The sequence below is a fragment of the Mesorhizobium sp. M0816 genome (genome assembly GCF_040320005.1).
In the GTDB taxonomy this organism is placed as follows: domain Bacteria; phylum Pseudomonadota; class Alphaproteobacteria; order Rhizobiales; family Rhizobiaceae; genus Mesorhizobium.
The window spans coordinates 114,370-170,169 of the sequence record NZ_JAMYOT010000006.1 but is presented as its reverse complement, the minus strand read 5'-3'; the positions used below and the strand labels follow the sequence as shown (position 1 = coordinate 170,169).

Sequence of the window (55,800 nt, the reverse complement as noted above, 5' to 3'; positions counted from 1 at the left end):
GCACACGCATCCGCTTGGACAGACGTTGATCGTCGTCTCCGGCCTCGGCCTCGTTCAGAGTGAGGGCGGGCCGGTCGAGGAGATCCGTCTCGGTGACGTTGTCTGGTTCGCACCCGGCGAGAAGCATTGGCACGGTGCCTCACCCGAGACGGCCATGATCCACATTGCCCTCCAGGAGGTCAAAGACGGCAAGGTGGTGGACTGGCTGGAACACGTCAGCGACGCCGACTACGGCGCCTGACATCGATTGAACGAAAGTAAAGCAAAATGCTCGCAACCGTTCTTCATAAGCCCGGCGACATCCGCTGCGAGGAAGTCGAAGACCCAAGGATCCTTCGCCCGACGGATGCTATCATCAAGCTCTCGGCGAGCTGCATCTGCGGCTCGGACCTGTGGCCCTATCGCGGGCTGCAGCCGGTCAACGGCCCGATGCATATGGGCCACGAATATTGCGGCATCGTCGTCGAGGTCGGCGCAGAGGTGCGCACGGTCCGTCCCGGCCAGTTCGTCGTCGGCTCGTTCTGCCTCTCCGACAATACCTGCCCGCATTGCCGCTTCGGCTTCCAGTCGTCCTGTGTGCAGCGCGAGTTCATGTCGGGCGCGCAGGCGCCTTACGCCCGCGTGCCGTTGGCGGATGGCACACTGGTCGCCACCGCCGAGGTGCCGCCGGCCGAACTCATCCCTGACCTGCTGGCTGTGTCCGATGTGCTCGGCACCGGCTGGTATGCGGCCGACGCAGCCGAGGTCCGAGAAGGATCGACGGTGGTGGTGGTCGGCGACGGTGCGGTCGGCCTGATGGGCGTGCTTGCGGCCAAGGAGATGGGCGCCGAGCGCATCATCGCCATGAGCCGGCACGCCAGCCGCCAAAAACTCGCCCGCGAATTCGGCGCGACCGACATCGTCGCTGAGCGCGGCGAGGAAGGTGTGGCCCGGATCAAAGGGCTCACTAAGGACGTCGGCGCGGACTCGGTGCTGGAATGCGTTGGCACGGCGGAATCCTTCGACCAGGCGCTGGCCTGCTCTCGCCCCGGCGGCACCATCGGCTATGTCGGCGTGCCGCATGGCGTGAGCTTCGATGGCCAGAATCTCTTCTTCGGCCAGAAGCGCATGCTGGGCGGCCCCGCGCCGGTGCGCCGCTTCCTGCCCGACCTCATGGACCGTGTGCTCAAGGGCAGGATCAAGCCCGGCAAGGTCTTCGACCTCAAGCTGCCGTTGGCCGAGGTCGCTGAAGGCTACCGCGCCATGGACGAGCGGCGCGCCATCAAGGTCATGCTTTCGGTGTAAGCGAAGATTGGGCGGACGGCCTGTCCGCACCCACAAACCAGAAAAAGAACAACGACATATGACAATGAGATTGAAGATCGCTGCCCTTGCGCTTGCGCTTTCGGTCGCCACGCCGGCTTTCTCCCAAGAGTCCCCGATCATCGGCGCATGGCGCATGAGGTCGCTCGAGGCCGGTGCCGAGGGAAACCTCAAGCCCGTGCCATATTCCGGCCAGGTCATCTTCACCGAGGCCGGCACCCTCTCGGTGCAGGCCCAGAACCCCGACGCTAAGGCGCCGGACACGCCTTACACGGCGAATGGCTACGAAGCCTATTACGGGCCGGTCGCCATCAACGACCAGGACAAGACCTTCGTCATCACGATCGAGTCCTCCCTGGTCCGCAACCTTGTCGGGAAGAGCATGAAACGCAAATTCGAAGTCTCGGACAACAAACTGGTCCTGACGCCGGACAATCCGGCCGAAGGCTGGCGCGTGACCTACGAACGTTACTGATCGGAACAGCCCGGCTGTCAACGTGTTATCGGTGGCCACAATGGCGCGGACTTCCGACCGAAATGGCGCGATGGCGGAACTGGTGCCAATCATGGCGGCTGTCTTCGCCGGCTTCCTCCTGATCGGCTTGGCGCTACCCGTCCTGCCGCTGCATCTTCACCAGCAGCTCGGCTTCGGCCCCTTCGCAGTCGGGCTGGTGACGGGCAGCCAGTTCGTTGCCTCGATGCTGTCGCGCATTGGAGCCGGAAATTATGCCGATGGGCGCGGCGGCAAGCGGGCCGTCGTCGTCGGCCTCATTGCCGCTGCCCTGGCGGGGTTCATTTACCTCGGCTCGCTGGCATTGCTCGACCGGCCGGTAGCGTCCGCATCGGCGCTCTTCGCCGGCCGGGCGGTACTGGGCGCGTCTGAGAGCTTCATCATCACAGGCGGCGTCGCCTGGGGCCTCTCCCTTGCGGGCGGACAGAACTCCGGAAAGGTCATAGCTTGGGTGGGCACGGCGATGTTCGCAGCACTCGCGCTAGGCGCGCCGATCGGATCTGCGCTTTACACGACGAGCGGCTTCGCCGCGATCGCACTCGCGACGGTCGGCCTGCCACTTGCGACGCTGCTTGCCATCCTGCCTATGCGTGGCACCAGCCTCGCCGCGAGCGCCGCGCGACAGTCATGGACGAGCGTGGCGCAAGCGGTCTGGCTTCCCGGCGTCGGAGCTGCTTTCAGCAGCCTTGGCTATGGCGCAATCCTGTCCTTTGGCGCGCTGCTCTTTGCCGAACGCGGCTGGCAGCCGGTCTGGCTTCCCTTCACCACTTATGCCGCGTCGCTGATCGCGGCAAGGCTGTGCTTCGGCCACCTGCCTGACAGGTTAGGGGGCGCGCGCGTCGCCGTGATCTTCGTGGCGGTCGAGGCGGCAGGGCTGATGCTGATCTGGCTTGCGCCCGGGCCTGTTCTCGCCGCCATCGGAGCGGGCCTGACTGGCCTCGGCTACTCGCTGGTCTATCCCGGTTTCGGTGCCGAGGCCGTAAGCCATCTTCCACCACGCAGCCGCGGCCTGGCCATGGGACTCTACACCGTCTTCCTCGACATGGCGCTCGGCTTCGGCAGTCCGGCGCTCGGCTTGGTCGCTGGGTCGGCCGGGCTGCAATTCGTCTTCTTCGCCGTCGCGACGGCGACGCTTCCGGCGTTGGGCATCGCTCTGCTGCTGGGTCGCCGTAACGCTCCACTATAGAGCCGGATAGTCTGGGCTCGAGATGTCGCGCAACTACGATCGCTCCCGCTTCGCGAGAAGCTGAGGCATCAGCCGAACCTGCTTTTGGTGGCGATAGAGGCCGATCAGGTCGTCGGATCGATCATGGCCGGGTATGACGGCCATCGAGGGTGGATATCGCGCATCGCTACCTTGCAGTCCCATCGCCAAAAAGGGATCGGCGAGGCCCTCATCCATGAGGCCGAAAGGCGGCTCGCCGGCCTTGGTTGCATAAAGATCAACCTCCAAATTGTCGCTTCCAATTCGACGGTTCTTGGGTTCTACCGACAGTGCGGATACGAGGTCGAGGAGCGCATAAGCATGAGCAAACTGTTGCCGAAAGTTTGAGGTGCTCCGCCGATTAACTCGTCGTCGCGGCTCGACGGCTCAGGTCCATTGGAATCTTGCTGCCGGTCATTATTGTGGCAGGCGAACCTCTCCGGGTGAATCGCGCTGCGGGATACGGCCGACGGCCGAAGCCGGGCGAAGTCCAGCCAGCCGGAGGGAGCCCTACATACGGTCGAATTACTGGAGCAGTGAGGACATGCATGCAGATCGCATCCAAGCCACGCGTCCGCCTGGCAAGCCGTCAGGAACTGGATGGAATTGGGTTGCTCGTCTCGGAGGCTTTCGCATCGTTACGGCCCGTTCTGGCACCGCACATCTTCGAGCCCTACGTCAAGGATGCGCGGGATGTCGCGGGGCGATGGGCGAAAGCTAGCGTCGCGGTGCTCGAAGCCGAGGGACGCCTCGTCGGGACGGTCACCTACTACGCCGATGCCGCCTTTGACGGCATGGGCTGGCCGCCCGGGCTGGCAGGCCTCAGGACTCTCGCGGTTGTTCCCTCGGCACAGGGCCGCGGATATGGCCGCGCGCTTTGCGAATGGTGCGTCATGCAAGCGCGTCTGCAGGGCTCAGGCGGCCTTGCGCTTCACACTGCCTCGTCCATGACGTCTGCATACAAGCTGTATGAAAGCCTTGGCTTCGAGAGACGCCCCGCCCACGACCTTTTCGCCTCCGACATTATTGGCTTTGATCCAGCTCTCGGCGATCAGCAGATCATCGCCTACCTGCTGCCGCTCAAGCAGGTCGAGAGCAGCCGCGATCGATAATGTTCGACCGCCGTTTGAACGGACGGAGGCATCATCTCGCTTCCGGATGCTGTCCGCAGCTTCCACCGTTTGTCTCGATGCGAGCAGATCCTAGTCTTTCGTATAGTCAGGCCCAAAACGAGTCGGCAGGTTGTCGGCGAGTTTCAACCAAGGGAGCTTCTCCTCAAAAGCGACATGCAGCGTAGGTGCAAATTTTTCTGGCTCCTCCATCGCTGCCGCAAAAAAATGCATGACATCAGACATGTTTTTTGAGCGGAAGGACAACGGCGTGCCACAGTGATCGCAAAATGTTCTTTCCACACCGGGAGAAGAGTTGAATACCTTCGGTAGGTTGCCCAGCCATCGCCATTGGCCGTTCAAGACGCCAATATAAGTGGTCATCGGCGCAGAACATTGCCGCCGACAACTTTCACAATGACAGACCACGCAGGCCTGTGCCGGGCCATCGACTTCAAAAGCAATAGCGCCACATAAGCAATGACCACGCATGCAAATACTCCTCGAGTCAACAAGGACAGCTTCATGCCTGGGCGTGAGGGAGGCGCCATGAAATGCGTCGAGCTGGCCCCCAATTCCGACATTCGGCGCTGGCGATTGTCCTCGCGTGCGCGAGGCGTTGCCTCCAAGCTGCCTTCACTACCCCCCTTTCGGCATATAGAAATGTTCGTAGAGTTTCTCCGCCGGGCCGCTGAATTCACGGCCTGGCAGGTCTATCGCAACCCGAACACTACAGTGGAATTGCGGTCACTTCTTTGGCCGTTCGGATCACGAACATCGTGTGGTATCGCGCGACGTTACTTCGGTCTCGGAACAGTCGCTCGCACAGCGCATCGAACTCTTCCATATCCGTCAGGCGGAGCATGAGGACGGCGTCGGTTTCGCCGCTTACACTGTAGGCCTGAGTGACGGCCGGTTCCTGAGCGGCCAACTCGAGAAAGTCCCTCATATACTGCTCACCATGACGCTCCAGTTCGACGGCGACGATCGCCTTCAAGCCCCGGCCAGCCTTTGCCGGTGCGAGAAGCGCGACAACGCGGCTGATGACACCGCTTTTCTTCAGTCGTCGTATGCGGCGCAGGCAGCTCGAAGGGGAAAGCCCGACTAACCCCGCCAGTTTGGCGTTAGTTCGTGAGGCATCATCCTGGAGCAGGTTGAGAAGCCTTCTGTCGATCTTGTCCATGTCGGTCGCGCTCATCGTCGGTGCGTTGCAATTTTATTGCACGGAATCGCAAACTTTGACCGCAAATGCGAAGCGTCTCACGCTACTCAGACGGCTCCAGGAATGATGGAGCAGCATGATGGCAATTTGCGCCGCCTTCTATCGCAAGACATTGGAGACGCTTGAAATCTATTGGGAACTGGTTCGCATGATCGTTCCGGTTGCGATTGCCACGCGGCTGCTGCAGGACCTTGGCGTCATCCAGGCGATTTCTCCGTTCTTCTCCCCGCTCATGTTGCAGGTGGGGTTGCCACCTGAACTCGCCTTTGCCTGGCTGACGGGATTGCTGGTCGGGATCTGGGGCGCGCTTGTGATCGTATTCACCTTGGTTCCGGTTTCGGCGCTCAGCACTGCCGACATGACGGTTCTTTCGGCTCTCTTGCTGTTTGCACATGCCATTCCGATCGAGCAACGGATCATTCAGAGGGCCGGGCCGAGCTTCCTGGTCACCGCGGCGCTTCGTATTGGCGGGGGTTTGGTCTCTGCTGTCCTTCTGCATCAGATATTCGCCGCGACCGGATGGCTGTCAGGACCGGTGAAGCCGGCGTGGATGCCGACGAATGAAAGCACCGACTGGGGCGGCTTTCTCCTGGGTACGCTCAAAACCCTGGGCATCATGCTCGTTGTTCTGCTTGCGCTGAGCTGGGTGATCGAGCTTCTCAAGATGTCGGGCATTTTGGAGTGGATGAACAGAGGGCTTGCCCCGCTCTTTCGGCTCGCCGGCATCGAAAAGCAGACGGTACCTTTCGCCGCTGTCGGCCTGTTTCTCGGGATTTCCTATGGCGCAGGACTGCTGATCCGCGAGGCGCGCACGCCTAGCGCGGAGCCGCGTCAGATATTCCTCGCCTGCGTGTTCATGGGTTTTGCCCACAGCCTCATTGAGGATACGTTGGTCGTTGTCACACTTGGCGCTGATGTTACGAGCGTGCTTCTCGGTCGCCTGGCGTTTGCCGTGCTCGCGACCGCCGTGATCGCAAAACTAATCAAGGCGGTTCCCGACGCTCTTTTCTTCAAGACACTCTTCCACAAGGAAGAAGACAGTCCGCGCAATCGGATTTCGGAGCCGGCGATTAGCGGGCCGTTGACGTGAGCCCTCCTTACGCAGCAGCCGACATGTGTGTCGCATCGCAATCGGGACAGGACGCGGCTACCCCTCGCCCGACAGATCGCGCCGCGCCTTGTCGAGTTCTTCGGCATAGCGCCGCATCAGGTGGCCTTCGGTCAGCAGACCGACCACCTTGCGATCGGTGAAATCCTCGACCACCGCCAATTCCTCGGCGCCGGCGCGCTGGAAGGTCTCGGCCGCCGATTGCACGTTCATGCTCGGCACCAGCACCGCATCCCTGAATTTGGCGAAGGACAGCACCGGCATCTCGTCATCCGACAAATGGCTGTGCAATTCGGCGACGATCAGCACGCCGACATAATGCAGGTCGGCGTCAACCGCGATGACGCGCTGCGAGGCACCGAGCGGCACCTGCTTGCGGAATTCCGCAAGCGTCGTCGAGGCGTCGATGGTGCGGACATCCTTTCGCATCATCGAGCCGACAGTCAGGCTCCGCATCCAGCCGACATCATGCGCGCTGCGGATCGTTTCGCCGCGCAGGTGAAAGCGCCATGTCGAGAAGGAATAGCCGAACGTTTCGCGCACCAGGATCGCCGCCATGAGCGAGGCAGCCAGCACCACGCCGGTCAGCGTCAGGTCGCGGGTCGATTCCAGCGCCAGGAAGGTCATCGTCAACGGGCCGCCGACGACGCCGACGGCGAGCGAGGTCATGCCGACGACGGCGGCGACGGCAGGGTCGATGCCGGTCGCCGGCGAGACGAATGCCATCGCGCCGGCAAACATCTTGCCGAGCAGCGCGCCGAGAAACAGCGAGGCAAAGAACAAGCCGCCGCGGAAGCCGGAGCCGAGCGAGATCGCCGAGGCCGCCAGCTTCAGCACGAAGACGCTGGCCACCACGGCCAGCCCGTAATTCATCGCGAATTCGCGGTGCAGCGCGCCATGGCCGCTGGACAGGACTTGCGGCGTGACCAGCCCCAGCAGCCCGACCATCACGCCGCCGATGGCGGGGCGCAGCGAGGCGTCGATCGACAGCCGGGCAAAGAGGCGCTCGATCAGGCTCACCAGATGCATGATGGCGATGGAAGCACCGCCGCCCAGAAGCCCGAGCAGCATGAACGGCAAATACTGGCTGACGGTGAGCTGCGGCAGACCGGCGAGCTCCAGCGGAAACGGCACGCCGCCGAACACCTCTGCGGTCAGCGAGGCCGAGATCGCGGCGGCCATTACCGGCGCGACATTGGCGACCGAGTAGATGCCGATGACCAGCTCGAAACCGTAGAAGGCGCCGGTCAGCGGCGCGTCGAAGGCGGCGGCGATCGCGCCGGCGGCACCGCAGCCGACCAGGATGCGGACATCGTTGCGGCGCAGCCTGAACAAGCGCGCCAGCCGCGACGCCAGGCCCGAACCCACCTGCGTATAGCCGGCCTCGAGCCCGACCGAAGCGCCGAAGCCGCTCGAGATCATCGTCTGCCCGGCGATGATGAAGGTGTCGGTCAGCGACATGCGGCCGCCATAAAGCGCGTTGGCTTCGATCGGATCGACCGGCGTGCGGAACTTCCGCTTTCTCAGCCAGATCACCGTCAGCCCGAGCAGGATGCCGCCGATCGCCGGTATCAGCGCCTGCTCCGGACTTTGCAGCGAAAACATCGCCGAAAGCCGACCGCCGGGCTGAACGCCGAACATAAGCCCATGCAGGACCTGCACCAGTCCGCTCATGCCGGTGACCAGCGCACCCGCCATCACCCCGACCAGGGCAGCCAGAATGACGACGGCAATACCGCGCGCCTCGAGCAGCGGGATCGATCTGATCAGCACCGCGCGCAACCGGCGGGCATAGACTTGCGGTTCGTTTCTGGGCGGTTCGTTTCTGGAAAGCACCGGGGCGGCTCGCCGATATTCGTGGGTGCCTGATACCCTCGGCAACATCGCATGGCAACATGCAGGCCGCCGAGGTGTCATGCCCGCGTGATGCTGCGGCGATAAAGCCCATCCTCAGCTCGGGGAACCGCGTTGACGTAAACGTCAACCCAAAGCTATATGCGCCAGCGACCGTGGCTGTAAAACCAGCCATGCGACTTCGGCCAGGTGGACGCGCCAAGGCGCGACAAACGCAACGAGACGAGGAGAACCGCCATGAGCGTTCAGGAGATTGCCGACAAGATCAGGTCGCGCGTGGCGAGTGCCGGGTTCGATCGCTCGGTGAAATTCGACACCGGCAGCGACGGCGTCATCGTCATCGACGGCGCCGATGTCTCGACCACCGATGCGCCGGCCGATTGCACCATAAAGCTGTCGCTCGACGATCTGGACTCGCTGATATCAGGCGACCTCAACCCGACCATGGCCTTCATGTCCGGCAAGATAAAGGTCGAAGGCGACATGAGCGTCGCCATGGCGCTCAGCCAGTTGATCGGCTGATCGCTTGAGGTGAAACAAGCCGCCGCACGATGGCGGGCGGCTTGCTTCGAACCATCAGGCAGCGAGCGGCAGCCGCTGCGCCTTCAGCTTGCGCCCGGCCGCCTTCAGCGTGCCTTGCGCGCCGTCGAGCGCGCCGACAACCAGTTCCCGCGCCAGCAGGCGGTGCCGCTCGTAAGGCCCCGGCATGGCCAGCGAGCCGGTCTTTGCGGCCGAAAACCCGAAGCGCTCGTAATAGGGCGCGTCGCCGACCAGCAGGATCGCCGCATGGCCAAGCCGCTCGGCCTCAGTGACCGCATGGCGCATCAGCGCCGAGCCGATGCCGGCATTTTTCAGCGCCGGGTCGACCGCAAGCGGGCCGAGCAGCAGCGCTGCCGTGCCGCCCTCGCCCAGGACCACGTCCCACAGCCGCACCGTGCCGGCAACAGTGCCCGACGCATCGCGCGCGACAAAGGCCAGGCCCTCCGCAGGCCGGCGGCCGCGCCGCAGCTTTTCCGACGACTTCTTCCGGCGCTTCGGCCCCACCGCGCGATCGAGCAAAGCCTCGCGCGCCGGGACGTCGGCGGCGGTTTCGGCGACGACCGCAATCTCCCCCCTCGAGGGGGAGATGTCGCCGAAGGCGACAGAGGGGGTTGTCGCGCGTGAAGCGCCGGCCTCCATCTGCGGCAGGAGGCCGAGTCCAGTCGAACCGACCCCCTCTGGCCGCTTCGCGGCCATCTCCCCCTCGAGGGGGGAGATTCCCACGCCTTCAACGATGAGATCTGCAATGTTCATTTCCGCGATCCTTCACAAGCGGATTGTTCCACAGGCGAGCCCGGGCGGGCGACAGGCGCCCACCGGGGATGATCTGAGCAACTCTTGCGAGCCCTCAGATCACGTAGGATCGGAGAGGCTCGAAGCCGTTGAAGGCGACCGATGCATAGGTCGTCGTGTAGGCGCCGGTGCCCTCGATCAGCACCTCGTCGCCGATGGTCAGCGACAAGGGCAGCGGGTACGGCGTCTTTTCGTACATCACGTCGGCCGAATCGCAGGTCGGGCCGGCGAGCACGCAAGGCGCGGTCTCGCTGCCGTCATGTGCGGTGACGATCGGGTAGCGGATCGCCTCGTCCATCGTCTCGGCGAGACCGCCGAACTTGCCGATGTCGAGGAACACCCATCGCACATTGTCGTTGTCGGCCTTCTTCGAGATCAGCACGACCTCCGACTTGATCACCCCGGCATTGCCGACCATGCCGCGGCCCGGCTCGATGATCGTCTCGGGGATGGCGTTGCCGAAATGCTTCCTGAGCGCCGAGAAGATCGCCTGGCCATAGGCCTGCGCCACCGGCACATCCCTGAGATAGCGGGTCGGGAAACCGCCGCCCATATTGACCATCTTCAGCACGATGCCTTCGTCGGCGAGCGTCGCGAACACCTTCTTGGCGTCGGCCAGCGCGCGGTCCCAGGCGGTCAGGTCGGTCTGCTGCGAGCCGACATGGAATGACACGCCATGGGCGTCGAGGCCGAGCGCCCTGGCATGGCGCAGCACGTCGACCGCCATCGCCGGCACACAGCCGAACTTGCGCGACAGCGGCCATTCGGCACCCTCGCCGTCGGTCAGGACGCGGCAGAACACGCGGGCGCCGGGAGCGACGCGCGCGATCTTCTCGACCTCCTCGACGCAGTCCACCGCAAACAGCTTGATGCCGAGCTGGTAGGCGCGCTGGATGTCGCGCTCCTTCTTGATGGTGTTGCCGAAGGAGATGCGGTCCGCCGGCGCACCGGCGTCCATCGCCATCTCGACTTCGGCAACGGAAGCGGTGTCGAAGGACGAGCCCATCGCAGCAAGCAGGCGCAGGATTTCCGGCGCCGGATTTGCTTTCACCGCATAGTAGATCTTGGAATCGGGAAGCGCCTTCTCGAAGGCGCGGAAATTGTCGCGCACGACATCGAGGTCGACGACGAGGCACGGGCCGTTCGGACGTCGGGTGGCGAGAAAGTCAAGGATGCGCTGAGTAGCCATCGGGTCTCTCCATCAGCGCCTTTCGGCGCGCACAAAGGCTTGCGGACGCGGGCTCTCGGCCTCGCGAACACGCGGTGGACAAAGGCGGGACGGAAATCCATGGAACCAGCCGGTGGAGACCCCGGAACCATGAAGCGCCGTCTCGCGGCGGTGAACCTTGGCCTTGCCCGGCCTCGGTTCGCTTTGTCTGCCTTGGCTTGGATGGGAGACCCGTCCGCACTGCCGGCAATGAAGGTGTGCCTCTTCAGTAACCCCGGTCTTTGGACGACCGGCAGAACACCAGAAAGGCCCGCACCGTCGTTGCTTCAAGGTGTCCTCGGTTGGCGGTTGGCCGCTAAACCGACTGGAGGGGTTGGCTCCAGTTACCTTACCGATTGCCCTCACCATTCGAGGATCGGCGGACACCCACAGGCACGTGCGACTTTGGGCAAGCGCGATATAAGATCGAAAGATTTCACAATCAATAAAAATCGTATCGCAGGTTGTAAAATTTGTGGCATCGAACAATGCTGCGGGACCAGAAGAACAATGCTGCGGCAAGCACACCCGGATATCGAACGCATGACAGGCACTCGCGGCCCGCTGAACGCTTTTCTCGATCTTGATCAAGTCCCTGTTACCAATGCGCAATCCGGCCCGCTTGCCGGCTTGCGGTTGGCCGTCAAGGATATCTTCGACGTCGCCGGGTACCGCACCGGTTGCGGCAATCCGCAGAAATACCGCGAAGCCTCGCCGGCCACGGCCACCGCGCCGGCCGTCCAGACGCTGCTTGATTCGGGCGCCCGCTTCGTCGGCAAGACGCAGACCGACGAACTCGCCTTTTCCCTGCTGGGGCTGAACGCGCATTTCCCATCGCCGATCAATCCGGCGGCACCCGACCGCGTCACCGGCGGCTCGTCCTCGGGTTCTGCTTCTGCAGTCGCCGGCGGGCTGGCCGATATCGCCACCGGCTCCGACACCGGCGGCTCGATCCGTGCGCCGGCAAGCTTCTGCGGCCTGATCGGCCTCAGGACCACGCATGGCCGCATTTCGCTCGACGGCGCGATGCCGCTGGCGCCTTCGCTGGACACGTTCGGCTGGTTTGCCAGGGATATCGTCACCTACGAAAAGGTCGGCACGGTGCTGCTCGGCGACGATCCGCACCGCCACGAACTGGTACGCCCTCTTGCCCTCGACGCGCTGGACAGCCTCGTGCTCGGCCCGCTGGAGGCCGAGGAATATCGCGCCATGGTCCGCAGTGTCGCTTCGGTGCTGGGCGCGCCGCGCAGCGTTGGCCCGCTGTCGCATTCCACCGACGATCTTTATTGGTGCTTCCGCAAGCTGCAAGGCTATGAAGCCTGGCAAAGCCACGGCGCCTGGATCGCTGGCGGCGACCGCATGCTGGGACCCGGCGTCAAGGAGCGCTTCGAGCATGGCGCGACCGTCGGCCCGGCAACCGCGCAGCACGAAACGGAACGTCGCGTTTCGTTTCGCCTCGAGCTTACCGACCTGCTTGGCGAGGACGGCGTTCTTGTGCTTCCGACCGCTCCGGGTGCCGCGCCGCTCAAGGCCGAATTATTTGATGATTTGCAGATCTATCGCGAGCGCGCGCTGAGATTGCTGTGTCTTTCCGGCCTGTCTGGATTTCCGCAGATCACGCTGCCGCTCGGCAAGACCGGCGGGGCGCCGTTCGGTCTTTCGCTGCTCGGCCCGAAGAACAGCGACCGGCAGTTGATTACGCTCGCCGCCCGCATCCTTTCAGCCCACCAAGGAGGCGCATGACATGGATACGCTGACCCGCATGCGCGCCTTCATCGATGTCGTCGAGGCCGAAGGCTTTTCGGCGGCGGCACGCAAGATCGGCCGCTCGAAGGCGCTGCTGTCGAAATATGTGCGCGAGCTGGAGGACGAGCTCGGCGCGCTACTGCTCAACCGCACCACCAGGCAGTTCTCGATGACCGAAGCCGGCCACACCTATTACCGGCGCGCCTCGGAGATCGTGCGCGAGGTCGACAGCCTTGCCGATGCGGTGCGCGAATCCTCCGGCGACGTGCGCGGCAGGATCAAGCTGTCGGCGCCGCGCACCTTTGCCGACGCGCCGATCGGCCAATCGCTGATCGACTTCGCCAAGCAGCATCCCGACATCGTGCTCGACATTCATCTCGACGACCGCTTCGTCGATCTGGTCGAAGAGGGTTTCGATCTGGCAGTGCGCATTTCGCGGCTGGAAAATTCCTCACTGATCGCCAGGCGCCTGGCGCCGTTTTCGGTACGGCTTTGCGCGTCTCCCGAACTGATCGCCAAGCACGGCATGCCGGTCAGGGCGCAAGACCTTGCCCGCGTGCCTTGCATCATCGACACCAATGGCCGCTGGCTCACCAACTGGCCGTTCAAGGGCGACGGTGCCGATACGGTGAGTGTTTCGGTCTCCGGCCCGATCGAGGTCAACAGCCCGATGGCGGCGAGGGCGGCCGCCGTGGCTGGACTGGGGTTTTCCATCCTGCCGGATTTTATCGCCGCGCCCGACATCGAAAGCGGCAAGCTGGTGACTGCGCTGGATGACCGCATTCTGCCCGGCGGCGGCATTTTTGCTGTCTATCCGCACCGGCGCTATCTGCCTGCAAAAGTTCGCGTTTTCGTCGACTTCCTGGTGCAGTGGTTCAAGACGCTGGACAACGCATGAGCTTTCAGCCGCGTTGCGGTCCCATTTTCGCCCGCTTTCTGGTAACTGTCGGCAATTCACCGAAGCCGATTGAATCGCGACCGAGAATGCACCTGAAACGGCAAGCAATGATGCTGGCTTCGGCCTTGACCGCGACGTTTGCCGCCGTCGGACCGGCTGAGGTGCATCCCCACGTCTTCGCTGAAGCCCGCCTCGAAGTGGTCCTCGGCCCGGATCACCAAACTGTGAAGGCATTGCGCCATGTCTGGCGCTTCGATGATTTGTTTTCGAGCACGGTGATGATGGAGTTCGACAAGAATTCCGACCTGAAACTCGACGACAAAGAGCTGAAGGATGTCGCCGACACCGTCCATGCCTCGCTTGCCGAGTTCAACTATTTCCAGCTCGTCACCGTCGACGGCAAGGACGTGGCAATGACCCCGCCGCCTCATTTGATGGCCAATTTCGACAATGACCAGTTGATCATCCTGTTTGAATCTGAACCGAAGGTGCCGATCAAACTGAGCGGCAAGATAGATATCGGCGTCTACGACCCGACCTTCTACACCGCGATCGATTTCACCGAGGATGCCAATCTGCAGGTCGATGGGTTGCCGCCGACCTGCACCAGCAAGGTTGTCCGCCCGAACCCGGACGAGGCGATCGCCCAGAACCAGAAGACCCTGACCGAGGCCTTCTTCAACGATCCGACAGGCACCGACATGAGCAAGATCTTTGCCACCAAGCTTGAACTGACCTGTCAGCCGGAAGGATAGATCCAGTGACCAAACCGTCCCTGCGTTTGGCATTCGGTCTTCTGGCCGTCGCCTTTGTGATGACGCACTTTCTCGGCACCGCCCACGCCCAGAGTTCACTCGGCATCGGCACCAATGACGGCATGGCTCCAACCGCCACCGGCCCGTTCGCCCACATCCTGATGTGGATCAATCTGCGCCAGCAGGAATTCTATCATGCGCTTGCCGGCGCGATGAAGGCGATGCGCCAGGACGGCAGCAAGTTGTGGCTGCTCATCGGCCTGTCCTTTGCCTATGGCATTTTCCACGCCGCCGGCCCCGGTCACGGCAAGGCGGTGATCTCTTCCTACATGGTGGCCAATGAAGTGGCGCTCCGGCGCGGCATCATGCTGTCCTTCGTCTCGGCCCTGCTGCAGGCGCTGACCGCGATCGTGGTGATGCTGGTCGCCTATTTCTTGCTGCGCGGCACTGCTGTCTCGATGACAGACGCCGCATGGTTCCTCGAAATCATGAGCTATGTCTTCGTCACTCTGTTCGGCGCCTGGCTGCTGTGGCGCAAGGCCGGCCCGGCCATCCTTCGCCTGTTCGGCGCAAATCCGGGCTACAGCCTCTCGGCTGCCCATGCCGGCCATTCACATTCCGGCCATTCACATGCCGCCCATTCACATGCCCATGCGGCACATTCCCACGCGCTTGATGCGCATGACCACCACGATCATGCGCATGACCATCACGATCACGGCGCCCACGACCACGCCCATGCTGCGCACGATCACCACAGCCATGCGGCGGGCGAGGTCTGCGAGACCTGCGGACACTCGCATGCCCCCGACCCGGCGCTGCTTTCCGGTGATCGCTTCGATTGGCGCACGGCCTGGTCGGCGGTGGCTGCCGTCGGTATCCGCCCCTGTTCAGGCGCGCTGATCGTGCTGAGCTTCGCCTTGCTGAACGGGCTGTGGTTCGGCGGCATCCTTTCGGTGCTGGCCATGGCACTCGGCACCGCAATCACCGTCTCGGCCCTGGCGACGCTTGCGGTGACCGCGAAGAACTGGGCGGTGTATTTCGCCGGCGACGGCCGCATGGGCAACCGCATCCATTCCTTCGTCGAGATCGGCGGCGCCGCCTTCGTCTTCCTGTTCGGCCTGCTGCTGCTCTCGGCCAGCCTGACGACCGGCGGGTGACGTCCAGGCGCGACTCTCCCTTCTCCCCTTGTGGGAGAAGGTGTCGCCGAAGGCGACGGATGAGGGGTGTTCCAGCTTGGCGCCAACAGCGCTCTGTCCAGCACCCCTCAACCGTCTTGGCGCTGCGCGCCAATCCACCTTCTCCCACAAGGGGAGAAGGAAGACGGCGCCACGTTAAATCCTGCCGCCCAGCTCATCCTCAATATGGACGCGTATAATCTCATCAAAACTCGTCTCCGCCGCAAAGCCAAGCTCCCTCGAGCGCCGCGCCTCGAAGCGCGTCGGCCAGCCCTTGACGATCGCCCAGATCGTCTCGTCGGGCTCCTCGCGGATCAGTTTCACCGCCTTGGCGCCGGCGACACGTTCCAGCGCTTCGATCTGTTCGCCGACGGTGACGGCGACGCCCGGCATCGTCAGGTTGCGGCGCGGGCCGACGGCACTGCCGTCGATCTGAGCCGCATGGATCAGGAAATTCACCGCCGAACGCGGGCTGGCGTGTGTGTGGACGACCGAGCGCGGCACCGGCAGGATCGCTTCATGGCCGCTCAGCGGCTCGCGGATGATACCGGAGAAGAACCCTGAGGCCGCCTTGTTCGGCTTTCCCGGCCTGACGCAGATGGTCGGCAGCCTAATGCCGATGCCGTCGAAGAAACCGCGGCGCGTATAGTCGGCAAGCAGCGCCTCGCCGATCAGCTTCTGCGTGCCGTAGGAGGTCAGCGGCGTCGGGTGGAACTCGTCCGGAATGATGTCGGGAAACGGTGCGCCGAACACGGCGATCGACGAGGTGAAGACGACGCGCGGTGTATAGGCCGCCAAGCGGATGGCATCGAACAGCGCCCTTGTGCCGTCGAGATTGACGCGATAGCCGAGATCGAAATTGGCCTCCGCCTCGCCCGACACCACGCCGGCGAGATGGAAGATCACGTCGGGGCGCGGCGCGACCAGATTTGCCGTCGCGCCCGGCGCTGCAAGGTCGCCGGTGTGGACGCTAATGCCGACGCTGTCGAGGACCGGCGCCTGCGGCGGCACGATGTCGTGAAGGTCGAGCGCGGCGATCTTGCGGCCGCCGAGCGTCCCGTCCTTGGCCAACCTGGCGATGAGCTTGTGGCCGACCATGCCTGCCGCGCCGGTAATCAGAATGCGCATGTCACTTTCCCTTTTTGCGCTGGCTGCGGCTACGCAGCCAGAACACGACGAAGATTGCCACCATGAAGATCGCCGCGACGACGCCGGCAAGCACCGTCGAGACCTTGCCGACCGCCAGCATCACTGTTGGAAGATAATAGGCTGCGATGCCGAACAGCAGCAAAACCCAGGCGGCGCCGATCGCCGCATTGCGGGTGTCGCGGTCCATCACGCGGCGCCAGGGTGGCGAGAGTTCATGTCAATCGTTGCCAATGCCCAGAACTCCCGAAGTCAGTGATAATGGCCGCGGTGCGGTGCCGTATCATGCGCATGATCGTGCTCGTCATCATGCTCATGGCTGTCGGCACATCGGCCGAATTCCGGTTCGACCGTGGCATGGGCTATGCCATGTTCCGCCGCAAGCCGCTTCTTGATCGCGCTGACCGCCATATGCGCGTCGACGCCGTCATTGAGGCAGGCATGCAACGTCGCCATGTTGCTGGAACCGTCGATCGACCAGACATGCATGTGATGCACCTCGCGCACGCCCTTGATCGAGCCTTCGATGTCCCTGGCGATCAGGTCGCGGTCGAGGCTTGCCGGCACGCCTTCGAGCAGGACGTGGGCGGCCTCGCGCATCAGCGACCAGGCCGTGGACAGGATCAGCAGCGCGACAAGCACCGACAGGATCGGATCGATGGGCGTCCAGCCCGTCGCCAGGATCACCAGCGCCGCCACGATCGCCGCGGCCGAGCCTAGCAGGTCGCCGAGCACGTGCAGGATGGCGCCGCGCATGTTCAGGCTGCCGCGGTCGCCGCCATGCAGCACGTAGAACGAGCCGAGATTGACCAGCAGGCCGGCGATCGCGACGACCAGCATCGGCCCGCCGAGCACCGGAGCCGGCGCTTGCAAGCGGCCCCAAGCCTCGTAGACGATCCACAGCGCGATGGCGAAGATGGCGATGCCGTTGGTGTAGGCGACCAGCGTCTTGACCCGGCCGAAGCCGTAGGTGAGGCGCACGGTCGCCGGCCGGCTCGCAAGGTGAAAGGCATACCAGGCAAGGCCGAGCGCGACGCAATCGGCAAGCATGTGGCCGGCATCCGCCAGCAGCGCCAGCGATCCCGTCAAGAGACCGCCAAGCGCTTCGACGACCATGAAGCCGGCGGTCAGGCAGGCAGCGATCAGCACGCGCTTCTTGTCGGTCGAGCCGTGCACATGACCTGCGCGATGGCTGTGGTCGTGGACCTGCGAAGCGTGGTCGTGGGTATGCGCCATCTATAGCCCCTGCTAGAGCCTGATCCATCCCGGCAGACTCGGGATGGAGGCTCTATCTTTCTATTTGACCATGATCTTACCCGAAAAACCGGATACCACTTTTCGGGAGCATGGTCAGGCGCCGAACTCGGCGCGGAAATCCTCGAGCCGCCGCTTCTGCTGGCCATCGCTGTCGAAATTAGCCGGATCGAGCCACGCCTCATAGGCTCTGCGCAGATCAGGCCATTCCCTGTCGATGATCGAATACCACGCGGTATCGCGGTTTTCGCCCTTGACCACAAGATGCTGACGGAAAATGCCCTCGAACTTGAAGCCGAAACGTTCCGCCGCGCGCTTCGACGGCTCGTTGCGATTGTTGCATTTCCATTCGTAGCGGCGATAGCCAAGCTCGTCGAAGACATACTTCATGAACAGGAACTGCGCTTCCGTCGCGGCCGGCTTACGCGAGATCAGCGGGCCCCAATAGATGTTGCCGATCTCAATGACGCCGTAGGTGGCGTCGATGCGCATCAGCGTCTGGCGCCCGGCGACCTTGCCGCTGGCCTTGTCGATGACCGTGAAGAACAGCGGGTCTTCGCTGGCTTCCGCCTTGTCCAGCCATGGCTGGAAGGCGGCGCGGCTCTCCGGCGGGTAGTCTGGCAGCCAGGCAAAGCGGCCGTCGACATCGGCCACCGACGAGGCCTCAAACAGGCCGTCGCCGTGCTTTTCGGCGTTGAGCGGCTCCAGCCTGACAGTTCGCCCCTCCAGCACCTTGCGTTCGGGCCGCGGGCGCGGTTGCCAATTCTTGAGATTTTCCGACACCGAAAACTCCAATCCGTTTGACTTTTGCGGGCGGACGCTCACAAAAACGCACGCTCGCTGAAAGAACCACACGGACAGGAAAAATGCTCCACACGATTTCGGCCTTCGACCGCCTCGGCGAGGAAAATGCGTTCGCAGTGCTGGCGCGTGCCACGGCACTTGCCCACCAGGGCCGCGACATTGTCAATCTCGGCATCGGCCAGCCCGACTTCAAGACGCCGCAGCACATCGTCGAGGCCGCGATCAAGGCGCTGCGCGACGGCCATCACGGCTATACGCCGGCCAACGGCCTGCTGGCGACGCGCGAAGCGGTGGTCCGCCGCACGCTGGCCACTACCGGCGTCGAAGTCTCGCCCGAAGCGGTGATGATCCTGCCCGGCGGCAAGCCGACCATGTTCGCGGCCATCCTGATGTTCGGCGAGCCGGGCGCCGAAATTCTCTATCCCGATCCCGGCTTTCCGATCTACCGCTCGATGATCGAGTTCACCGGTGCTGCCCCCATCCCGGTGCCGATGCGCGAGGAGAACGGCTTTGCCTTTTCGGCTGCGGAGACCTTGGCGCTGATCACGCCGAAGACCAGGCTGCTGATTCTCAACTCGCCGGCCAATCCGACCGGCGGCGTCACGCCGCGCGCCGAGATTGAGAAGCTGGTCAAGGGGCTGGAAGCGCACCCGGACGTCGCCATCCTCTCCGACGAGATCTACGACGTGATGACCTATGACGGCGAGACGCACTGCTCGCTGCTCGCCTTCCCCGAAATCCGCGACCGGCTGATCGTGCTCAACGGCTGGTCGAAGACCTGGGCGATGACCGGCTGGCGCATGGGCTGGTCGATCTGGCCGAATGGCGACAAGGGCGCGCATCTCTACGACAAGGTGCGCAAGCTGGCGGTCAATTGCTGGTCCTGCGTCAACGCGCCGAGCCAGTATGCCGGCATTGCCGCCATCGACGGCCCGCAGGACGATGTCGACAAGATGATGCGCGCCTTCGACCGCCGCAGGAAGGTCGTGGTCGAGGGGTTGAATGCCTTGCCCGGCGTTTCCTGCATTACGCCGAAAGGCGCCTTCTATGCCTTCCCCAATGTTTCCAAGACCGGCTGGAAGGCCAAGAAGCTCGCCTCGGCGCTGCTCGAGGATGCCGGCGTGGCGCTGATCGGCGGCCCCGATTTCGGCATTCTCGGCGAAGGCTATGTCAGGCTGTCCTACGCCAATTCCGAGGAGAACATCCTGCGCGCGCTGGAGCGGATCGAGGCGTTCCTGGCGAAGTGAGGACGGCGAAAGGAGAAGCCAGATGTTCTATGCCATTCTTGCCTATCACGAGGAAGAAGCGATTACGGCACTGACGCCTGAGCAGGATGCGGCGCTGATGACCGATCTTCTCCAGATCAACGATCGGCTCTACCAGCAAGGCACCCTTGGGCCGGCGGCCCGGCTCGGCGCGACACAAGACGCCTGCACCTTGCGCGGGCCAGGCACCGGAATGGTTATCGACGGCCCCTTCGCCGAGACCAAGGAACAATTGCTGGGGCTCTATGTCGTCGACTGCGCCAACCGTGACGCCGCCATCGACATTGCGCGCGACCTTCGCCGCGTCAATCCGACCGCCGTCTACGAAATCCGCCCGATTTCGCTATATTTACCCGGCGTGCCGCTTCCGGTCACCCGGCCCTGATTTAGACCGGGTTGAGACTAATTTAGCCTCGCCCGACAAATGGCATCTTCGTCGCCATCACGGTCATGAACAGGACGTTCGCGTCGAGCGGCAGGCTGGCCATATGGAGGACGGCATCGGCGACGCGCTCGACATCCATCACCGCTTCGGCGGCAATGGTGCCGTTGGCTTGCGGCACGCCGACCGTCATCGCTTGCGCCATGTCGGTCAGCGCGTTGCCGATGTCGATCTGGCCGCAAGCAATGTCGTAGGGCCTGCCGTCCAGCGCCAGCGTCTTGGTCAGCCCGGTGATGGCGTGCTTGGTCGCCGTATAGGGCACCGAGCCCGGCCGTGGCGCATAGGCCGATACCGAGCCGTTGTTGATGATGCGGCCGCCCATCGGCTGCTGCCTGCGCATGGCGCCGAACGCGGCGCGAGCACACAGGAACGAGCCGGTGAGATTGACCCCGACGATGTCGTTCCACACGTCGACCGGGATGTCGTCGATCAACGTCGATTTGTAGCTCGTGCCGGCATTGTTGAAGAGCAGGTCGACGCGCCCGAAAGCCGCAGCCACCGTCTCGAACAGATCGTCGACCTGATCGGCCTTGCTGATGTCGCAGGCGAAGGCCAATGCCTTGGCCTGCGTCGGCCCGGCCGCGGCGATCGCATCCTCCAGCACCGGCTTGCGCCGGCCGCAGAAGACCGTATTCCAGCCGGCCTTGAGCAGCGCCGTGGCGACGCTTTTGCCGATGCCCGTGCCGGCGCCGGTGACGATGGCGGTTTTATAGTCGGTCATGGCTGTACTCCCTGAAAGGGATGAGCCATCGCAAATGACGGGAACCATGGCAAGCCGGCCCAAAGCCTGTGCTCACAAAAAGGGCGGCCGTTGGCGACCGCCCCTGATCCGAACCGGGCATGGGAGGAGGAAAGCCGATCCGACTGCCTGAAATCATGCGCTCACCGGATTAACGAGAAGCTAACGCCAACGGCGCCGAGCTCCGAGGCTTCCTCTTCGAGCTACCAGCGCGAGCCTGCGACCGGTTTGGCCGTGCTGCCCGCTGCCGGCACCTTCGCCGCCGTCACCGTCGCCTCGACATGGTCGACCAGCGCATCCGGCAAGCCGAGACGGCCGGCAAGCAGGTCGAGATAGCCGCGTTCGGCCCGCGTGTCCGGATCGATGGCAAGACGCGAGGCGGTGTAGAGTTCCAGCTTTTGCGCATCGGTCTTGGCCCCGGCGATCAGCACATCCAGATCGAGCGGCGCCTCCAGTTCCGACATCAGGAATTTCTCCGCTTCGGCGCCGACGCCCGCTAGGCTGAGCTTGCCGGCGATCTTCTGCCGCTCTTCGTCATCGACGTGACCGTCGGCCTTCGCCGCCGAGATCATCGCCCTGACCAGCGTCAGCGTGAATTCGTCTTCGCCCTGCGGCGCTTGCGACGGATGGAAGGCGGTATCGGCCGGCGGCGGCAGCAATTCCGGTTCGCCTGCAGCTTGCGTCTCGGCCGGCACGTTGCCGTTCTTGTAGTTCTGGTAGGCCTTGTAGGCGAGGCCGCCGATCGCAGCCAACCCACCAAGCTTCACCGCCGCACCGGTGACCTGGCGGCCTGGGCCGGTTCCGAGCAGCACCGCGGCCAGCGCACCGGCGGCAAGCGGATTGTCCTTGGCCATCTGCACCGCCTGCCCGGCCTTGTCGCGGACGGTCGATCCGGTGCCGGGAATTTGCGAGCCGAGCAGATCGTCGAGGAGCTTCTTGGGATCGAACATCTATGCCTCCAGAATTGGCCCGGCCGAAGGTGCGCGGGCAGGTTTGCACGTCGAAGACCTAGGTCCCGCAGTTTGACATTACAATGACGCGGTGCATCGTTTTGCCCGCTGCCACGCATGACCTCGAATGGAGGTCTGCTGGGATTTCACGCGGAAATTAAAGTGCTGCAGCCTCCTTCCGCGCCAAAAAACGCGTGTCGAAACCAGCTTCGACTTCGAGTAATGTCGCGGCACGTCGCTTGGGAGGAGCCTGGCATGACCAATGAGACAGCCCGCCAGCCGGCACGCGATCCCCAGGAGCTGGAGCGCCTGCTGATTTCACGGCAATGGGTCGGAGACATTGACGGCATGGCAGCGCTTTTCGAGCAGCATGCCGTCATCGACAGCGGTAGCGGACAACTGACGTTCGGCCGCGAAGCCATCCGGGGGCTGTTCGCGGAGATCACCGCAACCGGCCGAAAATTTCAGTCCGGAGATCAGCGCCCGGCTGTCGTCAATGGCGACCTGGCGCTCACCTCGACCCGGCTTCCCGATGGCACCATCACCACCGAGGTCGCGCGCCGGCAGAACGACGGGACATGGCTGTGGGTCATCGATCGCTTCTCTGTTGCTTGACGTGAAGTTGCTTAACGTGAAGCTAACTTCCGATATGGCGATCGCCGCGCGCTTGCGCCAGCTCGACCTGGTGCTGGCGCTCGGCGTAGCGGGCGCGATCTTCGTTCGAGCGGGCATCGAAGCAATGCGGGCATGAGATGCCGGCAGCATATTTCGGCGACAGCCGGTCTTCTGCAGCCAGCGGATGCCGGCAGGCGCGGCAGAGTTCGGCCTCGCCTTCGAGCAGCCCGTGCGATACCGAAACGCGCTCGTCGAAGACGAAGCATTCGCCTTGCCACAGGCTCTGTTCGCCGGGCACGTCCTCGAGATATTTCAGAATGCCGCCCTTGAGGTGGAACACATCCTCGAAGCCGAGCGACTTCACATAGGCGGTCGCCTTCTCGCAGCGTATGCCGCCGGTGCAGAACATGGCGACCTTGCGCCCCTCGAGCTCGTGCCGATGCTGCTCGACCCAGGCCGGGAATTCGCGGAAGCTGGTGGTGGCGGGATCGACAGCACCTTTGAACGTTCCGAGCGACACCTCGTAGGCGTTGCGCGTGTCGATGACGATGGTGCCCGTATCCGAGATCAGTGCATTCCAGTCGGCCGGCGCAACATAGGTGCCTGCACCTGCCGCCGGATCGATATTGTCCACGCCCATGGTGACGATCTCGCGCTTCAACCGCACCTTCATGCGGTGGAACGGCATCGTTGCGGCGCTGCTGTATTTGATCTCGAGACCGGCGAGACCGTCGATGGATTCGAGATGATCGATGAGCGCCGCGATTGCCGGTTCACTGCCGGCGACCGTGCCGTTGATGCCCTCACGCGCCAACAGCAGCGTGCCTTTGACGCCGCGCGCGCAGCAGAAGGCGGCGAGCGGCGCGCGCAGCGCCTCGAAGGTGTCGAGCCGGGCGAAGCGGTAAAGCGCGGCAACGCGGAAGGCTTGGCTGGGAAGTGTCATCACCAAGCCACTAGACGCTCACGACAGCCTGATCAAGGCAGAGCCGGGAGCGGTCTGATCGCGGAAGGTTTCGAACACCACGCGTGACATCGCGACACGCCGCGTTTCGTGGACAGAAAAACCGCCTTCTGCTAACCGGTCGACTTGATCAACAAAGGAGAGACGACGAATGCCCAGCACGACCGAAAAGCTCCTGTCGCTCCTCAACGGCCAGCCGGTCATACCGGTGCTGAAGATCGCCAATCCCGCCGACGCGGTGCCGCTGGCCCGGGCGCTGGCCAGCGGTGGCCTGCCGGTGATCGAGATCACGCTGCGCACCGCCGACGCGCTGGAGGCGATCCGCCGGGTGGCGGGCGAGGTCGAAGACGCCGTCGTCGGCGCCGGCACCATCCTGGACGCCCGCCAGTTCGGCGAGGCGGCGGCCGCCGGTTCGAAGTTCATCGTCAGCCCCGGCATCACCCGCGAGCTTCTCGCGGCAGCCAAGGACAGCGACGTGCCGTTGCTGCCCGGTGCCATCACGCCGGGAGAGGTCATGGCCGCCCGCGAAGCCGGCCTGCGCTTTCTGAAATTCTTCCCGGCCGAACAGTCGGGCGGCACTGCCTCGCTCAAGGCTTTCGCCTCGCCGCTTGCCGACGTGAAATTCTGCCCGACCGGCGGTATCACCGGCAAGAACGCCGCCGACTACCTCAGCCTGCCCAACGTCATCTGCGTCGGCGGTTCCTGGGTGGCGCCGGACGATCTGGTCAAGGCCGGCAAATGGGACGAGATCGAAGCCTTGGCACGCGCGGCAAGCAAGCTCGGGCGCTAGCATCTTCTGCATCAAAAGCCGCGGCCGATCTGGCCGATCTGGTTCGCCGGCTGGTTCCCGCTCATGGGCTCGAACCACGATTCACGCCTTCAAAGGGCGCTGTCCTACCATTAGACGAAGCGGGAGAATGCCGACCGCTGGTTAGCATCCCTGGATGAAGGAAGCCAGTGCCGGCGGTGGAGGTAGCCGCGCGAGGTGCCCAGCGCGGCCTACTCGGTCTTGAAGCGGGCCACCGACATGAACTTGACGGCTTTGCCGGTGAACCGGTTTGCGTCGGCCATCTCGTTGCCCGGCTGGAAGCCTATCGTATAGACCTCGCTCGGTGCCGTACGGACGAAGTCGTAGGCGTAGCGCGGCGCCGTTGTCGCATCTGAAACAGTTGCGACATACTCACCGCTGTGCAGCGCCCACCGGGCGGACTGCGGCGCGGCGGCGACCACCACCGGCTTGGGGCCGGGCTTCAGGTCGCGGGCGGTGGCCCTGGGTTCCTTGCGTGTGGTCTTCACGCCTGCACCGATGACGGCGGCCGGATCGGAGCCTGCCGGGCGGGCAACGATGGCCTCGCGCGGCGATGCCCCGTCGCTCGATGCCCCGTCGTCGCTCGCCGGTTCCTCGAACACCGATGCTTGCTCGGAAAGCGACGCGACCTTGTATTCGTCGGTCGCGCTGACCCGTTCCAGAACGGCCTTGACCTCGTCGGGCTGGGAACTGTCGGGCCGCGCCGACGGCAATACCGAGAATGCGTCGGTGGCGGTGTTGCTCCGCTCGGCCGCACTCGCCAGCGCCAGCAACACTTGCTTGTCCTGCGGCGCAAGACCCACCGACGAAAGATCGGCCGGCAGCGAATGATTGGGCCGCCAGCTCGGCACGGGAATGTTGTTTGCCGCGACCTGCACCGGGCCGGCCGCAGCAGACGGGTCTGCTATGCCGAACGGAACATTTGCCGGCGCCACGCTTGCCGGCGCTTGCGCGGTCGCTACCGCCTGTTCAGTCGATCCAGCCGCATCCGCCACGCCGAACGGAACGTTTTCAGGCGGCTGGGCGCCGACGTCGGTCTTCGGACGCGGAGCAAAATCCGGCAGCGGAATGCTGCGGGCAGGCAATGCCGCGATGATCGTCTCCGGCGTGTCGTTCTCCGGTTCAGGCGCAGGCGCCGGAGCATCGGCGACTTCCGGAATCTGAGCGCGCTTGGCATCCTGAGGCGCCACGATGGCAATGCCAGGCAGGTTGCTGCTCTTGGCGGACGGCGCCGGCTTCACGTTACGGGGCTTTGGCGCCGGCTCGGCCATCGCCACATCGGCGCTGTCGTCCGCCTCGTCGTCGCCACCGCCGAAGAGGGCTGCCAGGAACCCACGGGATTTTTTGGCACCGCCGCTTGCGCTGGCGAGTTCGATGGCCGGTGCGCCGGCGCCCTTGCGGGCTTTGTAGGAGGCGAGCGCCTGTTGATAGCCAGGCAGCGGCTTGCCGTCGCTCGGCACATGCAGCGTCTTGCCGTTGGGGAACACGCGCGCCAGTTCCTGGCGGCTGATGCCGGGCCAGTGGCGTACATTGCCGACATCCATATGCACGAACGGCGAGCCGGAACTGGGATAGTAGCCGACGCCGCCGCCCTGCATCCTGAGGCCGACGTCGCGCAGCTTCTTCAGCGGCACGCCGGGAATATAGAAATCCATCGCCCTGCCGAGCATGTGCTGGCTTTTTTCGGCGACGCCCCTGCTGCGGCTGCGCAGCATCGAATTCGTGGCCGGCGAACGATAGCCGCAGACGACCTGGATGTAGTCGGTCGCGCCGCTCTCCCGATAGGCCTCCCAGACCAGGTCCAGCAGGCGCGGATCCATCTTGGTCGGCTCGTTGCGACGCCAGTCGCGCAGGATGATGTTGATCTTTCGCAAGCCCGCCTGGTCGTAGCGCCCGTTGCGCTTGTAGACGATCTCCGCCTTTTCATGCGTGTGGAGATGATAGAGCTTCAGCGAACGTGTCTCGGCGCTGGCGCCGGTTGCCGCTGCTGCAAGGAACCCGACGGCAACAATCACCGCTGCCAGCCATCTCGGCCAGACGCTCATGTGATAATGCCGCCCGTTTTTGTGTCGTTCGATTCTGTTCAAATCAAAAGGCCTTGCAGGCTGCCGTTTTGTCCCCGGATTTGACCAAACGGATGCGTGGTGTGTGCATCCGAATATCGATCCTAATGGTTAATCATCGCTTATTGAAGCCGAAATGCGGTAACACGGTGGCGATATCCCGCCAAAAATATTGCGCAGGATATCTTGGTAAACCGCTGGTTTAGATCATGTTTTGGCGCCAGCTCGAAACACGATCTGTTACCGTCCGCCTTAATACGTGAACACTGTGGCGAACACCTCGTTTCGAGGCGCAGTTGCGTGGAATGATGTCCGGATGAGAACCGGCTTGGCCCTGTGACTCAGGAAGCGAGCCGTTCGACGCGGCCGGTTTCCGGGTCGATGCCGTATTCCTTGAGCTTGCGGTAGAGCGTCGACCGGCCGATGCCGAGGCGGCGGGCGACTTCGCTCATCTGGCCGTTATAGTGATCGATGGCGAGCTTGATCATTTCGAGTTCGACGTCGGCCAGCGCACGCACATTGCCGCGCTCGTCGAGCGCCCGCAGCGTGCCGAAACGAGGCTTGGCTGGTGCATCGGCGTCGGCGGCTGCGATGCCGCCAGCGGCCGATATGTTGTCGCGCGGCTGGCTGCCCGAAGCCACTCCGGAAGCTGGCCACCCTGGAGTTGGCCCCCCTGAAGCTGGCCACCCTGGAGCTGGCAAGGCGATACCCGAATCGAGATTGACCGTGCCCTCGACTTGCGCCCGGATCTGCGGGAATTCTTCTTCGGTCAGCATGTCGCCGTCGGCGAGCACCGAAGCCCGGAAGACGGCGTTTTCGAGCTGCCTTATGTTGCCCGGCCAGTCATAGGCCTGCAGCATGGCAAGCGCCGCAGCCGAGATGCCACGCAGGCGGTGGCGCGGATCGGCGGGCGCCACCTTCTCCATGAAGTGCTCGACCAGATAGGGGATGTCGTCGCGACGGTCGCGCAATGGCGGCACGAAGATCGGATAGACGTTCAGCCGGTAGAACAGGTCCTCGCGGAACTTGCCGTCCTTGACCTGCTGCAGCAGGTTGCGATGGGTTGCCGAGATCAGCCTGATGTCGACCCTGACGGTCGAGCGCCCGCCAACCGGATCGACCTCGCCGTCCTGTACGGCGCGCAACAGCTTGACCTGCACGTCGAGCGGCAGGTCGCCGATCTCGTCAAGGAACAGCGTGCCGGAATGCGCTTCGACGAACTTGCCGGTATGTTTTTCGGTGGCGCCGGTGAACGAGCCCTTCTCGTGCCCGAACAGGATCGATTCGACCAGATTGTCGGGGATGGCGCCGCAATTGACGGTGACGAAGGGTTTCAAGCGGCGGTCGCCGCTGCCCTGGATGGCGCGCGCCACCAGTTCCTTGCCGACGCCGGATTCACCTTCGATCAGGATCGGAATGTTGGACGCCGCCGCCTTGCGGCCGAGCCGGATCACCCGATCCATCGCCGGACTGTGGGTGATCATGTCCTTGAACGTCAGATGGCCGCCGCGCTGCCGTGACGAGCGCTTCACTTCGCCTTCGAGCGCTTCGACCTTGAGGGCGTTGCCGATCGACGCCTGCAGCCTGTCGGGGGAGGCCGGCTTGACGACGAAGTCGAAGGCGCCGTGACGCATTGCCGAAACGACGGTTTCGATGCCGCCCTGCGCGGTCTGCACGATGACGGGAATGTGAATGCCGCGCTCGCGCATCGCCTTTAGCACGCCGATGCCATCGAGGCCCGGCATCATCAGGTCGAGGATGACCACCGACACGTCGCGCGCATTGGGCCCGTCGACGAGATCGAGACCGGCCTCGCCGCCATCGGCGACGATCGCGGTGTGGCCGAATTTCGTCACCGCCGCCTCGAGCAGCCTGCGCTGCACGGGATCGTCATCGACTATGAGTATGGAAGCTGCCATGACTGATCCGACCGTGCCCGCCCGAGAATGCGCCCTATGGATCATCTTGGCACAGGGTTCTAAATAAGCTTTCAAAAAACCCGGTGAATGAATTCCTTAGGATTTGACCGGCTTCTCGTTTCCTCGAATTTTTGTGTCTGGAAGGATCGGCAATGCGCATGGTTTTTGCTCGAAAGCTGGCGGCGGCGCCCGGTCAGGGCGTGGCGGAGCTTGGCGACCTGCCGGAATGGAATCTGGCCGATCTCTATTCGGGCATGGAAGCGCCCGAGTTGAAGCGCGACATCGCCAAGGCCGCCGTCGATGCCATCGCCTTCGAGAGCCGTTGGAAAGGCACGCTCGCCGCCGAGGCCGGGCGTGGCAGCGCCGGCAGGCTTGGCGAGACGCTTCAGGCCTATGAAGCGCTGGAGGAGCTGATCGGCCGCATCGTCTCCTATGCCGGGCTTGTCTATGCCGGCAACACGTCGGATCCGCAGCGCGCCAAGCTCTATGGCGACATCCAGGAAAAGATGACCGATGCCAGCGCGCACCTGCTGTTTTTCGCGCTCGAGCTGAACCTCATCGACGATGGCGCGATCGAAAACGCACTCGCGGCCGATCCGGCCTTCGCCCATTACCGGCCCTGGGTGCTCGATCTGCGCAAGGACAAGCCCTATCAGCTCGAAGACCGCATCGAGCAGCTCTTCCATGAAAAATCGATCACCGGGCGCGGGGCCTGGAACCGCCTGTTCGACGAGACGATGACCGATTTGCGCTTCGACGTCGACGGCGAGGAGCTGACGCTGGAGCCGGCACTCAATCGCCTGCAGGACGCAGACAGCGAGGTGCGCCGCCGGGCGTCCGAGGCGCTGGCCACGACCTTCCGCAAGAATTTGCGCGTCTTTACGCTGGTCACCAACACGCTGGCCAAGGACAAGGAGATTTCTGACCGCTGGCGCGGCTTCGAGGACATTGCCGATTCCCGCCACCTCGCCAACCGCGTCGAACGCAGCGTGGTGGATGCACTCGCCGCCGCGGTTCGCGACGCCTATCCACGCCTGTCGCATCGCTATTACGCGATGAAGGCGCGCTGGCTCGGCATGGAGGTGATGAACCACTGGGACCGCAATGCGCCATTGCCCGAGACCCCGCAGGCAGTCATCGGCTGGGACGAGGCCAAGAACACCGTGCTTTCCGCCTACCAGCGCTTTTCGCCCGACATGGCGGAGATCGCCAGAACTTTCTTCGACCGCAACTGGATCGATGCACCGGTGAGACCCGGCAAGTCGCCTGGCGCCTTCGCGCATCCGACCGTGCCTTCGGCGCATCCCTATGTGCTGCTCAACTACATGGGCAAGCCGCGCGACGTGATGACGCTGGCGCACGAGCTCGGCCACGGCGTGCACCAGGTGCTGGCCGGCGGCCAGGGCGCCCTGATGGCATCGACGCCGCTGACGCTGGCCGAAACCGCATCGGTGTTCGGCGAAATGCTGACCTTCCGCTCGCTGCTCGAGCAGACCACCGACAAGCGCGAACGCAAGGCCATGCTCGCCCAGAAGGTCGAGGACATGATCAACACGGTCGTGCGCCAGATCGCCTTCTACGAGTTCGAGCGCAAAGTGCATGCCGAGCGCAGGAGCGGCGAACTGACCTCCGACAAGCTCGGCCAGTTCTGGTTGGAAGTGCAGGCGGAAAGCCTCGGGCCGGCGATCAAGCTGCGCGAAGGGTACGAGATTTTCTGGACCTATATCCCGCATTTCATCCACTCGCCTTTCTACGTCTATGCCTATGCATTCGGCGATTGCCTGGTGAACTCGCTCTACGCGGTCTACCAGAACGCCGAGCGCGGCTTTCAGGAGAAATATTTTGCCATGCTGCGCGCCGGCGGCACCAAGCATCATTCCGAGCTTCTAGCGCCGTTCGGCCTCGACGCGGCCGACCCTGCCTTCTGGCAGATTGGGCTTGGCGTGATCAGCGGACTGATCGACGAGCTGGAAGCACTGGACAATTGATGCGCAACACTGGGTGATGCGCAACACCGGATGACCGGGTTTTCCAGAACAGTTTAGCAGCAATGCATATTGGCGATGGTTCTATTCTTGTCTTGGTTATTTGTTCTTAAATAACTTTCCATGGAAGTTTTTCGTTAGATTCCCGTAAGCTGTATGATAGCGTCCGCCCTCAAGCTCAGCCGGGCACGAATGGATCCGGTCGGAAAATCCCGACCTGTCATGGCGTGTCGGCGGATGCGACAACGGCTGTTGGCCAGGGGCAAACCGGTCGCCGACGGCTCGATCGAAGCCGGCTGTTCTGCAAATTGCGGAACCACCATCGAATGGTCCTTCGCCGAGGTCATGGCTCTACAGGCCAGGGCGGACGGATCGGACTGGAGAGAGAAAGACAATGGGCACTTTTTTCTACATGCTCCTGGCGTTCCTGGTAGGTGTGTTGGTTGGCTGGTTCATTTGGGGACGCCTGCGTGGCGAACTTGACAGTTTGCGCGGCGATCTAGACCGCACGCGCAGCGAACGCGACAGATTGCGGGCCGATAGCGACCGTCTGACCGGTGAGTTGGATGCATGCGGCCGCGCCCGCGCCGATCTCGAACGCCGGCTGGGCGAGGCGAAAACCACCCAGGCGCCAACCGCGAAGGCGGTAACAGCCAAGGCGCCAGCCGCCAAGACCGGCGCGACCAAGGCGACGATGCAGGCGCCGTCAACGCTGATGTCGACATCCGCACCGGCCAAACCGGCGCCGAAGAAATCTGCAACGGCGAAGGCCGCGACCGCGCCACGCGCAAGTGCCGCGAAAGCGGCAACACCGAAACCGCCTGCATCGAAAGCGAGCGCCGCGCCAGCGGCAAGCAAGGCTGCGCCGGCGGCAAGCAAGGCCGCGCCAGCTGCAAAGAAAGCCGCGACCGGCAAGGCAACAGCCACTGCCCCAGGCAAAGCCAACGATCTGCGTCGCCTGATCGGCATCGGCCCGACCAACGAGCGGCTGCTCAAAGGGCTTGGGGTCACGACCTATGCCCAGATCGCCGCCTGGACGCCCGACGATGTCAAGCGGATCGAGGCGACGTTGAATTTCGACGGCCGCATCGAACGTGAACGCTGGATCGAGCAGGCGAAACTGCTTGCCGCCGGTGACGAGAAGGAATTTGCGCGCCGCTTCCCGACCGCGGGGGAAGCCAGCAACACCTGATCCATCGCAAGGTGGCATTTTGGAACAAGGCGGCGCCCACTGGCGCCGCATTTGTTTTTGCCGCCGCGCCTTTGCGTCTTGAGACGCCGCTCCCTCGATTGCACACGGTCGAGCCCCCATATAGATCGATCGCTGGTGACCGCAGCATTCGAGCCTTATGTCCCTGCCCCTGCCCTTTGCAATTTTCAGGAACGACGAGACCGCGCGGCAGCTCGTTTTCGACCGGCCGGCCGAGATAATCGCAGCGCATGGCGAGGCGGACTTTTTGCCTGCCCTGGAAGCCGCGCAGGTAGCACATGACGGCGGCAAATGGCTGGCCGGTTATTTCTCCTACGAGGCCGGTTACCTGCTCGAACCCAAGCTCGTTCCGCTGCTGCCGGCCGGCCGCCGCGCCCCGCTTTTCTGCCTCGGCGTGTTCGATGCGCCGGTCGAGGAGACGGTCGCGCCAGGCGATCTGCCGGCTAGCAACGGCCCAATCTTCGACGCCAAGGCAGCCTGGTCTTCGGACGACTACGCCAAACGCTTTGCCAGGCTGCATGACCACATCCGCAAGGGCGACTGCTACCAGGGCAATCTGACCTTTCCGGTCCATGCGCAATGGTCGGGCGATCCGCTGGTCGCCTTCAACGCGCTGACCGAACGCCAGCCGGTGAAGTATGGGGCGCTGGTCGCGCTCGGCGATCCGATCGTCTTGTCGCGTTCGCCCGAACTGTTCTTCGAGGTGGACGCGGAAGGCATGATCGAGACGCATCCGATGAAGGGCACCGCGCCGCGCGGCGCGACGAAAGCCGAGGACGATCGCCTGAAAGCGTTCTTGCGCAACGACGAGAAGAACCAGGCCGAGAACCGGATGATTGTCGATCTCCTGCGCAACGACATTTCACTGATCAGCGAGGTTGGCACGCTCGATGTGCCGGAGCTTTTCCGCATCGAGAGCTACCCGACCGTCCACCAGATGGTGAGCCGCGTGCGGGCGAAACTCTTGCCCGGCCTCGCCATCCGCCAGATTTTCGCCGCGCTGTTCCCCTGCGGCTCGATTACCGGCGCACCGAAGATCCGCGCTATGGAAATTCTGCGCGCGCTGGAAAGTGGCCCGCGCAATGTCTACTGCGGTGCCATAGGCTGGATCGCGCCCGGCGGCCGGATGCGCTTTTCGGTGGCGATACGCACCATCTCGCTCTTTGCCAATGGCGAGGCGGTCTACAATGTCGGCGGCGGCGTCGTCTTCGATTCGACAGCCGAAGAGGAGTACCAGGAGTGTCTGCTGAAAGCCCGTTTCGCGACGGGAACACTGCCGATTTCGAACTGATCGAAACTATGCGCTGGGAACCCGGCTCGGGTTTCCTCCGTTTCGACCGCCATCTCGCGCGGCTTTACGGTTCGGCAAGCGAACTCGGCTTCGCCTGCGACCCGCAAAGGGTCGGCGAAGCGCTGATGAATGCGATCGGCCGCCAGCACATCGCATTGCGCACTCGCCTCGGCCTGTCGCGCAAGGGCGAAGTGGCGGTGTCGGTGCAGCCCTACGAGCCGCTCGCCGCAGACAAGGTCTGGACCCTGCAGCTGGCGCGCGTGCGGCTTGATTCGAGCGATATGCTGCTGCGCCACAAGACCAGCCGCCGACAAACCTATACGCGCGCCCGCGCCGAATATCTCGCCGGGCGCGCCGACGAGGTGCTGCTCGCCAATGAGCGCGGCGAAATCTGCGAGGGCACGATCACCAATGTCTTTGCCGATTTCGGCGACGGCGTGCTGGCCACGCCGCGGCTCGATTGCGGCCTGCTGCCTGGCGTCCTGCGCGGCGAACTGCTGGATCAAGGCCGCGCCGGTGAAGCGGTCTACACGTGGAACGAACTGAAATCGGCCAAGGCGCTGTTCGTCGGCAACTCGCTGCGCGGATTGATCCCGGCGCGGCTGGGCTGAGGCATCTGGAGACAACAATGTTCGTGGTTTCGCTGAACTACAAGGTGCCGCTGACCGAGATCGACCGCCTGCAGCAAGCGCATGTCGAGTGGCTGAAGGCCTGCTATGCGCAAGGTATCTTTGTCGCCTCCGGGCCAAAGCGGCCAAGGACCGGCGGCATCATCATCGCGCGCGGTCCACGCGAGGAGCTCGATGCCAGACTGGCGGACGATCCCTTCGCCAAGGCAGGTGCCGCCGATTACGAAATCACCGAATTCACGGCGAGAATGGCCGCTGCCGCACTGGAAGCCTACAAGAAGCATGAGTTTCCGCACACCGACCCACACACCCTATGACGGCTCGTCGAAACTGTTCACCATCGGGCTGAAGCCGCTCAATCTCGATAGCTGGATCGAGGTCGACGAATATCTGCTGCCCTATCTTGCCGAAAAACGCCGGCTTTATGCGGAAATTCCCGGCAAGGTTTTTGTCGAGGAGCAAACAACGCGCGACGCTCAGCGCGAAGTGCTCGATCTGCTCGGTGCGCATCTGGCGGCGAACTTTCCTGAGACCCACAGGCGTACCGACAATGCGATCGAGGTGATCGGCGGCACCGACGATCTCGAAGGCTCGGGCACCGCAGCTTCTTTCAGCGATGCGCCGCTTGTCGCGGCCTCGCTGCTTGTGCAGGAGGATTTGATCCTGATGCGCCGCGACGACAGCGGCTGGCGTCTGGCGGCCGGCTCGCTCTGCTTCCCCTCGTCATGGTCGCTGATCGAAAAATTCGGCAAGCCGCTGCAGCAGATCCACGCGCCGGTACCGGGTTTCGGCCCGGGCACACGCCCGGCCGATCTCATCAACCGCATGTTCGACGGCCTCCAGGGCCAAGCCGTCGAGCGCTACAACTGGTCGATCCAGGCGGGCGACGCGCTCTACCATCCGCTCTCCAACCTCGAACGTATCGACCGCGCCAGCAGTCGCCCGTCGAGATTCCCGGATGGCGACATCGACGCCCATGTCTTTATCCGGGTCGAGCGGCAGACGCTGAGAAAGCTCCCCGTTTCGGGCGACGTACTCTTCACCATCCGCATCCATCTCGACCCGCTCGCCGTGCTGGAACGCCACCCCGACCGCGCGGCGCTCGCGGCGTCCTTGGCCGAACAACTTCTGGCGCTGGACGAGGCACAACTCGACTACAAGGGGATGACCGCCGACCGTGACCGGCTGGTCGCGTGGCTCAGGGCGCTGGCGCTGTCCTAGAGCAGTTCATCGTCTCACGGAAACGCCGAACCGCTCTATCTCTTTGTTTCTGCGCAATCCCGGACGGAAAACCGTTTCACACCTTTCCTGGAATTGCCCTAAATCGCAGCCAGGCCCAGCAGCAGGATCGCGGACATCGCGGTAAAGACGGTGACGTTGACGTCCCACCGCCAGCCCGCCGGTCCAAACGGCGGCCGGAACGGCAGATAGCCGTTCTCGTCATACAGCACGCCGCCATAGATCGGCCGCGAGAGCATGGCCGCGAAGAATGCTCCATACATAGCCGCGGCCAATCCCCCGGCGAGATAGAGCCGCTCGGCTTCGAGTTGTCCCTTGATCCAGATAAGTCCGAGCGCAATCAGCGCCACTCCGGTGTAGCTCAGCACCTGCCAGACGACATGAAACCGGGCGTGTGGGGTCCACAACGGATTGGTTGCATGTGTGGCGTTCAAGTCGGCTTTGATCGTCGCTACACCGTAGCCCACAGTCGCGACGCTTAGCAGAATTCGAGCAAGCAGATGACTGTCATAAGCGAGTTCCATCGCATTTTCCTCCCTTATGCAGGAACGACTTGAATGGCACCCTGGGCACAGAAGAGCTGCCCATCGGCCAGCCGCGCATAATTATGGACGATCCCCTTCTCGTGATCCTGCAACTGCACGATGAAGTTGCCGCTCTGCTCCGTCTAACTCGCGAGCACGAGATTCGGGCGTACGCTGGTCAGGTCGACCTTGACCATCTCGTCGATTTCGGTGGTCCCGATCGACGCCTGGATATGCAATTCCTGCGGCGAGAAAAACGTCAGCCGTGGTACGAAGGGGCCGAAAACGCAGTCGAAAGTCTTGCCGACGAGCGAAGCTGGAAAAGCATCGGTTTCTGCCATCATCCTCTCCTTGGGCATGGCCGCCGCTGCGGGCCACGCCATTTGACGATTCTCGGTGTCGCAGTCGCATGAACATCCGAATATATGCCCTTGGAGCGCTCCAAGGAATACGATCCGCCTATTTCGGTTTTGAGTCAATAAATTTCTTGGAGCGCTCCAAAAAATGGTCTACCTCAGGAAAAACGAGTGAATCGCCAATGCCAACCCTAGCCGATGTCGGCAAGGCTGCCGGAGTTTCCCGGGGGACTGTCTCCAACGTCTTCAACCGGCCGGAGCTGGTCAGGCCCGAATTGCGCGAGCGCGTCGAAGCGGCCGCGCGAGCGCTCGGGTTTGGCGGCCCCGATCCGAAAGGACGATTGCTGCGGGACGGCAAGTTCAATGCCATCGGGTTCATGCCGCCTGGCGCCTACGCCATCTCCGAAGTGATGAGAAGCCCCTATGGCCGTGAGCTGGTGCTCGGCGTTTCGCTCGCCTGCGACGAGGCTGGAACGACGCTCAGCCTTGTAAACGGCACCGATGACACGCGCTTCGCCAGCATCCGCGATGCGCTGGTTGACGGCTTTATCCTTGGTCACAGCGCCGACATTGGTCTCATAATTTCGGTACAGAGACGGCGTCTGCCCTTCGTCATTCTCGAAAGCGACGCGGGTCCCGACATCAATTCGATAAAGATCGACGGTAGGAGTGGAGCGGTTGCTGCCGTCCGGCATTTGATCGGGCTGGGGCACCGGCATTTTGCCATCCTTTCGGTGCGCCGGACTCCCGGCCCGCCGATTGTCCACATGCCCGGACAGGCAACGCGCCCGCTTCTGGCCGGCTTCCCGCTCGACGATGAAAGGCTCGACGGTTTCAAACAGGGTTTGGCGGAGGCGAATTTGTCGATCGACGATGTCCCGATCATCGAGACGATCCCAGGCGAGCCATCTGCCGGAGCAGTGGTGTTCGACAGGGCGCCTGAAGCAACCGCGATCCTGACCATGTCGGATTGGCAGGCAATCACGATACTGGACGAGGCGGTTCGCCGCGGCATAGACGTGCCGGGCCACGTATCGGTCGTCGGCTTTGACGGCACCGCTGAATCCGCACGCACCACGCCTCCGATGACCACTGTCGCGCAAGACGTGATCGGAAAAGGCAGGCTGGCCGCCCGAATGGTTCTTGACAATGAGGCCCCCCGCCAGGTCGTTCTGCCGGTAGAACTGGTGGTTCGAGCCTCCACGGCCGGGCCGAGGGCAAAAGTCCGCTGAAACGGGCGGATGCGCCATCCGCATCTGGGGCGGCGCTGGCAGCGTCTTTTCGCTGAGCAGCGTCTGGCACTGAACGGGGCACAACTTGACTGTAAGGGCCTGACAGCCGACCGTGACTGTCGGCGGAAGACAACTGTAACTTGTGGCTTGGGGGAACAATGATCCAGCATCTTGGCAGGCCGGTCACGTTCATGGCCGCGATCCTGGTACTGTCGACAGCAGCTGAGGCGGAGCCGGTGACTTATGCCGGCAATCTTGGAAAAAGCGATATCGTCGTCGAATTCACCGGCGACCCCGCGACCGCCGACGGCCCGCTGGCCGGCCGCTACTTCTACCGCTCGAAGGGCGTCGATACACCGCTGCAGGCCAGGTTGCAGAAGGGCAGCAAGTTCGAACTGGCCGAGGAGGAGGCATGCGGCGCCGATAATTGCGATGACGGAAAGGCCGCGCCGATCGCCGCCGTCTGGCGCCTGGCCTCATCCAGTAACGGCAAGACCCTTGAAGGCAGCTGGAACGGAAAGAAGGCGCTGCCGCTCAGATTGGAACGGGTCGCAAGTCGGCAAGTGACCGAGAACGAGCCCAGCAGCCCGCTCGATCTCTACGATTTCAGCTTCATGAAGTTCTTCGGCAATGACACGCCGCTCACCATGGAAACGTCCCCTTATGACTATCTGCGGATGGACACTCAGCTCGATAACGGCAAGACGATTGGTTGGCTGGACGCAACCTACCGCTATGTCGTCGACCCCCGCACCAGGTTCGCCACGCCGCGCATTGTCGAACTGTCCGGCGACGTTCCGATCGAGGCAGCGAATGCTCTGCTGCAAGACAGGCACTGGCGCGCAAACATCGGCGCACTGGGCTGCGTGGCGGCGCAATATGCCGGTTTCAACGAAGGCGGGCCGATTGACGGTGTAAACGACGGCACCCTCGGAGGCTATGAGGACAGCACATTCGAAGTGACCTCGCTGACTCCGCGGCTGATGAGCTGGCGGGAGTCCGGCAGCATCTTCTGCGGCGGAGCGCATCCGACCAACTATTCGGACGCCTACATCATGGATGTACGGGGCGGCGTCCTGCTTGGCCTTCAGGACATTTTCTTGGATACGGTGGATGGCAAGCCCGGTCCTTCCCTCGCCTCCTTGGTCAAGCAGCGGCGCAAGAAATCGATCGATCAGACCGATATCGATCACGAAGCCGAATGCGGCATGGACGATCTCATCGGCGAATATCTAGCGGTCAGCCTCTGGCGTGAGGGCGACAAGCAGGTTCTGGTTTTCGGGCTCCAGACCCTGCCGCATGCCATCCAGGCCTGCGCCGACGATCTGCTGGAACTGCCGGTCTCCGAGGCACGTGACCTCTTCAAGCCTGCATTCGCAAGACTGGTCGAGCCGTAGCCGGGATGGCGCGGCGGGAGGCCGGCCGTCCGCTTTTCGCTTTATTGTGACAATGATCTATGGTTTGTCGCGCCGCGGCCAAGCCGCTGTTCCGAAGCGTTTTTTGAGGGAGTAATCGATAAATGGCGAATGAAAACTGGCCCGTTCACGGTGAGATCACCGGCCCTGTAGTGATGATCGGCTTCGGCTCGATCGGACGGGGAACGCTGCCGCTGATCGAGCGCCATTTCAAATTCGACAAGTCGCGCATGACGGTCATCGACCCGCGCGACGCCGACCGCAAATTGCTCGACGAGCGCGGCATCACTTTCATGCAGGATGCAGTGACCAAAAAGAACTACAAGAAGCTGCTGACACCGCTTTTGACCAATGGCGGCGGCCAGGGCTTTTGCGTCAACCTGTCGGTCGACACTTCCTCGCTCGAGTTGATGAAGCTCTGCCGCAAGCTTGGTGTCCTCTATATCGACACGGTGGTCGAGCCCTGGCTCGGCTTTTATTTCGACGAAAAGGCCGACAACGCCTCACGCACCAACTATGCGCTGCGCGAGACCGTACGTACTGAAATCGCGAAGAACCCGGGCGGCACCACGGCGATCTCGTGCTGCGGCGCCAATCCGGGAATGGTCTCGTGGTTCGTCAAGCAGGCACTGGTCAATCTCGCCACAGATCTTGGCCTCGACTTCTCGGAACCCGCGCAGCACGATCGCGAAGGCTGGGCCAGGCTGATGAAGAAGGCCGGCGTCAAGGGCATCCATATCGCCGAGCGCGACACCCAGCGCACCAAGAAGCCCAAGCCGATGAACGTGTTCTGGAACACCTGGTCGGTCGAAGGCTTCATTTCGGAAGGGCTGCAGCCGGCCGAGCTCGGCTGGGGCACGCATGAGGCGTGGATGCCGAAGAACGCCAAAAGCCACAAGAACGGTTCGAAGGCCGCGATCTATCTGGAGCAGCCCGGCGCCAATACACGCGTGCGCACATGGTGTCCGACGCCCGGCCCGCAATACGGTTTCCTGGTGACACACAACGAAGCGATCTCGATTGCCGATTTTTTCACGCTGCGCGGCAAGAAGGGCAAGGTGCAATACCGGCCGACCTGCCATTACGCCTATCATCCCTGCAACGACGCCGTGCTGTCGCTGCACGAGATGTTCGGTGTCGCCGGCAAGGCTCAGCCCGTGCATCACGTGCTCGACGAAAATGAACTGGTCGATGGCGTCGACGAACTCGGCGTGCTGCTCTACGGCCACGCCAAGAACGCCTACTGGTACGGCTCGCAGCTGTCGCTGGCCGAGGCGCGCAAGCTGGCGCCCTATCAGAACGCCACCGGCATGCAGGTCACGTCGGCGGTGCTGGCCGGCATGGTCTGGGCGCTGGAAAATCCCGAGGCCGGCATCGTCGAAGCCGACGAGATGGATTACAAGCGCTGCCTCGACGTGCAGAACCCATATCTCGGGCCGGTCAGGAGCTATTATACCGACTGGACGCCGCTCGACAATCGGCCTGGTCTGTTTCCCGAGGATCTCGACACCAAAGACCCGTGGCAATTCCGCAACATCCTCGTTCGATAGCAGCGTTGCCTCGACACTCCGCCAGCTTGCAATCGCCCGGAAATCGGGCGATTGAAGAGGGGCGGCCTAGAGCGACGTGCGTCCATTTGGACGCACAAAGTACGCTCTAGCACTTTGAATGTGCGCATCGTGCTTTCCGAAAATCGGATCGATTTTGGGCCGATGCGAGAGGAGAGGATCTTGAAGATGACGATTGCGCAAAGACTGCTTTCGGCTGGCATTGCCGCGGCCGCTACGGTCGCGTTGGCGGCCTGCACGACAACCGGCTCAGGCGAGCCGCCGGTGATCACGGCCAAGGGGGTTGAAGGCTCCTGGATCGACGCGCAGGGCACGGGCTTGTCGACCTTCAAGGGCGGCAGCTTCGCGACCGTCGCCACCGATACCGGCCAGAAGCTTGCCGATGGCAGCTACACCATGACCGGCGGCACCTCGGTCGAGATCCATGGCACTTCGCTGATCCGCCAGACGCCAATCAGCTTCAACTGCTTGATGGTCTCCACCAGCCAGCTCAATTGCACCAGCGCGAGCGGACAGAATTTTGTGCTGACCAGGCGCACCTGAAATCCTTCCGAATTTACTTTGCACAAGGGCGGCGGCTTCAAGCCGTCGTCTTCTTGCGCCGGCAAAGCTGATGCCGATTTCAGCTTGCATCGACTGAAACGCGATGTGAACATGGCCTGAGAGGGCTGTTACATCCCAGTCAAACAAGAGCGTTAACGCCACTGGTCAAGTCACCCGGGAGACGAGAATGAAGAAGATTGCTGCCATCGCCGCGCTGTCGGCATCGGCGCTTGGCCTGTCGGCTGGGGTATCCTTTGCCGACTACACGCTCAACATCCTGCACATCAACGACTGGCACAGCCGCATCGAGAGCAACAACAAGTACGAATCGACCTGCTCGGCCGAGGAGGAGACCAAGGGCGAATGCGTCGGCGGTGCCGCCCGCCTGGTCACCGCGATTGCGCAGGAGCGCAAGAAGCTGGAGGGCCAGAACGTGCTGCTGCTCAGCGCCGGCGACAATTTCCAGGGCTCGCTCTTCTACACGACCTACAAGGGCAAGACCGAGGGCGAATTCCTCAACCAGATGAAATTCGACGCCGAGGCGCTTGGCAACCATGAGTTCGACGATGGCGAGTCGGCGCTGGCGCCGTTCCTCGACATGATCAAGTTTCCGGTGCTCGGCGCCAATGTGAAGGCCAATGCGCAATCCAAGCTCGGCGACCGCGTCAAGCCGTCGATCGTGGTCGAGGTCGGCGGCCAGAAGATCGGCATTGTCGGCGCGGTCACCAACGACACGCCGGAGCTTGCCTCGCCTGGCCCGAACATCGCCATTGAAGATGACGTCAAGTCGATCACCGCCGAGGTCGAGAAACTGAAGCGAGAGGGCGTCAACAAGATCATCGCGGTCACCCATATCGGCTACAAGCGCGAGCGCGACGTGATCGCCAAGATCCCGGGCATCGACGTGGTGGTCGGCGGCCACAGCCATTCGCTGCTGTCCAACACCGACCCCAAGGCGGAAGGCCCATATCCGACGATGGTCGACAATCCGGACGGTTACAAAGTGCCGGTCGTGCAGGCGGCGTCCTATTCGAAATATCTCGGCGAGTTCAAGGTCGTGTTCGACGACAACGGCGTCGTCAAGGAGGCAAGCGGCGATCCCATCCATCTCGACAAATCGATCACGCCCGACCCCGCCGTGCTTGCCCGCATCAAGGAACTCGGCGCGCCGATCGAGGCCTTGAAGAACAAGGAAGTCGCCGAGACCACCAAGGCGATCGACGGCAGTCGCGAAAACTGCCGCGCCCGCGAATGCGAGATGGGCAATCTGGTCTCCGACGCCGTCCTCGACCGGGTCAAGGGCCAAGGTGTCGAGATCGTCATCTCGAATGGCGGCGGCTTGCGCGCCTCCATCGACCAGGGCACCGTCACCATGGGCGAGGTTCTCACCGTCCTGCCGTTTCAGAACACGCTGGCGACCTTCCAGATCTCCGGCAAGGATTTGGTTGCCGGCCTCGAAAGCGGCCTCAGCCAGGTCGAGGACGGCGCCGGGCGCTTCCCGCAGGTTGCCGGCCTGAAATATGCGTTCGACAAATCGGCGCCGCCTAACGGACGCGTCAAATCGGTCGAGGTCATGGAAGGCGGCGCCTGGACGCCGATTAAGCCGGACAAGGATTACCTGGTCGCCACCAACAACTATGTCCGCCAGGGCGGCGACGGCTACAAGGTGTTCGCCGAGAAGGCCAAGAACGCTTATGATTACGGCCCGGGGCTGGAACAGGTCGTCGCCGACTACCTAGGCGCGCACCGGTCCTATACGCCGAAGCTCGACGGCCGCATCACCGAGATCGCCGCGACCGTGGCCCCGGCCGCAGAACCTGCCAACCCTGCCGAACCGCCAAAACCTGCTGAGGCTGCGCCGGCAAAGCCTGCTGAGCCGGCAATGCCCGAAATGCCGGCCGGCTCTGGCGACATTTCCAAGACGCCGCCGGCCGTCCCGGCTGAAACAGCGCCGGCACCCGCACCCGCCGAGCCGGCCCAGCCGGCGGCACCTGCGGCTCCGGCCACACCGGCTCCGGCGACCCCTGCTCCGGCTGGGCCGGCACCGGCCGAAAGCAGCCATGTAATCGTCGCCGGCGATACCTATTGGGATCTCGCGGTGAAGGCTTATGGCGACGGCACCAAATGGAAAATAATCTCCGATGCCAACAAAGCCTACGAGCCACGCCGCCTTCCGGTCGGCGCAACCTTGACGATCCCGGCGGCCTCGAAGTAATCCGGCCGCAGGAACGCAATGCACCCCGCCCGGCAGACCGGGCGGGTGTTGCATTTCTGGGATAAGGTGCGGCCAGACGCAGCATTTGAAAACCGGCGCGGCATCGCTACTTTCGCCGCGGCATCGTTGGTTCGCGGTGTTGGAGAACCTCATGACGCTTGCCAACCCTGCTGAAATCAAAGCCGAGAAGACTGCCGCCTCGCCGTCGGCAGGGCGCCCTCTGGTCAGGACCGGCAAGGTCGGTGTCATGCTGATCAATCTCGGCACCCCGGACGGCACCGGCTTCAAGCCGATGTGGCGCTATCTCCGGGAGTTCCTGTCCGATCCGCGCGTCATCGAGCTCAACAAGGCGATCTGGTATCCGATCCTCTACGGCGTGGTCCTCACCACCCGGCCGAAGAAATCAGGGGCCAACTATGCCAGGATATGGAACCGGGAGCGCAACGAGTCGCCGCTGCGAACCTACACCCGCGCCCAGGCCGAGAAGCTCGGGCTCGCGCTCGGCGAGCTACCCAATGTCGTCGTCGACTGGGCGATGCGCTACGGCAACCCTTCGACCGAGAGCGTGGCCGAGAGACTGGTCGAGCAAGGCTGCGACCGCATCCTGTCTTTCCCGCTCTATCCGCAATATTCGGCGACGACGACTGCGACTGCCAACGACCAGCTGTTTCGCGCGCTGATGAAGATGCGCCGCGCCCCGGCCATTCGCAGCGTGCCACCCTATTACAACGAGCCGGCCTATATCGAGGCGCTCGCCCGTTCGATCGAAAAGCATCTGGCGAGCCTCGGATTCGAACCGGAAATTGTCATCGCTTCCTATCACGGCATTCCGAAACCCTATTCCGACAAGGGCGACCCCTACCAGGCCCATTGCCTCGAGACGACCCGACTGCTGCGCGAAAAGCTCGGCTGGGATGAAAACAAGCTGATTACCACCTTCCAGTCGCGCTTCGGCGCGCAGGAGTGGCTGCAGCCCTACACCGACAAGACGGTCGAAAGACTAGGGCGCGAAGGCGTGAAATCGGTCGCCATCGTCAATCCAGGATTTTCCGTCGACTGCATCGAGACGCTGGACGAGATCGGCAGGGAAGCGTCCGAGACCTTCCATCATGCCGGCGGCGAAAAGTTCGCACACATCCCTTGCCTCAACGACAGTGCCGAGGGCATGGCGGTGATCGAGGCGATGGTGCGGCGCGAGCTGTCCGGCTGGGCCTGAACAGATCACCCGTCTATGCACCCGCAATCCGTGATCACCTGATTGTAACATTGCTGAAACACACTTAAGTGTTTGATGGGAATCGGTCGCGTGGAATATCCAACATGGCCGGCCTTTGAGGGGAGAGCCAAATGGGTTTCAGTGGTTTTGATATCGCGCTTCTTGTTCTTGTCGCCCTTGTCGTGCTGGTGCTTATCAAGGGCATCCGAACAATTCCGCAAGGCTATAATTATACCGTCGAACGTTTTGGCCGTTACACCAAGACATTGAACCCAGGCCTCAACCTGATCGTGCCTTTCGTCGACCGTGTCGGCGCCAAGATGAACATGATGGAGCAGGTGCTCGACGTTCCGACGCAGGAGATCATCACCCGCGACAATGCCACCGTTGCCGTTGATGGCATCGCCTTCTATCAGGTGCTCAACGCGGCGCAGGCCGCCTACCAGGTCTCCGGCCTGCAGAATGCGATTCTCAATCTCACGATGACCAACATCCGCACCGTGATGGGCTCGATGGACCTCGACGAACTTTTGTCGAACCGCGACGCCATCAACGAGCGCCTGCTGCGCGTCGTTGACGAGGCGGCGCACCCCTGGGGCATCAAGATCACTCGTGTCGAGATCAAGGACATCAACCCGCCGGCCAATCTCGTCGAATCGATGGGCCGACAGATGATGGCCGAGCGCAATAAGCGCGCGCAGATCCTCGCCGCCGAAGGCCTCAAGCAATCGCAGATCCTGGAGGCCGAAGGCCGCAAGGAAGCCGCCTTCCGCGATGCCGAGGCGCGCGAGCGCTCGGCCGAGGCTGAAGCACGCGCCACGCAGGTGGTGTCGGAGGCGATTTCCAAAGGCGACGTGCAGGCGCTCAACTACTTCGTCGCGCTGAAATACACCGAAGCGCTGACCAAGATCGGCTCAGCGACAAATAGCAAACTCGTGCTGATGCCGATGGAGGCCTCATCGCTGATCGGCACGCTCGGCGGTATTGGCGAAATCGCCAAGGAAGTTTTCCGAAGCGAAGGCACCGCCGGTGCCGCACGACAGGCCGCCCGCCCGCCGGTCGTTCGTCCGAGCGAAACCTGAGGCCACAGCCATGCTCGACCGCATTGTTTCTGAACTCGGCCCGTGGAGCTGGATGGTCCTCGGCTTCGTCCTGCTGGTAATGGAGGTCATCGCGCCGGGCATTTTCATGCTGTGGATCGGCATTGCCGCGCTGTTGATCGGCGTCGTCTCACTGCTCGTCTGGGATGCCGGTTTCTGGACCTGGCAAGTCCAGGTCCTCGCCTTCCTCGCGCTGTCGCTGGTCTCGGCCTATGTCGGCAAGCGGCTGGTGGGCGGGCGCCATGATGAAACCGACCAGCCCCTGCTCAACCGTCGCGGCGCACAGATGGTCGGCCGGACGGCGACCCTTGCCGAGCCGATCAAGGACGGGCGCGGCCGCATAAAGCTGGGCGACACGTTGTGGCGCGTCTCCGGCCCTGACCTGCCGGCCGGCACGCAAGTGCGCGTGACGGGCGCCGCTGATACCGACCTGGAACTGACGGTCGAGGCGGTCTAGAAGCCCGCTAGGCAGCACCGATGCGCAGCAGGTCGTGCAGATGGACGAGCCCGATCGGCCGCCTGCCTTCGACCACCATCAGGCTGGTGATAGCCGAGTCGTTGATCGTCTGCAGCGCCGTCGCAACAAGCGTGTCGGGCGCGGCCATTTTCGGCTCTTTGGTCATCACCTGATCGACGCTCATTGCCAGGAGATCGCTGCCGATATGGCGCCTGATGTCGCCATCGGTGATGATGCCGATCAGCTTGCCGTCCGCGGCAGTCACGGCCACGCAGCCAAACCCCTTGCGCGACAATTCGAGGATTGCCTCGCGCATGCCGGTACCTGACGACACCAGCGGCAGCCTGTCGCCGACATGCATGATCTCGCGGATCTGCGTCAGGTTGGCTCCGAGCTGGCCGCCGGGATGGAACGTGCGGAAATGGTCCGGGGTGAAGCCGCGTGCCTCGAGGAGCGCGATGGCCAGCGCATCGCCCATCACCATTTGCAATAGTGTCGAGGTCGTCGGCGCAAGCCCGTGCGGGCAGGCTTCCGGTGCTCGCGGCAGCAGAAGCACAACGTCGGCCGCGCGCGCCAGAGCCGATTTTTCACCCGCGGTGACCGCGACCAGCGGGATCGAGAAGCGCCTCGAATAGGCGATGATGCCCTTGAGCTCAAGGCTTTCGCCCGACCACGAAAGCGCGATTATGGCGTCGTTTCTGGCGATCATGCCAAGGTCGCCGTGATTGGCTTCGGCAGGGTGGACGAAGAAGGCCGGCGTGCCGGTCGAGGCGAGCGTTGCGGCGATCTTCGAGCCGATATGGCCGCTTTTGCCGACCCCGGTGACGATGACGCGGCCATCGATCTGCGACACCATGCCGACGGCTCGTGCGAACGGCTCGGCCAGCCCGTTTTCGAGAGCGTCTGCCAGTGCCGCGACGCCGGCCTGCTCCGTCGCCACGGTTCTCAGCGCCGAGGCAATCGCGGCCTGCCCGTCATGCCGCTTCCTGTCTGGGGATTTCACGTCCATGGACGATGCGATTAGCGCTTCGGCGCGCGCCTGTCCAACGGAATTGCCGTCCCGAACCTCCTGACGGGCCATGCCTCAACGCTCCGTTAACCATCCCCATTTACGGTTTCGTAAGTATGGCGCGCGTGCGCCGCGCAAGCAGTGGTGCCGATGTCCGGGTTTCAGCCTCAAAACAAAATGGGACGAAAGGGCAAGGCGGTTTGCGCTTTGCTGCTGGCAACCAGTGTCTTTGCGTTGTCGCGGCCGGCACTGCTTTGCGCCCAGGAAACCGAGCTGCGCGGCGAGGTTTCGGAATCGACAATCCTGGACGACCAGCAGTACAAGATCAGGCAATCGAGCATAGCCGGAACCCAAGCCGCACAGGCTGCTGCAACCGCCAACGACAATACGCCGCTGCCTACCTATCGCCCGGCCAGCCAAGGGGCGTTGCCTGACGACGGCACGGGCGAGGCGGCCAAAACCGGCGGCACTTTCGATCAACCAGCGGCCATCGGCGATCCATTTCCCGACAACCCTGCTCCGCCCCCCCGACGGCGGCCAAGCGCGACGCAACGCGCCGCCAATGCGGCCAACGCCGAAGACGAGACCGCTGACAGCCAGAAGCGCAAGAGAACCGCGACTGCAGCCGCGGCGGCGACCGACGACGCCGATACCGCCGCCATAGACGAGCAGGATACGGTCAACCGCCGTGCCGTCACCATCGATTCCGCCGAGAGGCTCAAGCTCGACCCTGGCGCCGAGCGCACCGAAGCCATCGAAGGCCAGGACAACAAGAACGAGGACGACCCGTTCGCCGCCACCGGCATCAAGCTCGGCTCCTTCGTGATCCGGCCGACGCTCGAGCAAGGCCTGACGTCTTCGACAAACGCCGATTCGAGCAGCCTCGGCAAGCCGGCCTTGCTGTCGGAAACGACGCTGCGCTTCAACGCCGTCTCCGACTGGCGGGAGAATTCGGCGACGGTTGAGGGCTATGGCATCTTCCGCGAAACCTTGTCCGGCTATGACATTCACGAGGCGCAAGGCCGCGTCGACGGCACACTCAACATCGATCTCGACAATGATCTGCGCGCCATCGCCAAGCTGGGCTATGAGGCCTTGCCCGAATCGGCCTCGGCGCCGGACGCGGTCGTCGGCGCCGTTGGCCAGCCGGTGCGCCAGACCGTGAACGGCAGTCTCGCCGTCGAGAAGGATGCCGGCAAAATGCGCTTCGCGCTGACTGGCGCGGTCGAGCACGACATCTTTGGCGACGCCAAGCTTTCGTCGGGCGGATCGCTGTCGCAGAAGGGCCGCGACTCGACGCTCTACACGGCCATTTTGCGTACCGGTTACGAGATCTCGCCTGCCATCACCCCGTTCACCGAAATCGAGATCGGCCGGCGCGCTTATGATTTGCGCGTCGATCCAAACGGCTTCCAGCGCTCCTCGACCAGGCTTGGCGCACGGGCCGGCGTCGAGCTCGATCTCCGCGAGAAGCTTAGCGGCGAGTTCTCGGTCGGCTGGCTGCGCGAAGCTATCGACGACGATGCCCTGCCGGCTATTTCGGGCGCGACGGTCAATGCCGATCTCAAATGGTCGCCGGAACGCGGCACCACGATCGGGCTCACCGCACAGACGACCGCCGAGAACACGACGAATGCGGGCGAAAGCGGCGACATGCTCTATTCCGGCAGCCTCACCGGCGAGCGGCAGATCCGCGCCAACCTGACCGGAAATGCCGCTCTCGGCCTTGAATGGCGCGACTATACCGGCTCCGACGATCATGATTTGACGCTGAGCGCCGAGGCTGGGCTGACGTGGTGGCTGAACCGCTACACCGGGCTCACCACCCGCGCCAGGACTGAAAAACTGACCAGCAACCTGGTTGGGCGCGACTACACGGCCAACAGTATCTTCGTCGGCTTGAAGTTGCAGCGCTAAATGCATGTCGCGCAAAAGTGTGCAGCGGTTTTGCGATAACGACTTGCGTAAAACAAGAACCTAAAGCGCGTCGCATGAGGCCGGTCGAACGCGGCGCGCTTTAGCCGATCAGCGCGGCAACCGGTGTTGAAACTACAAGGCTACGCCGCGGCGTTCTGACGGCGCGAGTTCGTCGAGAAGCGTGCGAATGACACCGGCCATGCTGGCATTCATGTCTCTGCGCCACAGTGCGAAGGCAACGTTGGCCTCGACGAAGCCTTCGGGCGAGCCGCAGTCGAACGTCCGCCCGCGGTAGTGGTAGCCGTAGAAGGACTGTTGCTTCTGCAGCTTCAGCATTGCATCGGTGAGCTGGATCTCGTTGCCGGCGCCTTTTTCCTGACCTTCGAGTATCTTGAATATCTCCGGCTGCAGGATATAGCGCCCGTTGATGTAGAGGTTCGACGGCGCCGTGCCGGTCTTCGGCTTTTCCACCATGCCGGTGATGCGGAAACCGTGATGCGCGTCCTCGCCGCGGCCGACAATGCCGTATTTGTGCGCCTCGGCCGGATCGCATTCCTGCACGGCGACGATGTTGTTGCCGGTCTCGGCGTAAAGCTCGACCATGTCCTTCATGCAGCTTTTTTCCGACTGCATGATCATGTCGGGCAACAGCAGCGCAAAGGGCTCGTCGCCGACGAGCTCGCGCGCGCACCAGACGGCGTGACCAAGGCCGAGCGGTACCTGCTGGCGGGTGAAGCTGGTCTGCCCCGGCGCCGGCTGCAGCCGCTGCAGGCGGGCGAGCTGGTCGTCCTTGCCGCGCTGCGCAAGCGTGTCGTAGAGCTCGAACTGGACATCGAAGTGATCCTCGATGACCGCCTTGTTGCGGCCGGTCACAAAGATGAAATGCTCGATCCCGGCTTCGCGCGCCTCATCGACCACATACTGGATGACCGGCCTGTCGACGACAGTCAGCATTTCCTTGGGAATGGCCTTGGTGGCGGGGAGAAAGCGCGTGCCGAGACCGGCAACCGGGAACACTGCCTTGCGAACTCTCTTCATGTGCCAATTATCCATTTGCATGACTGTTCGGCAATCCCGATTCGAGACATTTTCATGCCGAAATCGAGGATTACTGAACGGCGGGTCAGAAATCTCAGCTGGTAAAGCATTGACGCATCTTTTCACCCCGGACGACACCTATGGTAAACCAAATGCTAACCGGGTTCGGCGATGAATAGTCTTCCTGAGATGAAGAAGGAGGAAAAGATGTCCGTTCGCAACGCCGCAAGGCGCTTCACCAGCGTCCTGACGGCCGCCAGCCTCTCGCTTGCCTTGCTCATGCCCAGCGGGTCGGCTTTTGCCGATGCCGGCTTCCGCCAATGGGTCGCCAGCTTCCGTGCTACCGCCGTGGCGAGCGGCGTTTCCGGCTCCGTCTACGACCAGGCATTCAAGGGCATCAACGATGCTGACCCGGTGGTGCTGGAAAAGGCCCGTACTCAACCCGAATTCACCGCACCCGCTTGGGATTATTTCGACAACCGCGTCCATGACCAGTCGGTCGCCGTCGGCCAGCAGATGGCAAGGAAATGGAAGCCTTGGCTGGACAGGATCGAGGCAAGATACGGCGTCGACCGCTACATCCTGCTGGCCATCTGGTCTATGGAATCGAACTACGGCGAAACCCTCAAGCGCGATGATATCATGCGCAATGTGGTGCGCTCGCTGGCGACGCTTGGTTATGCCGACCCGAAGCGAGCGAAATTTGCCCGCACCCAGCTGATCGCGGCGCTGAAGATCCTGCAGACCGGCGACATCGACGAAAGCCATCTCAGCGGCTCATGGGCCGGCGCGATGGGCCATACCCAGTTCATCCCCACCAGCTACCAGTCCTATGCGGTCGATATGGACGGCAACGGCAAGCGCGACATCTGGAATTCGATTCCCGACGCACTGGCGACAGCCGCCAATTTGCTGAGGAAGAACGGCTGGCAAGCAGGCAAGACCTGGGGTTATGAGGTCAGCCTTCCGGACGGCAAGAAGCTGCCCGGAGGCTCGAAGTCGCTGTCGCAATGGCAGGCGCTGGGGGTCAGCCGTGCCAACGGCAAGCCGTTCAAGAACGGTGCGGACAAGGCGACGTTGAAGCTGCCCGGCGGCCGCGGCGGGCCGGCTTTCCTGATGATCAAGAATTTCTCGGTCATCAAGCGTTACAACAATGCCGACAAATATGCGCTCGCCGTGGGCCTTCTTGCCGACGAAATTGCCGGCTATGGCGGGCTTGTGCAGGACTGGAAGCGACCGTTTACCAAGCTCTCCTTCGAGGAAAGGCAGGAGCTTCAGAAGCGACTTTCCGAGCACGGCTATTACGACGGCAAGTTCGACGGCAAGATCGGTGACGGATCGAAAACCGCCATCATGGCCTTCCAGGCAAAGGCCGGCTTGACCCAGGACGGGTATCCGAGCAAGGAAGTGCTCAAATGGCTCAGGCAGAACTAGAGCCGGTTGCGGGATGGAGAGGGTGATTGGTTTCGGCTGCGCGCATCCGGTTAATCGTTCGTCGCGTGCCGATCCTGGTTCTGGCGATCGCCGTTCTGGCAGTGGGCGCAGCCAGTGCCTTTCATACCTCGGCCATGGCGCAGGAGCCGGAAAGTCGTGGCTGGTCGCTGCGCGACCTGTTGTTTCCGCGCAGAAGCGAGCGGTTTGAGCAGCCGCCGCCCGAATTCCAGAGAGAATTCCAGAGAACAAAGCCCAGGCCCAAGCTGAGAAAGCCCCGGTCAGTTCGCCGGCCGCCGCCGGCCGGCCCGACAACCCCGGTGGCCGAGAAGGCGCCGGATGCACGCGTCGTTCTGGTGGTCGGCGATTTCATGGCGTCTGGGCTGGCTGAGGGGCTCGACGCCGCCTTTGCCGAGAACACCGGCGTCAGGATCGTCGTCCGTGCCAACGGATCGTCCGGCTTCGTGCGTGACGATGTCTACAACTGGCCAGACCAGGTCAAGTCGCTGATCGCCGCCGAAAAACCGGCAGCCGTCGTCGTCATGCTCGGATCCAACGACCGGCAGCAGATGCGCGTCGGCGATGTGCGCGAGCAGCCGCGATCCGAAAACTGGACCAAGGAATACGAGCGCCGGACCGAAGCGTTCGGCAAGGCCATCGCAGCAACCAAGGTGCCGTATCTGTGGGTTGGCATGCCGGCCTTCCGGGTCTCGAAAATGACCTCCGACATGCTGGCCTTCAACGACATCTTCCGCTCGTCCACCGAAAGCCACGGCGGCGAATTCGTCGACGTCTGGGACGGGTTCGTCGACGAGAACGGCGCCTTCATCACCAGCGGACCGGACATCAACGGCCAATCGGTGCGCCTGCGCTCCGACGACGGCATCAACATGTCGAAGGCCGGCAAGCGCAAGCTCGCCTTCTATACCGAAAAGCCGCTGATGAAGATCCTTGGGCTGGCCGCGCCGGGAAGCGTGGTCCCGGCTTCTGCCCCGGCCGGCGCTCCCGTCGAGGCGCCGTCACCTGCTGCCGCACCGATAGCTGTCGATCGCACCGTGCCGATGCTGCTCAGCGATCCGGCGCTGGACGGCGGCTCGGAACTTCTCGGCGCCGCCCCGCCGGCAAAAGCTGACAAGAATTTGCCGGGCGAAAGGCTGATCGTCGAGGGCAAGGCGCCCGACGCCTCACCGGGCCGCGCCGATGACTTCTCCTGGCCGCCCAAGACACAACCTGCGACGGCGGCCGCATCCGATACGACGACGGCGATCCGCCAGTAAACAGAACCTCTTCGGAACGGGCTCAGCGCGGCAGCACGCTCGATCCCATCAGCGCCTCGTCCATGGCGCGCGCCGCCTGGCGACCCTCGCGGATCGCCCAGACGACCAGCGACTGGCCGCGCCGCACGTCGCCCGCCGCATAGAGCCTTTCGACGCTGGTCCTGTAGTCCCGGTCATTGGCCTCGACATTCTTCGAACGGCGGCTGTCGGTGACGATCTTCATCTGCCCGTCGAGTTCCGAGACCGGCCCGCGAGCGGCTGGCCCGGCAAAGCCGATGGCGATGAACGCGAGATCGGCGCGGATGACGAATTCGGTGCCGGCGATTGGCTTGCGCTTTTCGTCGACCTCGCAGCATTTGACCCCGGTCAGCTGGCCGTCCTCGCCGATGAATTCAAGCGTCGCCACCTGGAATTCGCGCTCGGCGCCTTCGGCCTGCGACGATGACGTGCGCATCTTGGTCGCCCAGTAGGGCCAGACCGACAGCTTGTCTTCCCTTTCCGGCGGCTGCGGCCGGATGTCGAGCTGGGTGACGCGCACCGCGCCCTGGCGGAAGGCGGTGCCGACGCAGTCTGAGGCAGTGTCGCCGCCGCCGACGACGACGACATGCTGGCCGCCGGCGACGATCGGGCGCGACGGCCATGCGACCGACTGGATCGGCTCGCCGCCGATACGCTTGTTCTGCTGCACCAGATAGGGCATGGCGTCGTGCACGCCGTCGAGATCGTCGCCCGGGATGTTGGCCGGGCGCGGCGTTTCGGAACCGCCGCAATAGAGCACGGCATCATATTCGGCGAGCAGTTCGGCGACCGGCTTGTCGACGCCGACATTGACGCCGCAATGGAAGCTGACACCTTCGCCCTGCATCTGCTCGATGCGCCGGTCGATATAATGCTTCTCGATCTTGAAATCGGGGATGCCGTAGCGCATCAGCCCGCCCGGCCGGCTCTCGCGCTCATAGACGTGAACGTCATGGCCTGCGCGGCCGAGTTGCTGGGCAGCCGCCATGCCTGCCGGCCCCGAGCCGATGATCGCGACGCGCTTGCCGGTCTTCCGTTCCGGCGGATAGGGCCGGATATGGCCGGTTTCATAGGCTTTGTCGGCAATCGCCTGCTCGATCGTCTTGATGGCGACCGGAATATCCTCGAGGTTCAGCGTACAGGCTTCCTCGCAAGGTGCGGGGCAGATGCGGCCGGTAAATTCCGGAAAATTGTTGGTCGAATGCAGGTTGCGGATCGCGTTTTCCCAGTCGCCATTGTAGACGAGGTCGTTCCAGTCCGGGATCTGGTTGTGGATCGGGCAGCCGGTCGGTCCATGGCAATACGGAATGCCGCAATCCATGCACCGAGCGGCCTGTTTCTCGACCTCCTTGTCCGACATCGGCAGCGTGAACTCGCGGAAATGCCGGATGCGGTCGGAAGCCGGCTGGTACTTGTGCACCTGCCGGTCGATCTCGAGAAACCCTGTTACCTTGCCCATAGTCCAGTCCCTACTGTCCGGAAGGCACGCCTGGCGACGCACCCGTTAACCTCATAAGGCAGCTGTGGCAACCTTCAGTCCGAGGTCAGGATTCTTGATGAAGATGGTTGCCGGGACGCACGGCCTCCCGGCAATTTCCAAATCTATTCCGCCGCCACGTTCATGCGCATCCGCTCCATCTCGATCAGCGCGCGGCGGTATTCGACCGGCATGATCTTCCGGAATTTCGGCCGGAAAGTCGCCCAGTCGTCGAGGATTTCGCGACCTCGTACCGAGCCGGTGTAGTGGACGTGGTTGGAGATCAGCTGATAGAGCCGCTCCTCGTCATGGCTGGTCATATCGCCGGATACGTCGACACGGCCCTTATGGTCGAGATCGCCGCCATGGTGGAGCAGCTTTTCCATCAGGTCGTCCTCTTCCGGAACCGGCTCCAGCTCGACCATCGCCATGTTGCAGCGTTCGGCGAAATCACCCGCCTCGTCGAGCACATAGGCGACGCCGCCCGACATGCCGGCGGCGAAGTTGCGGCCGGTCTGGCCGATGACGACGACGATACCGCCGGTCATGTATTCGCAACCATGGTCGCCGACGCCTTCAACGACGGCGGCGACACCCGAATTGCGCACGGCAAAACGCTCGCCGGCAACGCCGCAGAAATAGGCCTCGCCCTCGGTTGCGCCGTAGAGCACGGTATTGCCGACAATAATGGACTCGGCAGCAACGATTTTCGTGTTCTCCGGCGGGCGGATGACAATGCGGCCACCCGACAGGCCCTTGCCGACATAGTCGTTGGCAGCGCCCACCAGTTCGAACGAGACACCGCGCGCCAGGAAGGCGGCAAAGGACTGGCCGGCCGTGCCGGTGAGCTTGACCGAGATCGTGTCCTCGCGCAGTCCCTTGTGCTTGAAGCGCTTTGCCACCTCGCCCGACAGCATGGCGCCGGTCGAACGGTCGACGTTGCGGATCGGCAGTTCGATACTGACCGGCTGCCTGGCTTCGAGCGCCGGCTTTGCGAGTTCGATCAGCTTGCGGTCGAGCACGTCGTCGATCGGATGCTTCTGCCGCTCGGTCCAGTGCACCGCCTCGTGCGGCGCATCGGGCTTGTAGAACATCTTGCTGAAGTCGAGCCCGCGTGCCTTCCAGTGCTGGATCAGCTCGCGCTTTTCCAGAAGGTCGGTGTCGCCGATGATCTGGTCGAGATGGGCGTAGCCCATCTCGGCAAGCAGCGCCCGCACCTCTTCCGCCACATAGAAGAAGAAGTTGATGACGTGCTCGGGCGTGCCCTTGAAGCGCTTGCGCAGCACCGGGTCCTGTGTCGCGACGCCGACGGGGCAGGTGTTGAGATGGCACTTGCGCATCATGATGCAGCCGGCCGCGATCAGCGGCGCGGTCGAGAAGCCGAACTCGTCGGCACCGAGCAGTGCGCCGATGATGACGTCACGCCCGGTGCGCAGGCCGCCATCGACCTGCAGCGCGACGCGCGACCTGAGGCCGTTGAGCACCAGCGTCTGGTGCGTCTCGGCAAGGCCCATCTCCCACGGGCTGCCGGCATGCTTGAGCGAGGTCAGCGGCGAAGCGCCGGTGCCGCCGTCATAGCCTGATATGGTGATGTGGTCGGCACGCGCCTTGGCGACGCCGGCCGCAACCGTGCCGACGCCGACTTCCGAGACCAGCTTGACCGATACGTCGGCCGCCGGATTGACGTTCTTCAGGTCGTAGATGAGCTGCGCCAGATCCTCGATCGAATAGATGTCGTGATGCGGCGGCGGCGAGATCAGGCCGACGCCCGGCGTCGAATGCCTGACCTTTGCTATGGTCGCGTCGACCTTGTGGCCCGGCAACTGGCCGCCCTCGCCCGGCTTTGCCCCTTGCGCGACCTTGATCTGCATCATGTCGGAATTGACCAGATATTCGGCCGTGACGCCAAAGCGTCCCGAGGCGACCTGCTTGATCGCCGAGCGTTCGGGGTTCTTGCCGCCGCCCGGCAGTGGCAGATAGCGATCGGCCTCTTCGCCGCCCTCGCCGGTGTTCGACTTGCCGCCGATGGCGTTCATGGCGCGCGCCAGCGTCGTGTGCGCTTCCCTGGAGATCGAGCCGAAGGACATCGCCCCGGTCGAGAAGCGCTTGACGATATCGGCCGCCGGCATCACCTCGTCGAGCTTGACCTTCTTACGCCCGGTCTCTTGCGCAAGCTTGATCTTGAACAGGCCGCGAATGGTCTGCGCCTGCGCCGTCTCGCTGTCGATCTGGGCGGAATAGTCCTTGAACGTCTCCCACGA

54 protein-coding genes and 1 tRNA gene (2 of these 55 cut by a window edge) are annotated in these 55,800 nt (G+C 63.3%); 33 read left to right on the top strand and 22 right to left on the bottom strand.

All coding sequences use genetic code 11. The features are described from left to right. From NKI17_RS11355 to NKI17_RS11330, 6 genes are all read left to right on the top strand, one after another. Window positions 1–241, top strand: partial view of a (R)-mandelonitrile lyase gene (locus NKI17_RS11355; protein ID WP_352620421.1) — the 3' portion only. Its footprint begins 155 nt before the window's first position; only the last 241 of its 396 coding nucleotides appear in the window; the start codon falls outside the window, past its left edge; it ends in the stop codon at window positions 239–241. 26 nt (window positions 242–267) lie between these two features. Next, the gene (locus tag NKI17_RS11350; protein ID WP_023675436.1) at window positions 268–1,284 is read left to right on the top strand and encodes a zinc-dependent alcohol dehydrogenase family protein; all 1,017 of its coding nucleotides are present in this window, start codon (window positions 268–270) and stop codon (window positions 1,282–1,284) included. Between the two features lie 64 nt (window positions 1,285–1,348). Next, on the top strand, window positions 1,349–1,777 hold the full coding sequence (locus NKI17_RS11345) for a lipocalin-like domain-containing protein (protein ID WP_352783484.1): 429 nt from the start codon (window positions 1,349–1,351) through the stop codon (window positions 1,775–1,777). Between the two features lie 40 nt (window positions 1,778–1,817). After that, complete coding sequence (locus NKI17_RS11340; RefSeq protein WP_352905956.1) at window positions 1,818–2,999, top strand: arabinose transporter; 1,182 nt, start codon at window positions 1,818–1,820, stop codon at window positions 2,997–2,999. Between the two features lie 87 nt (window positions 3,000–3,086). After that, window positions 3,087–3,365: a GNAT family N-acetyltransferase gene (locus NKI17_RS11335; RefSeq protein ID WP_352905954.1), complete on the top strand. Its 279-nt coding sequence runs from the start codon at window positions 3,087–3,089 to the stop codon at window positions 3,363–3,365. A gap of 200 nt (window positions 3,366–3,565) precedes the next feature. Further along, entirely contained in the window at window positions 3,566–4,129 is a 564-nt protein-coding gene (locus NKI17_RS11330; RefSeq protein ID WP_352568107.1) for a GNAT family N-acetyltransferase, read from the top strand. Between the two features lie 90 nt (window positions 4,130–4,219). Here the strand turns inward: NKI17_RS11330 and NKI17_RS11325 are convergent, their stop codons facing one another. Both NKI17_RS11325 and NKI17_RS11320 read right to left on the bottom strand, forming a co-directional pair. Further along, on the bottom strand, window positions 4,220–4,618 hold the full coding sequence (locus NKI17_RS11325; RefSeq protein ID WP_352644137.1) for a GFA family protein: 399 nt from the start codon (window positions 4,616–4,618) through the stop codon (window positions 4,220–4,222). Between the two features lie 238 nt (window positions 4,619–4,856). Further along, the gene (locus NKI17_RS11320; RefSeq protein WP_023675430.1) at window positions 4,857–5,309 is read right to left on the bottom strand and encodes an Lrp/AsnC family transcriptional regulator; all 453 of its coding nucleotides are present in this window, start codon (window positions 5,307–5,309) and stop codon (window positions 4,857–4,859) included. A 118-nt stretch (window positions 5,310–5,427) separates the two neighbouring features. Here NKI17_RS11320 and NKI17_RS11315 point away from each other — a divergent pair, with 118 nt between their 5' ends. Then, window positions 5,428–6,438, top strand: a complete 1,011-nt coding sequence (locus NKI17_RS11315) for a nucleoside recognition domain-containing protein (protein WP_352644136.1) — start codon at window positions 5,428–5,430, stop codon at window positions 6,436–6,438. A 57-nt stretch (window positions 6,439–6,495) separates the two neighbouring features. Here NKI17_RS11315 and NKI17_RS11310 read toward each other — a convergent pair whose 3' ends face one another. Then, entirely contained in the window at window positions 6,496–8,238 is a 1,743-nt protein-coding gene (locus tag NKI17_RS11310) for a chloride channel protein (protein WP_502894486.1), read from the bottom strand. Window positions 8,239–8,547: 309 nt separating this feature from the next. Here NKI17_RS11310 and NKI17_RS11305 point away from each other — a divergent pair, with 309 nt between their 5' ends. Continuing rightward, a complete protein-coding gene (locus NKI17_RS11305; RefSeq protein WP_352524570.1) occupies window positions 8,548–8,832 on the top strand; it encodes an SCP2 sterol-binding domain-containing protein in 285 nt (94 codons plus the stop codon). Window positions 8,833–8,886: 54 nt separating this feature from the next. Here NKI17_RS11305 and NKI17_RS11300 read toward each other — a convergent pair whose 3' ends face one another. Further along, window positions 8,887–9,489: a GNAT family N-acetyltransferase gene (locus tag NKI17_RS11300; RefSeq protein WP_352644253.1), complete on the bottom strand. Its 603-nt coding sequence runs from the start codon at window positions 9,487–9,489 to the stop codon at window positions 8,887–8,889. A 208-nt stretch (window positions 9,490–9,697) separates the two neighbouring features. Beyond that, complete coding sequence (gene odc2 / locus NKI17_RS11295; protein WP_352448194.1) at window positions 9,698–10,831, bottom strand: ornithine/lysine decarboxylase; 1,134 nt, start codon at window positions 10,829–10,831, stop codon at window positions 9,698–9,700. Between the two features lie 561 nt (window positions 10,832–11,392). On the opposite strand from odc2, the gene NKI17_RS11290 reads away from it, so the two are divergent. The 4 genes from NKI17_RS11290 (at window position 11,393) to NKI17_RS11275 (ending at window position 15,408) form a co-directional block, all read left to right on the top strand. Beyond that, the gene (locus tag NKI17_RS11290; RefSeq protein WP_352588042.1) at window positions 11,393–12,592 is read left to right on the top strand and encodes an amidase; all 1,200 of its coding nucleotides are present in this window, start codon (window positions 11,393–11,395) and stop codon (window positions 12,590–12,592) included. Between the two features lies 1 nt (window position 12,593). Continuing rightward, on the top strand, window positions 12,594–13,493 hold the full coding sequence (locus tag NKI17_RS11285; RefSeq protein ID WP_352588045.1) for a LysR family transcriptional regulator: 900 nt from the start codon (window positions 12,594–12,596) through the stop codon (window positions 13,491–13,493). An 86-nt stretch (window positions 13,494–13,579) separates the two neighbouring features. Continuing rightward, window positions 13,580–14,248, top strand: a complete 669-nt coding sequence (locus tag NKI17_RS11280; RefSeq protein WP_352564924.1) for a DUF1007 family protein — start codon at window positions 13,580–13,582, stop codon at window positions 14,246–14,248. Window positions 14,249–14,253: 5 nt separating this feature from the next. Then, a complete protein-coding gene (locus NKI17_RS11275) occupies window positions 14,254–15,408 on the top strand; it encodes a nickel/cobalt transporter (RefSeq protein ID WP_502894479.1) in 1,155 nt (384 codons plus the stop codon). A 174-nt stretch (window positions 15,409–15,582) separates the two neighbouring features. On the opposite strand, the gene denD is transcribed toward NKI17_RS11275, so the two are convergent. The 4 genes from denD to NKI17_RS11255 form a co-directional block, all read right to left on the bottom strand. Further along, on the bottom strand, window positions 15,583–16,554 hold the full coding sequence (gene denD / locus NKI17_RS11270; protein WP_352568116.1) for a D-erythronate dehydrogenase: 972 nt from the start codon (window positions 16,552–16,554) through the stop codon (window positions 15,583–15,585). Between the two features lies 1 nt (window position 16,555). Continuing rightward, window positions 16,556–16,762 carry a hypothetical protein gene (locus NKI17_RS11265; RefSeq protein ID WP_352448198.1) on the bottom strand — a complete coding sequence of 69 codons (207 nt, stop codon included), beginning with the start codon at window positions 16,760–16,762 and terminating at the stop codon, window positions 16,556–16,558. 62 nt (window positions 16,763–16,824) lie between these two features. Further along, window positions 16,825–17,808, bottom strand: coding sequence for a cation diffusion facilitator family transporter (locus NKI17_RS11260; RefSeq protein ID WP_352568118.1), 984 nt, complete (start codon window positions 17,806–17,808; stop codon window positions 16,825–16,827). Window positions 17,809–17,922: 114 nt separating this feature from the next. Continuing rightward, window positions 17,923–18,609, bottom strand: coding sequence for a GNAT family N-acetyltransferase (locus tag NKI17_RS11255; protein WP_352568119.1), 687 nt, complete (start codon window positions 18,607–18,609; stop codon window positions 17,923–17,925). An 83-nt stretch (window positions 18,610–18,692) separates the two neighbouring features. Between NKI17_RS11255 and NKI17_RS11250 the strand changes: the two genes are divergently transcribed. Then, on the top strand, window positions 18,693–19,877 hold the full coding sequence (locus tag NKI17_RS11250) for a pyridoxal phosphate-dependent aminotransferase (protein ID WP_352568120.1): 1,185 nt from the start codon (window positions 18,693–18,695) through the stop codon (window positions 19,875–19,877). Between the two features lie 22 nt (window positions 19,878–19,899). Beyond that, window positions 19,900–20,280: a YciI family protein gene (locus NKI17_RS11245; protein ID WP_352568121.1), complete on the top strand. Its 381-nt coding sequence runs from the start codon at window positions 19,900–19,902 to the stop codon at window positions 20,278–20,280. Between the two features lie 22 nt (window positions 20,281–20,302). Here the strand turns inward: NKI17_RS11245 and NKI17_RS11240 are convergent, their stop codons facing one another. Together NKI17_RS11240 and NKI17_RS11235 are read right to left on the bottom strand one after the other, a co-directional pair. Then, window positions 20,303–21,058, bottom strand: coding sequence for an SDR family oxidoreductase (locus tag NKI17_RS11240; protein ID WP_352698598.1), 756 nt, complete (start codon window positions 21,056–21,058; stop codon window positions 20,303–20,305). Window positions 21,059–21,279: 221 nt separating this feature from the next. Then, on the bottom strand, window positions 21,280–22,026 hold the full coding sequence (locus NKI17_RS11235; protein WP_352568123.1) for a tellurite resistance TerB family protein: 747 nt from the start codon (window positions 22,024–22,026) through the stop codon (window positions 21,280–21,282). Window positions 22,027–22,281: 255 nt separating this feature from the next. Here NKI17_RS11235 and NKI17_RS11230 point away from each other — a divergent pair, with 255 nt between their 5' ends. Next, complete coding sequence (locus tag NKI17_RS11230) at window positions 22,282–22,641, top strand: YybH family protein (protein ID WP_352568124.1); 360 nt, start codon at window positions 22,282–22,284, stop codon at window positions 22,639–22,641. A gap of 22 nt (window positions 22,642–22,663) precedes the next feature. Here NKI17_RS11230 and trhO read toward each other — a convergent pair whose 3' ends face one another. Then, complete coding sequence (trhO, locus tag NKI17_RS11225) at window positions 22,664–23,584, bottom strand: oxygen-dependent tRNA uridine(34) hydroxylase TrhO (RefSeq protein ID WP_502894478.1); 921 nt, start codon at window positions 23,582–23,584, stop codon at window positions 22,664–22,666. A gap of 18 nt (window positions 23,585–23,602) precedes the next feature. Then, window positions 23,603–23,764, bottom strand: coding sequence for a hypothetical protein (locus NKI17_RS11220; protein WP_352905949.1), 162 nt, complete (start codon window positions 23,762–23,764; stop codon window positions 23,603–23,605). Here NKI17_RS11220 and NKI17_RS11215 point away from each other — a divergent pair. Next, on the top strand, window positions 23,754–24,392 hold the full coding sequence (locus NKI17_RS11215; RefSeq protein WP_352568126.1) for a 2-dehydro-3-deoxy-phosphogluconate aldolase: 639 nt from the start codon (window positions 23,754–23,756) through the stop codon (window positions 24,390–24,392). The genes NKI17_RS11220 and NKI17_RS11215 overlap by 11 nt on opposite strands. A 51-nt stretch (window positions 24,393–24,443) precedes the next feature. On the opposite strand, the gene NKI17_RS11210 is transcribed toward NKI17_RS11215, so the two are convergent. The 3 genes from NKI17_RS11210 to NKI17_RS11200 all read right to left on the bottom strand — a co-directional run bounded on the left by NKI17_RS11210 (window position 24,444) and on the right by NKI17_RS11200 (window position 28,392). Beyond that, window positions 24,444–24,517: transfer RNA gene (locus NKI17_RS11210), tRNA-Gln, on the bottom strand. An 84-nt stretch (window positions 24,518–24,601) separates the two neighbouring features. Further along, window positions 24,602–26,455: a peptidoglycan L,D-endopeptidase MepK gene (mepK, locus tag NKI17_RS11205; protein WP_352568127.1), complete on the bottom strand. Its 1,854-nt coding sequence runs from the start codon at window positions 26,453–26,455 to the stop codon at window positions 24,602–24,604. A 359-nt stretch (window positions 26,456–26,814) separates the two neighbouring features. Then, window positions 26,815–28,392 carry a sigma-54-dependent transcriptional regulator gene (locus NKI17_RS11200; protein ID WP_352905948.1) on the bottom strand — a complete coding sequence of 526 codons (1,578 nt, stop codon included), beginning with the start codon at window positions 28,390–28,392 and terminating at the stop codon, window positions 26,815–26,817. Window positions 28,393–28,544: 152 nt separating this feature from the next. Between NKI17_RS11200 and NKI17_RS11195 the strand changes: the two genes are divergently transcribed. The 6 genes from NKI17_RS11195 (at window position 28,545) to NKI17_RS11170 (ending at window position 34,728) form a co-directional block, all read left to right on the top strand. Further along, complete coding sequence (locus NKI17_RS11195) at window positions 28,545–30,380, top strand: M3 family oligoendopeptidase (protein WP_352454076.1); 1,836 nt, start codon at window positions 28,545–28,547, stop codon at window positions 30,378–30,380. Between the two features lie 391 nt (window positions 30,381–30,771). Further along, entirely contained in the window at window positions 30,772–31,569 is a 798-nt protein-coding gene (locus NKI17_RS11190) for a helix-hairpin-helix domain-containing protein (protein WP_352905947.1), read from the top strand. 157 nt (window positions 31,570–31,726) lie between these two features. After that, a complete protein-coding gene (locus NKI17_RS11185; protein ID WP_352905943.1) occupies window positions 31,727–32,878 on the top strand; it encodes an aminodeoxychorismate synthase component I in 1,152 nt (383 codons plus the stop codon). After that, a complete protein-coding gene (locus NKI17_RS11180) occupies window positions 32,827–33,489 on the top strand; it encodes an aminotransferase class IV family protein (protein ID WP_352905941.1) in 663 nt (220 codons plus the stop codon). The genes NKI17_RS11185 and NKI17_RS11180 overlap by 52 nt, the downstream gene beginning before the upstream one ends. Window positions 33,490–33,506: 17 nt before the next feature. Further along, window positions 33,507–33,824, top strand: a complete 318-nt coding sequence (locus tag NKI17_RS11175) for a YciI family protein (protein ID WP_352905939.1) — start codon at window positions 33,507–33,509, stop codon at window positions 33,822–33,824. Then, window positions 33,790–34,728 (top strand): heme-dependent oxidative N-demethylase family protein, encoded by a 939-nt coding sequence (locus NKI17_RS11170; RefSeq protein WP_352633661.1) that lies wholly within the window; start codon window positions 33,790–33,792, stop codon window positions 34,726–34,728. The genes NKI17_RS11175 and NKI17_RS11170 overlap by 35 nt, the downstream gene beginning before the upstream one ends. A gap of 98 nt (window positions 34,729–34,826) precedes the next feature. On the opposite strand, the gene NKI17_RS11165 is transcribed toward NKI17_RS11170, so the two are convergent. Together NKI17_RS11165 and NKI17_RS11160 are read right to left on the bottom strand one after the other, a co-directional pair. Then, window positions 34,827–35,270, bottom strand: coding sequence for a DUF6640 family protein (locus NKI17_RS11165; protein WP_352568134.1), 444 nt, complete (start codon window positions 35,268–35,270; stop codon window positions 34,827–34,829). Window positions 35,271–35,413: 143 nt separating this feature from the next. Next, window positions 35,414–35,611: a hypothetical protein gene (locus NKI17_RS11160; RefSeq protein WP_352698588.1), complete on the bottom strand. Its 198-nt coding sequence runs from the start codon at window positions 35,609–35,611 to the stop codon at window positions 35,414–35,416. Window positions 35,612–35,808: 197 nt separating this feature from the next. On the opposite strand from NKI17_RS11160, the gene NKI17_RS11155 reads away from it, so the two are divergent. The 8 genes from NKI17_RS11155 (at window position 35,809) to NKI17_RS11120 (ending at window position 45,372) form a co-directional block, all read left to right on the top strand. After that, window positions 35,809–36,858, top strand: coding sequence for a LacI family DNA-binding transcriptional regulator (locus NKI17_RS11155; protein ID WP_352905937.1), 1,050 nt, complete (start codon window positions 35,809–35,811; stop codon window positions 36,856–36,858). A gap of 158 nt (window positions 36,859–37,016) precedes the next feature. Beyond that, complete coding sequence (locus NKI17_RS11150; protein WP_352905935.1) at window positions 37,017–38,255, top strand: hypothetical protein; 1,239 nt, start codon at window positions 37,017–37,019, stop codon at window positions 38,253–38,255. Window positions 38,256–38,377: 122 nt separating this feature from the next. After that, window positions 38,378–39,823 (top strand): homospermidine synthase, encoded by a 1,446-nt coding sequence (locus tag NKI17_RS11145; protein ID WP_352905933.1) that lies wholly within the window; start codon window positions 38,378–38,380, stop codon window positions 39,821–39,823. Window positions 39,824–40,009: 186 nt separating this feature from the next. Further along, window positions 40,010–40,384 carry an outer membrane lipoprotein Omp10 gene (omp10, locus tag NKI17_RS11140; protein WP_023675394.1) on the top strand — a complete coding sequence of 125 codons (375 nt, stop codon included), beginning with the start codon at window positions 40,010–40,012 and terminating at the stop codon, window positions 40,382–40,384. 187 nt (window positions 40,385–40,571) lie between these two features. Beyond that, window positions 40,572–42,599, top strand: a complete 2,028-nt coding sequence (locus NKI17_RS11135; protein ID WP_352905931.1) for a 5'-nucleotidase C-terminal domain-containing protein — start codon at window positions 40,572–40,574, stop codon at window positions 42,597–42,599. Window positions 42,600–42,750: 151 nt separating this feature from the next. Beyond that, window positions 42,751–43,815: a ferrochelatase gene (gene hemH, locus NKI17_RS11130; RefSeq protein WP_023675392.1), complete on the top strand. Its 1,065-nt coding sequence runs from the start codon at window positions 42,751–42,753 to the stop codon at window positions 43,813–43,815. A gap of 131 nt (window positions 43,816–43,946) precedes the next feature. Continuing rightward, the gene (locus tag NKI17_RS11125; protein WP_352568140.1) at window positions 43,947–44,897 is read left to right on the top strand and encodes an SPFH domain-containing protein; all 951 of its coding nucleotides are present in this window, start codon (window positions 43,947–43,949) and stop codon (window positions 44,895–44,897) included. 10 nt (window positions 44,898–44,907) lie between these two features. Beyond that, window positions 44,908–45,372 carry an NfeD family protein gene (locus tag NKI17_RS11120; RefSeq protein WP_352568141.1) on the top strand — a complete coding sequence of 155 codons (465 nt, stop codon included), beginning with the start codon at window positions 44,908–44,910 and terminating at the stop codon, window positions 45,370–45,372. 7 nt (window positions 45,373–45,379) lie between these two features. On the opposite strand, the gene NKI17_RS11115 is transcribed toward NKI17_RS11120, so the two are convergent. Then, window positions 45,380–46,381: a KpsF/GutQ family sugar-phosphate isomerase gene (locus tag NKI17_RS11115; protein WP_352568315.1), complete on the bottom strand. Its 1,002-nt coding sequence runs from the start codon at window positions 46,379–46,381 to the stop codon at window positions 45,380–45,382. Window positions 46,382–46,531: 150 nt separating this feature from the next. Between NKI17_RS11115 and NKI17_RS11110 the strand changes: the two genes are divergently transcribed. Then, window positions 46,532–48,298, top strand: coding sequence for an outer membrane beta-barrel protein (locus tag NKI17_RS11110; protein WP_352905929.1), 1,767 nt, complete (start codon window positions 46,532–46,534; stop codon window positions 48,296–48,298). Window positions 48,299–48,430: 132 nt separating this feature from the next. On the opposite strand, the gene galU is transcribed toward NKI17_RS11110, so the two are convergent. Next, on the bottom strand, window positions 48,431–49,336 hold the full coding sequence (galU, locus tag NKI17_RS11105) for a UTP--glucose-1-phosphate uridylyltransferase GalU (RefSeq protein ID WP_023675387.1): 906 nt from the start codon (window positions 49,334–49,336) through the stop codon (window positions 48,431–48,433). A 207-nt stretch (window positions 49,337–49,543) separates the two neighbouring features. Here galU and NKI17_RS11100 point away from each other — a divergent pair, with 207 nt between their 5' ends. Both NKI17_RS11100 and NKI17_RS11095 read left to right on the top strand, forming a co-directional pair. Further along, window positions 49,544–50,770 carry a lytic murein transglycosylase gene (locus tag NKI17_RS11100; protein ID WP_023675386.1) on the top strand — a complete coding sequence of 409 codons (1,227 nt, stop codon included), beginning with the start codon at window positions 49,544–49,546 and terminating at the stop codon, window positions 50,768–50,770. A 26-nt stretch (window positions 50,771–50,796) separates the two neighbouring features. Then, window positions 50,797–52,044 (top strand): SGNH/GDSL hydrolase family protein, encoded by a 1,248-nt coding sequence (locus NKI17_RS11095; protein WP_352796642.1) that lies wholly within the window; start codon window positions 50,797–50,799, stop codon window positions 52,042–52,044. A gap of 22 nt (window positions 52,045–52,066) precedes the next feature. On the opposite strand, the gene NKI17_RS11090 is transcribed toward NKI17_RS11095, so the two are convergent. Further along, window positions 52,067–53,521 carry a glutamate synthase subunit beta gene (locus NKI17_RS11090; protein WP_352796639.1) on the bottom strand — a complete coding sequence of 485 codons (1,455 nt, stop codon included), beginning with the start codon at window positions 53,519–53,521 and terminating at the stop codon, window positions 52,067–52,069. Window positions 53,522–53,664: 143 nt separating this feature from the next. Beyond that, window positions 53,665–55,800, bottom strand: partial view of a glutamate synthase large subunit gene (gene gltB, locus NKI17_RS11085; protein WP_352905926.1) — the 3' portion only. 2,595 nt of this gene lie beyond the right edge of the window; 2,136 of the gene's 4,731 nt are visible here — the last part of the coding sequence; its start codon lies off the right edge, out of view — the gene reads right to left on this strand; the stop codon is at window positions 53,665–53,667.

What these genes read in the sequence shown, in the direction of transcription:
- NKI17_RS11350 (WP_023675436.1), top strand. Translation starts at nt 268, where the DNA reads ATGCTCGCAACCGTTCTTCATAAGCCCGGCGACATCCGCTGCGAGGAA.
- NKI17_RS11345 (WP_352783484.1), top strand. Translation starts at nt 1,349, where the DNA reads ATGAGATTGAAGATCGCTGCCCTTGCGCTTGCGCTTTCGGTCGCCACG.
- NKI17_RS11340 (WP_352905956.1), top strand. Translation starts at nt 1,818, where the DNA reads ATGGCGCGGACTTCCGACCGAAATGGCGCGATGGCGGAACTGGTGCCA.
- NKI17_RS11330 (WP_352568107.1), top strand. Translation starts at nt 3,566, where the DNA reads ATGCAGATCGCATCCAAGCCACGCGTCCGCCTGGCAAGCCGTCAGGAA.
- NKI17_RS11325 (WP_352644137.1), bottom strand. Translation starts at nt 4,618, where the DNA reads ATGCGTGGTCATTGCTTATGTGGCGCTATTGCTTTTGAAGTCGATGGC.
- NKI17_RS11320 (WP_023675430.1), bottom strand. Translation starts at nt 5,309, where the DNA reads ATGGACAAGATCGACAGAAGGCTTCTCAACCTGCTCCAGGATGATGCC.
- NKI17_RS11315 (WP_352644136.1), top strand. Translation starts at nt 5,428, where the DNA reads ATGGCAATTTGCGCCGCCTTCTATCGCAAGACATTGGAGACGCTTGAA.
- NKI17_RS11305 (WP_352524570.1), top strand. Translation starts at nt 8,548, where the DNA reads ATGAGCGTTCAGGAGATTGCCGACAAGATCAGGTCGCGCGTGGCGAGT.
- NKI17_RS11300 (WP_352644253.1), bottom strand. Translation starts at nt 9,489, where the DNA reads ATGGAGGCCGGCGCTTCACGCGCGACAACCCCCTCTGTCGCCTTCGGC.
- odc2 (WP_352448194.1), bottom strand. Translation starts at nt 10,831, where the DNA reads ATGGCTACTCAGCGCATCCTTGACTTTCTCGCCACCCGACGTCCGAAC.
- NKI17_RS11290 (WP_352588042.1), top strand. Translation starts at nt 11,393, where the DNA reads ATGACAGGCACTCGCGGCCCGCTGAACGCTTTTCTCGATCTTGATCAA.
- NKI17_RS11285 (WP_352588045.1), top strand. Translation starts at nt 12,594, where the DNA reads ATGGATACGCTGACCCGCATGCGCGCCTTCATCGATGTCGTCGAGGCC.
- NKI17_RS11280 (WP_352564924.1), top strand. Translation starts at nt 13,580, where the DNA reads ATGCACCTGAAACGGCAAGCAATGATGCTGGCTTCGGCCTTGACCGCG.
- denD (WP_352568116.1), bottom strand. Translation starts at nt 16,554, where the DNA reads ATGCGCATTCTGATTACCGGCGCGGCAGGCATGGTCGGCCACAAGCTC.
- NKI17_RS11265 (WP_352448198.1), bottom strand. Translation starts at nt 16,762, where the DNA reads ATGGACCGCGACACCCGCAATGCGGCGATCGGCGCCGCCTGGGTTTTG.
- NKI17_RS11260 (WP_352568118.1), bottom strand. Translation starts at nt 17,808, where the DNA reads ATGGCGCATACCCACGACCACGCTTCGCAGGTCCACGACCACAGCCAT.
- NKI17_RS11250 (WP_352568120.1), top strand. Translation starts at nt 18,693, where the DNA reads ATGCTCCACACGATTTCGGCCTTCGACCGCCTCGGCGAGGAAAATGCG.
- NKI17_RS11245 (WP_352568121.1), top strand. Translation starts at nt 19,900, where the DNA reads ATGTTCTATGCCATTCTTGCCTATCACGAGGAAGAAGCGATTACGGCA.
- NKI17_RS11240 (WP_352698598.1), bottom strand. Translation starts at nt 21,058, where the DNA reads ATGACCGACTATAAAACCGCCATCGTCACCGGCGCCGGCACGGGCATC.
- NKI17_RS11235 (WP_352568123.1), bottom strand. Translation starts at nt 22,026, where the DNA reads ATGTTCGATCCCAAGAAGCTCCTCGACGATCTGCTCGGCTCGCAAATT.
- NKI17_RS11230 (WP_352568124.1), top strand. Translation starts at nt 22,282, where the DNA reads ATGACCAATGAGACAGCCCGCCAGCCGGCACGCGATCCCCAGGAGCTG.
- trhO (WP_502894478.1), bottom strand. Translation starts at nt 23,584, where the DNA reads ATGACACTTCCCAGCCAAGCCTTCCGCGTTGCCGCGCTTTACCGCTTC.
- NKI17_RS11215 (WP_352568126.1), top strand. Translation starts at nt 23,754, where the DNA reads ATGCCCAGCACGACCGAAAAGCTCCTGTCGCTCCTCAACGGCCAGCCG.
- mepK (WP_352568127.1), bottom strand. Translation starts at nt 26,455, where the DNA reads ATGAGCGTCTGGCCGAGATGGCTGGCAGCGGTGATTGTTGCCGTCGGG.
- NKI17_RS11200 (WP_352905948.1), bottom strand. Translation starts at nt 28,392, where the DNA reads ATGGCAGCTTCCATACTCATAGTCGATGACGATCCCGTGCAGCGCAGG.
- NKI17_RS11195 (WP_352454076.1), top strand. Translation starts at nt 28,545, where the DNA reads ATGCGCATGGTTTTTGCTCGAAAGCTGGCGGCGGCGCCCGGTCAGGGC.
- NKI17_RS11190 (WP_352905947.1), top strand. Translation starts at nt 30,772, where the DNA reads ATGGGCACTTTTTTCTACATGCTCCTGGCGTTCCTGGTAGGTGTGTTG.
- NKI17_RS11185 (WP_352905943.1), top strand. Translation starts at nt 31,727, where the DNA reads ATGTCCCTGCCCCTGCCCTTTGCAATTTTCAGGAACGACGAGACCGCG.
- NKI17_RS11175 (WP_352905939.1), top strand. Translation starts at nt 33,507, where the DNA reads ATGTTCGTGGTTTCGCTGAACTACAAGGTGCCGCTGACCGAGATCGAC.
- NKI17_RS11170 (WP_352633661.1), top strand. Translation starts at nt 33,790, where the DNA reads ATGAGTTTCCGCACACCGACCCACACACCCTATGACGGCTCGTCGAAA.
- NKI17_RS11165 (WP_352568134.1), bottom strand. Translation starts at nt 35,270, where the DNA reads ATGGAACTCGCTTATGACAGTCATCTGCTTGCTCGAATTCTGCTAAGC.
- NKI17_RS11160 (WP_352698588.1), bottom strand. Translation starts at nt 35,611, where the DNA reads ATGGCAGAAACCGATGCTTTTCCAGCTTCGCTCGTCGGCAAGACTTTC.
- NKI17_RS11155 (WP_352905937.1), top strand. Translation starts at nt 35,809, where the DNA reads ATGCCAACCCTAGCCGATGTCGGCAAGGCTGCCGGAGTTTCCCGGGGG.
- NKI17_RS11150 (WP_352905935.1), top strand. Translation starts at nt 37,017, where the DNA reads ATGATCCAGCATCTTGGCAGGCCGGTCACGTTCATGGCCGCGATCCTG.
- NKI17_RS11145 (WP_352905933.1), top strand. Translation starts at nt 38,378, where the DNA reads ATGGCGAATGAAAACTGGCCCGTTCACGGTGAGATCACCGGCCCTGTA.
- omp10 (WP_023675394.1), top strand. Translation starts at nt 40,010, where the DNA reads ATGACGATTGCGCAAAGACTGCTTTCGGCTGGCATTGCCGCGGCCGCT.
- NKI17_RS11135 (WP_352905931.1), top strand. Translation starts at nt 40,572, where the DNA reads ATGAAGAAGATTGCTGCCATCGCCGCGCTGTCGGCATCGGCGCTTGGC.
- hemH (WP_023675392.1), top strand. Translation starts at nt 42,751, where the DNA reads ATGACGCTTGCCAACCCTGCTGAAATCAAAGCCGAGAAGACTGCCGCC.
- NKI17_RS11125 (WP_352568140.1), top strand. Translation starts at nt 43,947, where the DNA reads ATGGGTTTCAGTGGTTTTGATATCGCGCTTCTTGTTCTTGTCGCCCTT.
- NKI17_RS11120 (WP_352568141.1), top strand. Translation starts at nt 44,908, where the DNA reads ATGCTCGACCGCATTGTTTCTGAACTCGGCCCGTGGAGCTGGATGGTC.
- NKI17_RS11115 (WP_352568315.1), bottom strand. Translation starts at nt 46,381, where the DNA reads ATGGACGTGAAATCCCCAGACAGGAAGCGGCATGACGGGCAGGCCGCG.
- NKI17_RS11110 (WP_352905929.1), top strand. Translation starts at nt 46,532, where the DNA reads ATGTCCGGGTTTCAGCCTCAAAACAAAATGGGACGAAAGGGCAAGGCG.
- galU (WP_023675387.1), bottom strand. Translation starts at nt 49,336, where the DNA reads ATGAAGAGAGTTCGCAAGGCAGTGTTCCCGGTTGCCGGTCTCGGCACG.
- NKI17_RS11100 (WP_023675386.1), top strand. Translation starts at nt 49,544, where the DNA reads ATGTCCGTTCGCAACGCCGCAAGGCGCTTCACCAGCGTCCTGACGGCC.
- NKI17_RS11090 (WP_352796639.1), bottom strand. Translation starts at nt 53,521, where the DNA reads ATGGGCAAGGTAACAGGGTTTCTCGAGATCGACCGGCAGGTGCACAAG.